Source organism: Burkholderia sp. A2 (assembly GCF_001729305.1).
Classification (GTDB): Bacteria; Pseudomonadota; Gammaproteobacteria; order Burkholderiales; family Burkholderiaceae; genus Burkholderia; species Burkholderia sola.
Genome location: NZ_LZXX01000104.1, coordinates 1 through 46309, shown reverse-complemented (window position 1 = coordinate 46309; position 46309 = coordinate 1). Strand labels below are relative to the sequence as shown.

Sequence of the window (46309 nt, the reverse complement as noted above, 5' to 3'; positions counted from 1 at the left end):
ATCCCGCACTGCCATGCTCCGGGTAGCTTGTGACCCAGCGCCGGATCACCGTACGTCCCACGCCGTGCCGGGCAGCCAGCGACTTGATGCCAATTCCGCCGGCCAGATACTCGTCAACGATGCCCTGTCTGAACTGCTCGTTGTACTTCGTCATGTAAAACACCCCAAAGGTTGGACGGGGGGTCCAACTTTTGGGGTGCAGTTCAGAAGGCGCCTTCCTTGCATCCGAACAACGCGCAACAGCCGTCAGTTCGTCCGCGAATTGTGCTTCTGCAGATACGCGATCAGCCCGTCGATCCCGCCCGCCGCGAGCTGGCTCTTGAACTGGCCCTGGTAGACCTGGATCAGCCACGCGCCCGACATGTCGATGTCGTAGATCTTCCAGTCGTTGCCGACCTTGCCGAGACGATAGCCGACCGACTGGCTGTCGCCCGGCGTCGTGACCGTCGACTGCACGAGCGCATCGGCGCCCGACGCGCCGCCGGCCTTGAACGAGAACTTCGCGTCCTGGTTGCCGAGCTGCGCGAGCGACGCGGCGTAGGTGCGCGTCATCAGCAACCGGAACTGCTTGTACAACTCCTGCTGCTGTTGCGGCGTGGCCTGCTTCCACGCGTCGCCGACCGCGATGCGGGTCGTGCGCTCGAAGTTGGTCACGGGCAGGAAGCGCTGCTCGACGACCTGCGTGATCTTCGCCATGTCACCGCCGCGCGCGGCCGGATCGGCCTTCATCGCATTGACGGTGCCCTCGACCGCCGTGCGGACGATATCGACCGGCGCGCTCTGCGCGAAAGCGGAAACCGACACGGCGGCCGCCGCGACGAAAGCAAACAGATGACGTTTCATACGAATTTCGCACTCGATGGGAAAAAACGGCCGGCTCTTTGCATCGGCCGGTGGAGCAAAGTATACCGGGCCTGCCGCCGCGTTGCCGCGCGGTGACCGACTGTTACCTTTCAGCGTCGTTTGTCACAGGCGCTTGGCGGCGCGTCGACGCATCGCCGCGGCGATTATGTAAATATCTGCATACAAATGATCCGGCCGCGCGATCCGATTGCCACGCCGGGAGCAAATATCCTTCCCGCCCCGATTCTCCGCAACGTCACGACCGTCGCCGCGCTGCGCCGGTATACTTGGCTACTTTGCCCTAGCCAGCCGCTCCCCACCGCCACATGGTGACATCTCTCATCGTCCGACTCGTTGCGTGGTCGGTGCGCCGCCCCGTCTGGGTCGTCGTCCTGTCGCTCGTGATCGCCGCCTGCAGCGGCGTCTACGTCGCGCAGCATTTCAAGATCAACACCGACATCAGCAAGCTCGTCGATGCGGAACCGCAATGGGCCGCGCTCGGCCAGGCGGTCGACAAGGCGTTCCCGCAACGCAACGGCACGATCCTCGCGGTCGTCGAGGCGCCCGCGCCCGAATTCGCGACGGCCGCCGCGCATGCGCTGACCGAAGCGCTGCAGAAGGATGCCGACGCCGGGCGCATCGGCCCGGTCGCCGAACCGGGCGGCGGCCCGTTCTTCGAGCACAACGGGCTGCTGTTCCTGTCGTCGCAGGACGTCTCGGATACGACCGCGCAGCTCGCGAGTGCGCGCCCGCTCGTCAACGAACTCGCGAAGAACCCGAGCCTCACCGGCCTCGCCACCACGCTGTCCACCACGCTCGGCCAGCCGCTCCTCACGGGCCAGGTGAAGCTGCCCGCGATGGCGAAGCTGCTCGCGCGCAGCGCGGCGACGGTCGACGACGTGCTGGCCGGCAAGCCGGCCGCGTTCTCGTGGCGCGCGCTGGTCGACAACGACGCCGCGCGGCAGCCCGCGCGCGCGTTCGTCACCGTGCAGCCGGTGGTCAACTACGGTGCGCTGAAGGCCGGCGCTGCAACGAGCCAGGTGATCCGCGACGCGGCCCGCTCGCTCGACCTCGAAAATCGCTACGGCGCGGCCGTGCGCCTGACCGGCGAACAGCCGCTCGCCGACGACGAATTCGCGTCGGTCGAAGACGGCGCCGCGCTCAACGGCGTGCTCACGCTGCTCGCCGTGCTCGTCATCCTGTGGCTGGCGCTGCGCTCGAAGCGGATGATCGGCTCGGTGCTCGTCACGCTGTTCGTCGGCCTCGTCGTGACGGCCGCGCTCGGCCTCGCGATGGTCGGCTCGCTGAACATGATCTCGGTCGCGTTCATGGTGCTGTTCGTCGGCCTCGGCGTCGACTTCTCGATCCAGTACGGCGTGAAGTACCGCGAGGAACGCTTCCGCGACGAGCGCATCGATCACGCGCTGATCGGCGCCGCGCACTCGATGGGCATGCCGCTCGCGCTCGCCACCGCGGCCGTCGCCGCGAGCTTCTTCTCGTTCATCCCCACTGCGTATCGCGGCGTGTCCGAGCTCGGCCTGATCGCGGGCGTCGGCATGTTCGTCGCGCTGCTGACCACGCTCACGCTGCTGCCCGCGCTGCTGCGCCTGTTCGCGCCGCCGGGCGAATCGAGGACGCCGGGCTTCCCGTGGCTCGCGCCGGTCGACGATTACCTCGATCGCCATCGCAAGCCGATCCTGATCGGCACGCTGACGGTCGTGATCGGCGCGCTGCCGCTGCTCGCGTTCCTGCATTTCGACTTCAACCCGCTGCACCTGAAGGACCCGAACAGCGAATCGATGGCGACGCTGCTCGCGCTGAAGGATTCGCCGGAAGCTGCCGTCAACGACGTCACGCTGCTCGCGCCGTCGCTCGCGCAAGCCGACGCAGCCGCTAAGCGCCTCGACGCGCTGCCCGAAGTCGGCCGCACGACCACGCTGTCGACCTTCATCCCCGCCGACCAGCCGGCCAAGCGCGCGGCGATCGCCGTGGCCGCGAGCGAACTGCTGCCCGCGCTGACGCAGCCGGCCGCGCCGCCCGCGACCGACGCGCAACGCGTGGCCGCGCTCAAGCGCGTGTCGGATCTGCTGAGCTATGCGGCCGAGGATCACCCCGGCCCGGGCGCCGCGGCCGCGCAGCACCTGTCCGCGTCGCTCGCGAAGCTCGCCGCCGCCGACAGCGCGACGCGCGACCGTGCCGAACGCGCGTTCTCCGATACGCTGCGCATCGCGCTCAACCAGCTCGCCGCGCTGCTGCAGCCGCAGGACATCACGCGCGAATCGCTGCCGCCGCAGATCGTGCGCGACTGGGTCGCGCCGGACGGCCACGCGCTCGTGCAGATCTCGCCGAAGGTGCCGAAGGGCGTCGACCCGGGCGACGACACGATGCTGCGCCGTTTCGCCAAGGCCGTGAAGGCGGCGGAACCGGGCGCGACCGGCGGGCCGATCTCGATCCTGCATTCGGCCGACACGATCATCAACGCGTTCCTGCACGCGGCGCTGTGGTCGATCATCTCGATCACGGTCCTGCTGTGGGTCACGCTGCGCCGCTTCGGCGACGTGCTGCGCACGCTGGTGCCGCTGCTCGTGTCGGGCATCGTGACGCTCGAGATGTGCGTCGTGCTCGGCATGTCGCTGAACTTCGCGAACATCATCGCGCTGCCGCTGATGCTCGGCGTCGGCGTCGCGTTCAAGGTGTATTTCGTGATGGCATGGCGCGCGGGGCAGACGGGGCTGCTGCATTCGAGCCTCACGCACGCCGTGCTGTTCAGCGCCGCGACGACGGCGACCGCCTTCGGCAGCCTGTGGCTGTCGCACCATCCGGGCACGTCGAGCATGGGCAAGCTGCTCGCGCTGGCCCTGACCTGTACGCTGATCGGCGCCGTGGTGTTCCAGCCCGTCCTGATGGGCAAACCGCGCGTCAAACGCGCCAAGAACCAATCGCAAGGAATCAATGAATAAGGTGCGAATCATTGCGGCGACCGTGGCCGCCAGCGCGATGCTGACCGGCTGCGCGACGGGACCGAACCGCAATCCCAACGACCCGCTCGAGCCGATGAACCGGGCGATGTACAAGTTCAACGACACGGTCGACACGAACATCGCCCAGCCGATCGCGAAGGGCTACCAGAAGGTCACGCCGACGCCGGTGCGCACTGCGATCAGCAACTTCTTCTCGAACCTCGGCGATCTCGGCAACATGGCGAACAACCTGCTGCAGTTGCGCATCACCGATGCGACGCAGGATCTGATGCGCGTGGCGATGAACTCGCTGTTCGGCGTCGCCGGCCTGATCGACATCGCGACGCCGGCCGGGCTGCCGAAGCATCATCAGGATTTCGGGCTGACGATGGCGCGCTGGGGCATGCCGTCCGGCCCGTACCTCGTGCTGCCCGTGTTCGGGCCGAGCACGATCCGCGACGGCGTCGGCCGCGCGGTGGACGTGCGCTTCAACCTGCTGAACTACATCGAGCCTGCCGCGCGCAATCCGATGTACATCGCGCAGTTCATCAGCGCGCGCTCGGACCTGCTCGGGGCGACCGACCTGTTGAAGCAGGCCGCGCTGGATCCGTATTCGTTCGTCCGCGATGCGTATCTGCAGCAGCGCAAGTCGCTGACGTATCGCGGCCAGTCGGCATCGGCCGCGGCACCGAACTACGCGGAGCCGGGTGAAGCGGGCGCGGTGCCGGCGGCCACGCCGACCACGCCGGGCGGCTTGCCGAACTATGAGGATCCGGGCGAATCGGGCGGCGCATCGGGCGCGGCGCCGAACAACACGCCGGCCGCGCCGGGCCTGCCGCAGTACGACGATCCGGGTGCGGATAATGCGATGCCGGCGAGTGCGCCTGCTGCTGCGCCGGTCCCGGCATCGTCGGGTGCCACGACGGCGCAGGCTGCTGATGGCGCGTCCATCGCGCCGGCCAAGCCGGCCAGCCAACCCGTCGCGCAATAACGTCACGCGACACGGAGCAGGACAAGTTGAGGAGCGCCGCAAAATACGCGGCGCTCTTTTTTATGCGCCACCGTTGCGACGAGCGTCGCTCATTCATACGGTGCCGTAATCCAGGGGCCGACACCTCAGGGTGCCCACGCGGCCTCGTTGTCTAGCATTCTCCAAAATCGCCAAGCCCATAAGTACAAGCAAACGGGTCGTGCCAGTTGTTATTTTTATAATAAAGCGTCACGGCATCGCCTCTCGTGAAGATAAATGTAGCAACGCCGCTTGAAGATAGATCCCACTTCCCCGAACTGCCGTCATCGAATTTCAAAGTCCCAGATGCATAACACGAAGAATACCGTTCATGAGAAAACATATACCCCTCAACCGGATAAGCCCTTGAGAAGAAATTTCTCACCTGTTCAACAGTGGGTCGAAATTTTCTACAGACGTCCACTGCATCACCCTCTCTGCTCCTACCGGATTCGATTATCTCGATAGCTTTCACCCCTCTCGCCTGAGAGGAGGAACAGAACAAAAAAACACAACCAAGGAGGAACGATTTACACATCAATCCCATTTTGCAGTCCCCGCCTCAGTTTTCATCTTGTGCGACACCTCAGGATGTTTGTATATCTCGGAAAAAGACACTCCCAGAGTTTCGCAAAGCTCCTTCACAAGCCACCTCAATGAATCATTTTGCTCGGCATTTACTATTTCGTATACTTTCGTTTCCCTGTCCATGCGACCGACGATTTCTATACCAATAGAGTCCGTATTCCCCGGATATCTATCAGGAAAAGCCTTCCCGTACTCCACTCGTGATAATTTTGCATACTTCCCTGCCATATCAGACATCTTCTTAAATTCGGATGGACTACACTTCCTTTCCATAAGACACCGAGATTTAAGCAATCCAACATGGTTGGTTCTCTTGTACACTGAAGCGGTTTGATAAATGGCTCCGCTCTTGTCTATGAGGAAGTGCGCTCCGTTCGCCCCCGTTTCCGCATAGCTATTGAACGCACTATTCGCCGTGGTTCCGTCCGTTTGGTGAACAACGATTCCATTCACTTTAGCCATCTGACTGCGTTCAATTGTCGAAAAAATCTTGACCTTGACGCGCTCGGCATCAACGTGGCCTTGTTTTGAAATAAACAGCATCGCACCTCCGACCGTTAAATAGCCTTATTAGCCTTGATGTCATAACCCATGCTCACCGATCCACCGTTACCACCCCGGGAATTCTGAATCACATATTCCTGCCTCACGCGAGAGAAGGACAGTCGAACTTCCTCGCGCGGAACCCTCATATTGGTTCGACTAACCGGCCTGACTTGGGTGACGAGTACATCCTCCATCGTGATCGTGAGGTATTCGAGCGGTGTACCGCCAGCCTTGCGCATCACCAGTACGGCGCTCCCGATATGCGTTCCCGTCAGGCAGTACTGAACCAGATTCGGCGTGGCACGGTCGATATGGTGCTCGAAGGTCAGATCGTCAACGGCACATCTGCCTGCGCCGCCGCCACTTCCCATATGCATATTGGATTGCTGACTCACTGACCAATCCCACGTCAGCACCTCGATTTCGTTCGAGTGACTGGCATCCGTCGATTCGCCCGCTATGCCTGCGAGCCTCAAGAAAATGTCCTGCGCCATTTGCTCCTCTCGATCATTAAATAGGAAATCAAACCAACCAAACAATGAAAGATGAAGCTCGACGCGTCAATCAGACAGAATCGAAAAATGAAACCCGATGTGTGACGGCACCAAGAAATTTCGTGAATTTTTAAATAGTTAAAAATTGTTTCGAATTACTTATATTTATGTCGGAAGCAGGACGTGTAATGGTTCTTCGTACCGAAACAGGCCCGTACGGCACTCCGTCTTGCCGCAGGATGGTGTTGAAGTATCGAAGAAGCATTCGGGAGTTGACGAGCCCACATAGCCGACCGCATCCACACGCGATTTGTGGGAAACCCCGTCTGTCTCACCGTGCGTCTATGCGTGGTTCTGTTCCGTCGGAGGCGGATAGCTGGGGATGCTATCCAGATCAGGAGATGAATGAAGCTCGATCGGTTGCGAGCGCATCGCCGAACCATGGCGAGAGAAGGTCGGGAAATAGTGCCGAACAACGCGCCGGCTACGCGCGATCGAATGGGGAGGAAGAAGCGGACAAAGCGGCGTGTGCCCGCTCAAACTACGTGCATCGCCCCCGCCCGCCCAAACGCGTGCCGCGCCTGAATCAACGTCGTGCGCGCCGCGCGCGCATCGCCCGCGACCTGCAGCAACGGACCAAGCTGCGACGGCTGCTTCAGCAGTTCGCGCAGGATCGGCAGGATCGCCGTGCTGCCGTCGTCGCGCAGGCCGGCCGTCGCCGCGCGCGGCAGCGTGCGCCACGCCGGATCGACGATCGCGCGGCACACCGCGAACGGCACGCCGCGCGCGGCCGCGAAGGCCGCCGCGATGTGCGACTCCATGTCGACGGCCAGCGCGCCCTTCGCACGATGCAGCGACGTCTTTTCCTGTTCGCTGACCACCGGCGCGCCGACCGCCGCGATCGTGCCGCGCGTGACGCGCGCCCACACCGGCGTGTCATGCAGCGCGGCGACGAGCCGCGCGCTCCAGCTTGCATCGGTCTGTACGCGGCCGAACGGCCCGTCGATCGCGTCCGCGATCACGAGCGCGCCCGGCGCGAGGTCGGGCGCGAGCCCGCCCGCGGTGCCGAAGCTGACGATGCCCGCGCAACCGCGCGCGGTCGCTTCGGCCAGTGCGCGCTCGAGCCGGTCGGCCCGCGCGGCGAACACGGCCTCGACGCCGTCGCCGCGCGCGATGCGCGCCTCGAATGCCATCCCTGTGACCGCGATGACGGGCAATGCGCCGTTGTGTTGCGTCGCCGGCACGCGTTACATCCCGACCGTCACGCGCGTCGCGTTCGCGCGCTTCAGGTTGCGGTAGCGCGCGAGCGCCCACAGCGGGAAGAACTTGCGATAGCCGTGGTAGCGCAGGTAGAACACGCGCGGGAAGCCCGTGGCCGTGAAGCGCGTCTCGTCCCACAAGCCTTCTTCGTTCTGCTGCGCGACCAGGTAGTCGACGCCGCGCGCCACGGCCGGGTTGTTCACCTCGCCCGCCGCCATCAGGCCGAGCAGCGCCCAGGCCGTCTGCGACGCCGTGCTCGGCGCCTGCTCGTAACCGCGGTAGTTCAGTTTGTAGCTGTCGCCGTCCTCGCCCCAGCCGCCGTCCTTGTTCTGGATCGACAGCAGCCATTGCGCCGCGCGCTTCATGCGCGGGTCGTCCGGCGTCAGGCCGGCCGCGTTCAGCGAGCACAGGGCCGTCCACGTGCCGTACACGTAGTTCATCCCCCAGCGGCCGTACCAGCTGCCATCCGGCTCCTGTTCCTTCAGCATGTAGTCGAGCGCGCGGCGGGCCGGCTCGCTGTTCAGCGGCGTCTCGCCGAGCTGCGACAGCATCGACAGGCAGCGGCCCGACACGTCGGCCGTCGGCGGATCGAGCAGCGCGCCGTGATCGGAGAACGGGATGTTGTTCAGGTAGTACTGCGTGTTTTCCGGTTCGAACGCGCCCCAGCCGCCGTCGCTGCTCTGCATGCCGACGACCCATTCGCGCGCACGCGCCATCGATTCGCGATACGTGTCCGACTGCGTGAGCTTCTGCGCACGATCCATCGCCATCACGACCACGGCCGTATCGTCGACATCCGGGTAGTGCGCGTTCGCGTACTGGAACGCCCAGCCGCCGGGCCGCACGTTCGGGCGGCGCGAGATCCAGTCGCCGCGCACGTCGAGGATCTGCAGCGGACGCAGCCATTCGAGACCGCGCAGCACGGCTTCCTGCGCACGCGCATCGCCGGTCTCGAGCAGCGCGTGCGCAACGAGCGACGTGTCCCACACGGGCGACAGGCACGGCTGGCAATACGCTTCGTCGTCGTGCACGACGAGCAGCTTGTCGAGCGCCTTGCGCGCGATCGCGCGGTTCGGATGATCTTCCGCGTAGCCGAGCACGTCGTACATCATTACCGCGTTGGCCATCGCCGGATAGATCGCGCCGAGGCCGTCCTCGCCGTTCAGGCGCTCGTCGACGAACGACACGGCCTGGCGGATCGCGCGTTCGCGCGTGTAGCTCGGGAACAGGCCGTCGACCGCGCGCAGCGCATGGTCGACCACGCGGAAGAACGCGAACCAGCCGGCGCTCTGGTGCCCCTGGCGCGGCAGCAGCCCGGCGTTGACGGGCGGGTCGATGAACAGCTCGTCGATGCGCACGCCGCGCGGGTTCTTCGCGAGCGGACGCTTCGCGTTCAGCACCAGCAGCGGCACGATCACCGTGCGCGCCCAGTACGACACCTTCGACAAGTGGAACGGGAACCACTGCGGCAGCAGCATGATCTCGACCGGCATCATCGGCACCGCGCGCCACGGAATCGCACCGTACAGCGCGAGCTGGATACGCGTGAACACGTTCGACATCTCGGCGCCGCCCATCGCGTGGATGGCGCGGCGCGCGCGCTGCATGTGCTCGGCGTTCTCGTCGTCGCCGATCACCTTCAGCGCGAAATACGCCTTCACGCTCGCGCTGATGTTCGGTGCGCCGTCGGTGAACAGCGGCCAGCCGCCGTCGGCCTGCTGGATGCGGCGCAGATACTTGCCGATCTTCTGTTCGAGCTCGAGGTTCGGCGTCTCGCCCAGATAGTGGACGAGCAGCACGTATTCGGCGGGAATCGTCGAATCGGCTTCGAGTTCGTAGACCCAGTGTCCGTCCGCTTGCTGCGCGGCCAGCAGCGCATCGGTCGCGCGCGCGACAGCCGCGTCGACGTCGGCCGGCACGGCGCCGGCGGACAAGGTAGCCATTTCGGTGAGATCGTTCATCGGTCCCTCTCTTTATTGCGTCTGGAGCACGTCCGCGGCCAGCTGGCCGGAACGGATCGCGCCCTCGATCGTGGCGGGCAGGCCGGTGGCAATCCAGTCGCCCGCGAGTACAAGATTGGTCCAGCGCGTACGCACGGCCGGACGTTTCATTTCCTGCGACGGCACCGCCGCAAAGCCCGCGCGCGGCTCGACGACGAGCTGCCACGCGGGGATGGTTTCCGGGTTCGCGCCGGTCACGCGCGCGACGTCTTCCCAGATGCGCCGCGCGAGCGTGTCGCGCGGCATGTCGAGCCAGCGGCCCGCATCGCGGATCGCCGCCGCGAGCAGGCCATCGCCGGTCCGCACCGCATCGACGACGCCGTTGACGACGGTCGTCTGCAGCGGAGGGCCGGCCGGCGATTCGACCGCGAAATACGCGGTCACGACCGCGCTGAACGTGTCGGGCGCGGTGAGTTCGGGCACGAGCGGCTGCGCGACCTCGGGCGGCACGGCCAGCACGACCGCGTCGCCCGGCGCGAGATCGATGCGTTCGCCGCCGACCGACACCGCATCGACCGCATTGCCGTGCGCGCCGAATTCGAACGCGTCGAGCCGCGAATTCAGGCGGATCTGCGCGCCGCCGTATTGCAGCATCCGCAGCGCGGGTTCGACGAACGCGCTACCGAGCCCGCGGCGCGCGACGAGCGGACGGCAGCCGGGGCCGCCCGCGGCAAACGTGCCGCACAGTGCGGCGCGCGCGAGTTCGGCGCTCGCGTGGCGCGGCTCGATATTCAGCACCCCGAGGAAATACGGTCGCAGCCAGCGATCCCACAGCACGCCGTCGCATCGCATCGTCTGCGCGAGCGAGCGGCCCGTGCGGGCGAACGCGAGCGGGGCCAGCGCGAGGTAGTCGAGCGGCGTCGTGCCCGGCGCGCGCGACGCGGCATCGAACAGCCACGACGGCCAGCGGCCGTTGCCGAAACGCAGCGTCCAGCGCTGCTGCGACGCGATGTCCATGACCGGAAATTCAGCCAGCGCGGGCCCCGCGAGCTGATCGGCCGCGCCGATCGCGCGCAGGTAGCGCTGCGTCGCGGGCTGTCCCGCGAAAACCGTGTGCAGCCCGCTGTCGAGCGTCGTGTTCAGCGTCCCGTCGAACCAGGAGCGGCAGCGGCCGCCCGCGTGCGCATGCGCGTCGTGCAGCACGATGCGCCGCCCGCGACGTTGCAGCTCGACCGCGGCCGACAGGCCCGCGAGTCCTGCGCCGATCACGTGGACGGTTCTGGGCATCGCGTCGGCCGACTCAGAACAGCGCGTAGCGCGCAGCGATCATCAGCATGCGCGCCTTCGGCTTGCGCAGCGGCGCGCGCGGCGCGGCAAAGCCGCGTGCGATCGCGGCCTCGAGAATGCAGCGATACGCGCCCGACATGATGCGCGGCGCCTTCACCTGCGCACGCGGGCAGGTATCCATCACCGCGTCGGCCTGGCGAAAGTGCTCGAGCGCGCGCTCGACGAGCGTCGCGCACACGCGCGGCAGCGCCGGATCGCGCACGATCGTCGCCGGATCGGCGATCGCGATGCCTTCGCGCGCGAGCAGCTCGCGCGGCAGGTAGCACCGGTTGATCGCCGCGTCGTCGTCGATGTCGCGCAGGATGTTCGTCAGTTGCAGCGCGCGGCCGAGGTGGTGCGACAGCGTGATCCCTTCGGCTTCCGGCATCCCGAAAATCCTCACCGACAGCCGGCCGGCCGCGCTCGCCACGCGATCGCAGAAGAGGTCGAGCGTCGGCTCGTCGGGCGCGCAGATGTCTTCCACCGCGTCCATCGCCATCCCGTCGATCATCGCGTGGAAATCGTCGCGCTGCAGGTCGAACGCGCGGATCTCGCGATCGAGCGCGGCGAGGTGGCGCGGCGGGCGGCCGGCGAAGCACGCGTCGATGTCCGCGCGCCAGCGATTCAGGCCCGCGGTGCGCTCGGCGCGCGGCAGGTCGCTGTCGGCGATGTCGTCGACCGCGCGGCAAAACGCGTAGACCTGGAACATCGCATCGCGCTGCACGGCCGGCAGGATGCGCATCGCCAGATAGAAGGAGCTGCCCGATGTGACGGCAGCGGCGTCGGTTTCTTGTTCGTCCACGACGGAATGGGAAACGGCCAAGACGAAGCTCCACGGAGACACCCACGCGGGGCGATTGAAGAAGCCATGCCCGGCTGGGATGGTCAGGGCGTCGAATGCGTGCGAGATATGCGAACGATCGACGCAGACAGGCACAAATTACCGGCCGGAAGCCGGAATTGGGCGAAAGTATAGCAATCTTTGAAGTTCGATGGCGGACGCGCGCCATGTCGGGCAAGGTGGCAAGCGCCACCGGCGGGCCGGTGCGACCGGCCGCCCGAAAGCACGTCAGCCGTAGACGATGTCGCGCTGCAGATCGAGCGCGATGAGCCCCATTTCGCGCGTGAGCTGCAGCATCGAGCGGCGCTCGAGGCGCGAGCCCATGAAGCTCGTCACGCGGCCGTCGGGCTCCGCGGTGAACTGGAAAACCGCGCCGCCCGTACCGAACCACGCGCCCGGCACGTCGGGCGATTCCTGCCAGTCGATCTGCTCGAACACGCGCGCGATCCCCTCACGCACCAAGGCCCCCGGGCCGATCGGCGGCGCGATGTCGCCCAGGTCGTCGAGCGAATAGGGGCCGGGTTTGTTCGGCTTCCGGTAGAAGAGATAGTCGACGTTCATGGGGCGCAATCGCAGGCAAAGCAACAAATTAGCGCGCTTCGGCACAAATTCAAATCGGATCCGAACGAAATGTGGCCTGCGCGACACAAAGGGACGGATCGTTGCCGGTCAAGAAACGCGCCGCGCGAGCGCATCTCGATGCCGGCCGGTTCGTCTAAGATGACACCTTTCTCGAAAAAATACGGACACCATGGAGACGAACGACCCCGCCACCCCGCAGTCCGATCATCCCGTCTTCGTGCTCGTGCACGGCGCGTGGCATGGCGCGTGGTGCTATGCCCACGTGGCGGCCGCGCTGGCCGCGCGCGGCTATCTGTCGATCGCCCGCGACCTGCCCGCGCACGGCATCTATGCACGCTTTCCCGCGTCGTATCTCGCCCGGCCGCTCGACAAGGACGCGTTCGGCGCCGAGCCGTCGCCGGTCGCGAACACGACGCTCGACGACTACGCGACGCAGGTGACGCAGGCCGTCGACGACGCGTACGCGCTCGGCCGCGGCAAGGTCGTGCTGGTCGGGCACAGCATGGGCGGCCTCGCGATCACGGCGGCCGCCGAACGCGCGCCCGACAAGATCGCGAAGATCGTCTATCTCGCGGCTTTCATGCCCGCCTCGGGCGTGCCGGGCCTCGACTACGTGCGCGCGCCGGAAAACGACGGGGAGCAGCTCGGCCCGCTGATGCTCGCGAGCCCGCGCGTGGCCGGCGCGCTGCGCGTCGATCCGCACAGCGGCGACGCCGCGTATCGCGAATCGATGAAGCGCGCGCTGTACGAAGACGTGCCGCAGGCCGATTTCGACGCGGTCGCGAACCTGATGAGCTGCGACGTGCCGGCCGCGCCGTTCGCGACCGCGATCCCGACGACCGCCGCACGCTGGGGCGCGATCGACCGTCACTACATCAAGTGCCTGGCCGATCGCGTGATCCTGCCCGCGCTGCAGCAGCGCTTCATCGACGAAGCCGACGCTTTCGCGCCCGGCAACCCGACCCACGTGCACCAGCTCGACAGCAGCCACTCGCCGTTCGTGTCGCAGCCGGCCGTGCTGGCCGGCGTGCTCGCCGACATCGCGAAAAGCTGAGCCGAGCGGGCGCGGTCAGTCGGCGTACGCGACCGACCGATCGCGCCCGAGCCGCTTCGCCCGATAGAGCGCGGCATCGGCCTCGTTGACGAGCACGTCGCAGCTCGGCGCGCCGGCTTTCGCGCACGCGCCGCCGACGCTCGCCGTAACCGGCACGCTGACGCCCTCGGCGTCGACCGGCATGCTGCCGATCGCCTCGCGCACCTTGTCCGCCACCCGCATCGCCTCGTCGAGATTGGTGCACGGCAGCAGCAGCGCGAATTCCTCGCCGCCGAAACGGCCGAACGTGTCCTGCGCGCGCACGATCGACGCGACGCGGCGCGCCGTCTCGCGCAGCACCGCATCGCCCGCCGCATGCCCGAAGCGGTCGTTGATCGTCTTGAAGTGGTCGAGGTCGAACAGCAGCACCGACAGGTCGCCGCCGTAGCGCTGCCAGCGCGCGAATTCGTCGCCGAGCCGCGCCTCGAAGAAGCGCCGGTTCGCGATGCCGGTCAGCCCGTCGAGATTCGCGTGCTCGCGCAGCTTCGCGACCGCTTCCTCGCGCTCTCGCTGCATCACGCTCACATGCGTGACGTCCGAGATCGTCACGCACACGGCCTCGACGTCGCGGCCGCGCGTGAGCGGCATGAACGTGCAGTCCTGCTGCATGTAGTCGACGCCGCCCGTGATCGGCCGGTCGTGCTCGAAGCGGAACAGGTAGGGCCGCTGCTCCCACGAGCTGAATGCGAAGCTGCCGAGCTGGAACACGCTCTCGAGCTTGCGCGACAGCCACGCGCGCGGCAGGTCGGGAAAGCGGTCGAAGATGTTGCGGCCGATCACGTCGGCGGCCGGGATCCCGCTGTGGTCCTGCATGAAGCGATTCCACATCAGGACCGTCATCGAACGGTCGAGCACGAACAGGCCGAAGCCGACCCGCTCGATCACGAGGTCGCTCAGCGACGGGGCGGCGGCCGTCATAGCGCGGACAGCAACGCGTCGAGCGCGTCGCCCATCAGCCGGATCGAATCCTCGGCCATCAACATCACGAAATGCGCGCGGAACATGTGGTTCTCGAGCCCGAAGTTCACCTCGAGCAGCAGCGCGACGCTCCATCCCAGTTCGTTCGGCTGGAAGACATCGTCGAACGACACGTTCGCGCCGAGCAGCCCCGGCGGAAAGAACACCGGCTTGCGGCCGAGTTCGTCGAGGATCGACGCGACGCAGGCGCCCATCAGCACGTTCGCGACGTCGAACACGAGTTCGTCCGGCGTCGCCATCCCGCCGTACACGCCGTCGCCGAACGTACGGTCGACGACCGACATCAGCCGCGCGACACCCGCCGTGCGGCACAGCACGATCGCCTCGCCCTTGATGTCGGAACGGAAGCCCTGGCGCACGGCGGTCACGTTGTCGTGGATGCCCGTCATCTCGCGCAGCGCGTCACTCGCGTCGGCCGCTTTCACGACGCGCACGCGCGGCACCGACAGCTCGATGAAGTGCCCGAGCAGCAACGCAAGCCGCGCGGCGGCGCGGCCCATTGCAAGGTTGGCGATTTCCTGCAACGCGTCGCGTTGCTCCGCCGTGAACACCGATTCAGGCATACAACCCATACTCCTTGAGAATGGGCAGCAATGCCTCCGACGTCACGGGCTTGGCAACGAATGCGATCGCGCCCAATTCGCGCACGCGTGCTTGCGCCTGCGGCTGAATATCGGCGGATACCACGATCACGAACGTGTTCAGATCTTCGTGGCGCAGTGTTTCCAGGACTTGATATCCGCTCATGTCGGGCATCGTCAGATCCAGAAACATCACGGAAGCTTTGCCGTCACGATAGAGCGCCAAGGCCTCACGACCATTCGCTGCATATGCGATGTCGACGTCCCAATCTCCCGGCAGCGCCTTTGTCAGCAGTTTGCGAGCGAGCAGCGAATCGTCGGCAATTACAATCGGCAAAGGCATGGGGCGATGCGGTATACGGAATGGTCTCTCTCGCGTTAACGACCGCGCGGCGCATTTCTTTAGTGCCATGCGTTTCGGCGCGGGCAACCGCCTTGCGGCCGCGCACGGGCGCCGCGACGCAGGTGCGCGCGACGCACCGCGCGGCAATCGCCGGCGGGCGCATGTATCTGTCATAGGGAAAGCAAGGCGCGATTCTCGGAGTAAACCGGAGGCGATGCAACTCGCCATTTTCGCCATTTCGAACGGAATTGGTCCGATCGCGCATCATTCCGAAAATAGCTACGACCATTTTCGAGATAAGTACGCAAAATTTTTCCTTGTGTACGTTTGCGCTGCCGGATTCGTCGCGTTTTCAATCTGACGGTTTACCGCTGTCATATACGGCAGGATTGCGCCTGGACGGCGCCGCGGCGGGCCGTCGCAACTCGTTTATGATGGCAGGCACCTCTGCCTCACCCGCTTTTTTCGATGACGTCCGAACGGCCTGCCGACTCCCACACCCCCGCGCCCCCTCCAGCCGACGACTGGCAGGACGACGGCAGCTACGTGGCCGGCGCACCCGAGCACGATTTCGCGGTGCGCCGCGTGACGCTGATCGTGCTGCTCGTCGCGGCGATCGTGCTGCCGTGCATCTACGTGGTGGTGATGGCGTACAGCGACCTGAAGGCGCGCGAGGCCGCCGCGAGCGACGTGACGATGCGCACGGTGCGCGTGGCCGAGGAGCACGCGCTCAAGGTGTTCGACCTGAGCGAAACGCTCGATGCGCGCATCGTCGACCTCGTGCAGGACATGGACGACGCGACCGTGCGCGGCAGGGAATCCGACATCCACGAGGCGCTGAACACGATCGGCGGCGGCTATCCGCAAGTGGCCGCCGTGTCGATCTTCGGCGCGAGCGGGATGCTGCTCGCCAACAGCCTCTACTATCCGGCGCCGTATGCGTCGATCGCGAACCGCGACGACTTCGCCGGCATCCGCGACGGCAAGGTCATCGAACACATTTCGCGACTGATGATGGGGCCGCTCAAGCTCGAGAACATTCCCGTGTTCAACACCGGCGTCGCGCGACGCCATAGCGACGGTTCGTTCGCCGGCATGGTGTCGATCGCGCTGAAGTCGTCGTATTTCAACGCGTTCTACCGCGACCTGCTCGGCGGCGCGAGCACGCCGATGACGATGGCGCTCGCGCGCTCGGACGGCGCGGTGATCGCATCGTATCCGCCGCCGCCGTCGCTGGCGCACACCGATCGCTCGGTCACGTTCGGCAACACGCACAACGATCCACGCGCGGGCGTCGTGCGCGTGGGCCACGACGGCGCAAGCAGCGAGATCGTCGCGTATCGCCAGGTCGGCAGCTACCCCGTTTATGTGACGTGCGCCTACCGCACGTCGGCGATCTGGCATGAATGGTACGAACACCTGAGCGTGCTGTTCATCTCGATGTTCGCGCCGTCGGTCGCGCTGTGGTCCGTGATCTGGCTGTCGCTGAAGCGGCTGAAAGCGGAAGAGGAGGCATGGGACCGCTGGCAGGCCGAAGCGTCGATGCGGCGCTCGATCGAATCGGCGTACCGGCAGTCGCGCAAGATGCAGGCGCTCGGCAATCTCGTCGGCAGCGTCGCGCACGACTTCAACAACCTGCTGATGATCATCTCGAGCAACGTGCAGATCGCGCGGCGGCGTGGCGTCCAGCATCTCGACAAGGAGCTCGACGCGATCGAACGCGCGCTGAAGAACGGGCAGTCGCTCACGCGCCAGTTGCTCGGCGTCGCGCGCAAGCAGCCGCTGCACAACGAGACGATCGACATCGGGCAATGGGTCGGCACGTGCCGCGAGCTGCTGAAGACGTCGCTCGGGTCGAAGTCGTCGCTGGTCGTCGCGATCGAGCCGGGCGTCTGGCCGATCCGCGTCGACGTCGCGGAACTCGAGCTCGCGGTGATCAATCTCGCGGTCAACGCGCGCGACGCGATGGCGACCGGCGGACGCTTCACGGTCGGCGCGCGCAACGTCACGCTGCGCCGCGAGGACGGCTTCCCGCTGACGGGCGATTTCGTGCAGATCTCGCTCGACGACACGGGTTCGGGCATGGCGCCCGACGTGCTCGCACGCGCCTTCGAACCGCTGTTTACGACGAAGGCGCAGGGGATGGGCACGGGGCTCGGCCTGCCGCAGGTATTCGCGTTCTGCGAACGCTCGGGCGGCCTCGCGACGATCGACAGCGCGGTCGGCGCGGGTACGTCGGTGCGTCTGTACCTGCCGCGCGCGCGTGCCGAGGATGTCGTCGCGCGGCCGGCGGCCGCCGCACACGATGCGGGTAACGGCGCGCTCGCCGGCCTGCACGTGCTGCTCGTCGAGGACAACGGCGAAGTCGCGGCCGGCACGGAAGCGCTGCTGTCGCTGCTCGGTCATCGCGTCACCTATGCGCCCACCGCCGACGATGCATTGCGCCTGATCGAAGGCGCCGCCGCGAACGACGCGTTCGACCTCGTGATCTCGGACATCCACATGCCGGGCCGCCTGAACGGCATCGACCTGGCCGAAGCGGTCGAAAAGCGGCCGGGGAAGCTGCCCGTGATTCTCGTCACGGGTTATGCGGAGGAGCTCGACCGCACGCGCACCGTCAACGTTCGCGTGCTGTCGAAGCCGTTCGACATCGCGCTGCTCGACGAGATCCTGCTGGGCATCCGCGAAGCGCGGGACGCGCGACACGCCGGCGCGTGACCCGCGGTGTGGGGGCGGCGCCGACGCGACCGCGTGAACGGGCGCGGCGATCAGGCCGACGACGTCACGCCGATTTCAGCAGGCGCACCCAGCTCGCGTAGCGATCGACGAAGCCCTGCAGGAACTTGCGGGTGTCCTCGCTGACGATCTGCCCCTGTTCGTCGATGCGCGCCGGGTCGTGCTTGATGAACATCTCGGGCTGACCGAGAGTCTTCACGTCGAGGTACGCGAGCACGTTGCGCAGGTGCTGCTGCGCGAGCGCGGTACCCACCGCGCCCGGCGACGTGCCGAGCACCGCGCCCGGCTTGCCCGACCACGAGTTCGAACCCCACGGGCGCGAGCCCCAGTCGAGCGCATTCTTCAGCACGCCCGGAATCGACCGGTTGTACTCGGGCGTGACGAACAGCAGCGCATCGGCGGCTTCGATCGACTGCTTGAAGCGCTTCGCGACTTCCGGGAAATCCGCGTCGTAGTCCTGGCTGTACAGCGGCAGCTCGCCGATCTCGACGAACTCGAACGAAAAATCGGCGGGGGCGAGCGAGATCACGGCGTGCGCGAGCGCGCGATTCGTCGAAGCGCGACGCAGGCTGCCGACGACGACCGCAATACGATAGGACATGGCATTCTCCTTCCGGTGAGTGAGGAATCGGATCGATTGCTTCCGAATGGGCGACAAAGGTCTGTTTATAGGCAAGCCAGCCCGCGAGCCGTCCCACGGGGCCGTCCGGCCGACTTTCCACAAGGTTTTCCACAGAAATTGTGGATAACTCGACCGTTATGCTCTGACGTTACAGATTGCCCGCCGCGCGGCGTGGTCGACGCGCGACACGGGGTTCGGCAAGCATAGCGCAGCGCGGCGGCCGGTTCCGTGAATTCGTGACGGAACATTGCGTTGCAGGCGCGGACCGCGCCCAGTAAGCTGCTCGCACCGCGACGCCCGCTCCCGTGGCGCTCGCGCGATTGCCATTGCTTCGAGACACTGCAACCAGACATGCCGTCCGCACACGACGATCCCGCCTATCTCGCGCAACTGCGGCGCGACCTGCTGCGCTTCGCACGACTCCAGCTCCGCGATGCCGACGCGGCCGAAGACGCCGTGCAGGAAGCGCTGGCCGCCGCGTGGTCGCATGCCGGCGAGTTCGCGGGGCTGTCGGCCCACAAGACCTGGGTGTTCGGGATCCTGCGCAACAAGCTGATCGACGTGCTGCGCGCGCGGCAGCGGATGGTGAGCCTGACCGCGCTCGATGCGGAGCTCGACGGCGAATCCGTACTCGATCGCGAACTGTTCAAGGACAACGGGCATTGGGCCGCGCATGCGAAACCGCGACCGTGGCCGAAGCCCGAAACGCTGTTGCAGCAACAGCAATTCTGGACGCTGTTCCAGGTCTGCCTCGACCATCTGCCGGAGCAGATCGGACGCGTATTCATGATGCGCGAATTCCTCGATGTCGAGATTGTGGATATCTGCAGCGAATTGACGCTGACGACGAATCATTGCAGCGTGCTGCTGTACCGTGCGCGCACGCGCCTGCGAACCTGCCTGAGCGAAAAAGGACTGACGACCGAAGATGCTGCCGGGGAAATGTACTGACGTGACACGACTGCTGTCGGATGCGCTCGATCGGCATCTGACGCTGCACGAGCGTCTGCAGGTGCGCGTGCATCTGCCGACCTGCAGCGGATGCCGCGCCTATCGCGGACAGATCGCGCTGTTGCGGACGGCCGCGAAAGCGGCGGCGGGGCGGGAGTCGGACGATGATGAGGGACCGTCGTCGGGCGGCGACTAGGCGCCGGGATGTCGACGTATCGTTCCGCCGGCCACTAGCGCGTGCGGCCTGGCGGTCGCGTCGGCCTGGATTGCCGTTGCGTGTGCCGGGCCGGACTCGGTGGCGCTGGTGCAATAAGAAAAATACGCCCGCCAAGAATTATTCGAACAGCGCGTTCACCGATTCAGGCGGGCGACCGATCGCCGCCTTGCCGCGATATACGACGATAGGGCGTTGCAGCAGGATCGGATGAGCGGCGATTGCCGCGTAGGCTTCGGCTTCGCTCAGATCCGCGCGAGCCAGATTCAACGTCTTGTACGGCTCCTCGCCGTCGCGCAGCATGTCGCGAACCGGGCGGCCGAGCTGCCGATGCAGCGTTTCCACTTCCTCGACCGTTGGCGGCGTCTTCAGGTACTCGACGACGTTCAGCGGCGCGCCGGTGGTATTCAGCGACTCGACCAACGCGAGCGTCTCGCGGGACTTCGAGCATCGGGGGTTGTGGTAAATCGTGATCATCATTCAAGCCTGGATAGTGGAGCCCTGTATTGTAGCTAGTCTGCATTGACGGGCTCGGTGGGGCAGTTCAACCGAGATCGAGTGGTTTTCCTTTCGACAGGTCGCTGAGGCGGTTCGGTTTAGCGATGTGCTGTGATCGGAGGACGGAGCGTCTGGTGTCTGGGAGACGCTTCAAAGATGCGGTTATGTTTATGCGCATAAAGTCCCGGCAACGGCTTCGCGGGACCGGCAACTGTGATCAGCCTGACCAATGCCCTGTGAGGGGCGGTCTCGGTGGCGAAAGGGCGTGATTGCGGGACACGTCGGGTGGTTTATGCGCATAAAGCCTGCGATTGTGAGGCGCGGTGCAAGACGCACGCTGACGTAGATGGATGTCGAGACGAAACGGCGCCGGGCGATGACTGTACCGATAATCCATCGACCCGGCACGACATCATTGCGCGTCTGACGCGGGCGAGGCTCCTGCCTTCGGCCCTTCACCGCGGGCCATCCTTGCGTCTGGTTTATGCGCATAAACGCCGCGCGCCGAGACGGCGTTGCCTCGATGCACATCGGTTCCGCGATGGATATCGACGGCGCACATCCAGCTCAGCCTCGCAGACCGCTCATCCCGCTCGCGAATGCGCGGCGGGTTCCCCAACGAAGTTGATCGCCGCGACCTCTGCAGAGTTTATGCGCACAAACTCCGCGGCTCGCAGGCAACGCTGCCCATCCAGCGAAAGGGCAGTGTACCGAGACATATCTCTGCGACGAACAGCCCCGGCGATGTAGCCCATGAAGACGCAGCCATCGAGCACCGCGACGACCGCTCGGCATCGGTCTCGTCATATCCACCACACCGCCAACACGCGCCGCCCATCTCCGCCATCTCGTTTATGCGCATAAACCCATAGTCCGAATGGCCAACGCGTAGTTGTCGAACGACAATTTCATTGAAATTCAAATATCGTCCTGTAGAATTCCAACGACCAAAACAGGAGTGAAAATTGGCCGCGGAAATCATTGCAGTCACTCAACAAAAAGGTGGCGTCGGCAAAAGCACGATTGCCATGCATCTCGGCGCCGCGTTCCATGAAAAAGGGAAGCGCGTCCTCGTCATCGACGCAGACCGTCAAAACACGCTGGTTCACTGGTCGAGCGCATCCGGCGACAGCGACAACGGCATCCCGTTTCCGGTCGTCAATCTGGCCGAAGCCGACGGCCAGATCCATCGCGAGATCAAGAAGTTCATCAACGACTACGACATCATCGTCGTGGACTGCCCGCCGTCGATCACCGAGAAAGTCTCCGGCGTCGTCCTGCTGGCCGCATCGATTGCCGTGATCCCGACATCGTCGTCGCCGGCCGATTACTGGTCGAGCGTCGGACTGGTCAAACTGATTCAGCAGGCGCAGGTGATGAACGAAGACCTCCGCGCGGTGTTCCTGCTGAACAAGACCGAAGAGAAGCGCATGCTGACCCGCGAGCTCAAGCGTGCGCTCGAGGAACTCGGCTTCCCGCTGCTGAAGACACAGATTCCGACTCGGGAAGCGTACAAGCAAGCGATGGCGCTCGGTCAGACCGTGCTGCAGATGAACGACCGCGGCGGCAAGCTGGCGGCCGCCGAAATTCGCGCATGTGCCGACGAAATCGTCGCCATGCTGCCCTGACTTTATGCGCATAAAGGAGTCACATGAAACCTTCCCAATTTGCCAAAGGATTCCAAGCGCGCCCGGATATCACGACGAGCGAGAAGCGCACGGCGCTTGATCGGCTCAATGCGATCGACGGCATCGTCAAGTCCGAGACGCCGCCCCCGGCATCGACCAAATCCGCGAAGAAGGACATCGCTCCGCCGCCTGCTCCGGAATTCACGATCGACCCGTCGATCGACGAATCGCCGCAATATCGCGCGTGGCGCCTCGAGAATCGCTATGCGCCGGGGCAAGTGATCGAGCTGCCGCTGAAGACGATCAAGCACAGTCCGTTCAACCCGCGGCACTTCTATCTGAAATCGTCGATTGCCGAACTCGCGGTCAACCTCGCGAAGCAGGGTCAGCAGCAGGCCATCCACGTGATTCCGGATTACGACAATCCGGGCACGTATTTCGTCAGCGACGGCGGCCGCCGCGTGCGGGCGCTGAAGGAAGCAAACAAGGAGTCGGTCAAGGCGATCGTGATCGACGTGCCGATCGGCATCCAGAGCTACAAGCTCGGCTACGACCTCAACGTTCAGCGCGATTCGCAAACGGTGTTCGACAACGCCGTCGTGTGGCGCCGCTTCCTCGACGACAAGCATTTCCAGAGCCAGAAAGAACTCTCCGAGCACCTCGGCCTCGACGAGTCGACGGTGGCCGTCGCGTTGTCGATCGGCAAGTTGCCGGAAGCGATCATGCAGGAAATGGTCGCGCGCCCCGATCGCTTCGGATCGAACATGGCGTATCAGGTCGGCCGTTATCACAATGCGCGCGGCACCGAGGCGACGCTGCGGCTGATCAACAAGATCGTGTCGGACGATCTCAGCACGCGTCAGGTGTCGGATATCGTCAAGGGCCGCGTCGCGGCGCAGGAAACGCCAAAGGCGGCCGGCCGTCAACGCTATGCGCAGCGTCTCGAGATCAAGCTCGGCGGCAAGTCGGTGGGCGACCTGAAGTCGTATGGCGAAGACCGCATCGAACTGCGCCTGCGCGGCCTCCCGAAGGACAAGCGCGACGCGATCCTCGAGCAGCTCGAACGGATGCTGTTATCGGAGTGAGGGAGGCGGCCGGCAGGGCCTGGTGAGGACGCCGGCCCCACCCGACCAAGGGGTGGAGACCGGCGGCGGCCCGTCAGCGGGCCTGAGCGGGCGTCAAGCGGCCCGCGACTGGTTCAGCGTGAACGACAGCAGGTCGCCGTCCGTCGGCTCGCCCCAGGTCTTCTGGGCCAGCCAGTCGAAAAAGGCCGTCTCGGCCAGCTTGGAATCGAGGCCGCGCTTGCGCCAGTCGTCGCGCAGATGCGAGCCCATCGTCGGCAATGCCTCCGACTCGAACGACTCGCGCGCCACTTCGCGCTCCGCGTCGCCCTGCTCTTCGTACAACACCTTCGCTTCCTTGCGGCGGAACGCCGCGAACTCGCTCAGCAGGCGTGCCTTCAGATCGTCCGGCTGGGCAGCCGCGACCTTCGCGGACGGCGTGCCGGCCGGCAGTGCGTCGACCGACTCGACCGGCGGCGCATAACCCTTCTTCAGCGCATCCTTGAACAGCGCCGGCGCGCTGCGCACCGGCGGCAGCGTCGTGCTGCGCATCCGCTGCTCGGTCATCTGCAGCGCAGCGCGAATCCGGTTTTCCTCGCTGTCCGCATAGAGCGTCTGCGCTTCCTTCAGCGGGATCCCGAGCTTCACCATCCGGTCGACCAGCGTGCTGTCGAACACGTTCGGGTGTTCGTCGAGCGCGAGCATCGGCTGCTTGCGCTCGGTCACGCGGAACTGGATCTCGGCCACCCGACGCCCTTCACGGTGCTCGATCAGCTCGACGAAGATGTTGGTGACCGCGTTGACTTCCGCTATCGCCGGGCGCAGGTAGTCGCGCTTGAAGTACTTGTACTCGCGCTTCGCTTCGTCGCCGGCTTCCGTGTCGGGCGTGCCCGACAGGATCGGCCGCCACCATTCCCACGGCTCACGCATCGTCAGGTGGCTCGGGTTCGTCAGGTAGCGCACGCAGATTTCGTACAGCGCGAGACCGGCGCTGCTGCGCAGTTGGCTCTGGAACTGCAGGCTCAGGCGCGCATACTGGACCGGGTCGAGCAGCTTCTTCTTGATCTTCGGTGCGAACGAGAATTCGACCCACACGCGGCGGGTGGCCGGATCCTCGAGAATTTCCGCATCGGCGATCAGCGTGGAGATCCCCCACTTGCGGCCGGGCTTCTGGCTCGACGTCCCCGTGCTCCATTCGACCTGCACCGACACCATGCGGCGCAGGTGTTCCTTCACCAACGCGGTGTCGTTCGAATCGAAAGCGGAGTTGGCGACGATGTCCGACAGCAGCGCGCGATACGTGTCGCCCGAGTCGTCGGCCTGCTGCGCGACGGCCAGCAGGACATTGAACAGCTTGCGAGTGAGGAGCGTGATCTTGCCGCTCTTCGGCTGAATGGCGATCGCCTCGACGGCCTTTCGCAATTCGGCTGAACTGGCACTCACCACATCCACATCGGTTTTCTTGGCGCGCTTCGTCGTGGCCATACGTCGGGTCGGAGGAGAAGTTTCCCGGAAGGATAGCGCCTGCGGTGATGTGCGTCCAGAACGACATGCTCACCATAGCCGGTGAAGCGCGCCGGCAAAACGGCACTCACCCGAACCGCTCCCGAAAACGCTCACCGGTCCGCCCGTACGGCGTTCCGGACTCGTCCAGACGTGCCGCGGCATGCGCCGATTCACAGAATTTCACCTGTGCAGGACACGTGCGAAATTGGCTCCCGTATCGGCTCACCTTTCGATTTGTCGTAATTTTGCGACTGCGCAACCGTGAGTTCGACACAGGGTCGCGATTGCACCTCACCGTTCGTCCCGGACCACCGCCCATCGGCCTGTATGCATGTACAGGCGCGGCCCGCCGGAACATCGGTTCGGCTTCGACATGTGGAAAATCGCGATCGATACCGGCACGCGCGGCCCGATTGGCGGCGGCTTGACCCGCCCGGGCGCGCATTGTACAGCGCACGAATCGTATCCGGTCCCGAAAATTCTCACCTTAAGCACAGCATGTGGATTCGTCCGAATGCCGACGAACGTCCGACACACGCGGGACTGGCTGCCAATGACTCCCGAAAACGCTCACCTTACAGAAGAAGTGCGGCACCGCAGCGGGTCCGGAAACGACTCCCGAAAAACCTCACCGTAACCGGCACGGTATCAAAAATCTCAATCTCTTCCGATACTTATACACAGAAGGCATTTGGCTGTGCATCGCGCGGCCCCCCCGAAAAACCTCACCTTTCGACGGGAATCCGTCATCTGACAACCGGATGTCGGCCCCTGAAAAGTCTCACCTGTGCCAAAAAGTGGCACAGCAAAAATGAGATATCCGCCAGTCCTGGCGGGCTTTTCGACGAATGAGGCCCGTCAAGAGTCCCGAAAAGCCTCACCTTTGATCATTTTTTAAGCAAATACGGCTCCCGGAAAGCCTCACCTGTGACGGAAATCGCGGTCTGTGATCGATGCCCCGAAAAAGCTCACCTTAAGGGGATTGGAGCAGGAAAACCCGGATTTCCCTCCCGAAAAGCCTCACCTTTGGGGCATCACAGGTGCCCAAAAGCACTTTTGCTGTGCAAAATGGCGTTCGCTTCCCGGAAATCCTCACAGCAAATTCCCGTCGAGTCCCGTGGAACCTCACCTTTCGCCCAATCTGCCCAAAAGATGGGCAGAATCAGGGCGCGAAGCACGTCCTGCAAATTCTCACCTATGTCTGCACAGGCAGAAAACTGTGCAGTCAGGCACAGTGCGGGTTCCGCGGCTGTGCAGCCCCGAAAACCCTCACCTGTGGGAAAACGCTTGTTTTACTGTGATCCCGAATCCGCTCACGACCCTTCCTGCATCGGCTCACGCAGCTCCCTGAACCCCATCACGTCAGCTCCCGCAGAAGATCACCTTGGCTCCCGTAAAACTTCACCTTGTCGGCCGGAAAGCCTTGCACCATAAGGCTGTGCCGTGGCGTTAACGTTTTTAACTAAGGGTTCAAGGGTGTTTACTTCTAATACTCTCAAGCCATCGGCTGACGAGTTTTCCACAGACACCCCAACCCCTGAACACCCCCAGGCAATCGGATCTGCCGTCATGTGAAACAAATGCTCGAAATCGGGGTTCGCGGAAAATCACTTTCAGCACAAGGACTTGGCGGACTTTCTTCGTTTTGTTTCACGGAATTCCAGGCCACCTTCAGCGAGATGGGCTCACAGATCCTGTTTCTGTGCAAAACGACGTAAATTCACAACGGACCCTTGAAAGAAGTATCAAAGAACACGTATTTCGTTATGATTGCCACACTTCATTGTCTACGAGTATGGCCATGACCCTGGACGAAATGCGTCAAGTCATTCGGGAAGAACTGGAATCGCTGCGCGCGAGCGGTGCACGACGTCAGGAATTGTCACTGCATGCGTGCAAGCGCCTGTTCTTCGATCTCGGCATCCGGCCGTCGGCCGCCAACGTCCGTGATCTCACCCAGACCGGCAGCGCCAGCGACATCCCGAAAGACATCGACCATTTCTGGGAGCGCATCCGTTCAGCCTCGAAGATCCGGCTCGACGGCGCGGCGATCCCGAAGGCAGTCGAGGAAAAGGCCGGCGCGTTGCTCGGCGCACTCTATGAAGAGGCATTGAAAGTCGCGCGCGACAGCCTCGATGCGGATCGCGAGCAAGTGCGTGCCGACATGGCCGACGCGGAACAACGGTTGCGCGACGCCGCCGTCCGTCAGGAAACGCTTGAGAGCGCGCTCGCGCGCGGTGAAGCGAGAAACGAGCAATTACAGGCGCGGGTAACGGAACTCGAGGTTCAGCTTGCGTCGCAGACCACCCACGGCTCGGCAAGCGAAGCAACGCTGCTCACCACAGTCGCTCGGCTGGAAAAGGAACTGGCCACGGCTGCCGGCCGGATCGATGCCGAACAGGCTCAGAACGCCGCACTACGCGACCGCATCGATGCGCTGCAAGCCGAACTACAGCAGCGCACCGAGCATTACGCGCAGCAAATCAAGGATGCGGTGGCTGAAGCCGAACGCCGCGTCAAGCCGATGCTGGTCGAACTGGATTCGTTGCGCAGCATGGCGTCGACCTACCAGAGCGGGTTGCGCGACGTCCAGCGCAAGGAATTCGATTTCCTGCAGCAGTTGAGTTCGGCCAAGGCGCGTGCCGACCGGCTCGAAGAACAGTTGCGTGCCCAGAGCGACGAACTGGAGCGCGCCACGCGCGACATGAATTCGTTGCGCGCGAACCGCGGAATGAGTCCGGAAATCGCCGCACTGATCCGGCGCCTGGCCGACGCGGGACGACTCGATGCGGACGCGTATGCCGCGATCGGCACCTCCCTGGATCACGAGATTCCGGCGCCGACCCGGTGCCCGCATTGCGACGGCGAACCGGAACTGTCACACGGGAACGACGGTTTTGAAGTCGCATGCCCCGAGTGCGAGCACGCGTCGGGCGCATGGCCGTCCCGCTTCGAAGCCGTCGCGCGTTTTGCGCAGACCTGACCCGGACGCCGGCGCCGCCGCACAGGTGAGAGGATCCGGGAAGCTTGAGGTGAGGTTTTTCGGGAGCCATGAAACGGTGAGCCTGTGCCACGCAAGGCTGCTCACGGATCGTTTCGCGTGAGCAGCCGTTTCCCGATCAGTGAGTTTCGTCGCCGTCGGACGTGTCACCGTCACCGTTGTTGTCGGCCAGCCCGTCACGCCAGTTTTTCCATGCACGATGCAGGCGATTCGACGAGATCGGCCGCATGAAGCCCAGCCATTTGCCGACGCGCTCTGGCGGCACGTCGTGCTCGAACAGTTCGGCCGCGTAGGTATTGCGCAATGTTTGCGGGCTGGCGCGCGCCGTGCGTGACGACGTGAGCCCGGCCGATTCGACGATCGCATCGATCGCGCGCAGCATCGTCGCCTTGTGCATCGGCCGCCCGGCATGTGATGCGGGGAAGACGAGCTCTCCCGGAATCTCCTGGCGTTTGCGTTCGGTGAGCCAGGCTTCGAGCAACGCAATGGCGAACGAGGCCAGATGGGTGTCGCGCGAGTAGTCGGGATGCGTCGACTCGATCCGCAGCGACGTGCCGCTCGTATTGATGCAACTAATCGTAAGTGCGCGCGCTTCGCCGGTTTTGATGCCGGCACCGAGAAACGCGGCGACGAGCGCGCGGTCGCGGCGCTCCTTCCAGTACGCGGAACCCGATACGCCGATCGGCGAAAACAGATACGCGAGCAACGTCGCACGTTCCGCAGGCGTGAGGAAACCGGTCGGTTCGTTGTCGCGCGCCTTGCGCCAATTCGCTTCGCCATCCTGAGCAATGAAGCGGGCCGGATTGGTCGACGCGTACTCGGTGCGGCGGACATGATCGAGCACACGCTCGATGAGCCGGAGATAGCGCATTCGCTGCGTTTTCTTGATCGGCAGTTCGCCGACGAAATTCGCGATGGTCGGCGTATCGACCGTCGCCAGATTCTTTTGATGTGCACGCATCCACGCGAGAAACGCGCCCCATTGCGCGCGATAGACGTCGGCCGACGAGCGGCGATAGTCCTGCATCGCCAGCCATGCGTCGAACGCGGCTTCGGGCGAGGCGACCCAGTCGGACGCATCGCGGTCGAACAGATCCTTTTCTTCCGGCGAGGTCGTGTGGGGAGAGGCGGGAAGAGACATGGTAGTAATTCCGTTAGTTGCGTATATGGTAGCCCTTTTCCGCAACGTATCGGGCAGCAAGCGGGTGAACCGGCCGCCATGCGCGGCGGCCGGGCTGGGCCGTCAGTCGCCCCACGCCTTGGACTGGCGGTGCGGACGCGCGGGACGCGCGGTGTCCTGCGCGTTTGCCGCGGCTTCGTACGCGAGAACGGCGAACGAAAAGACCGCGGGCAGCGCATTCGAGCGCCCGAAGTCGATCGGATCGTCCGTTTCGGGAAACGTCATGTCCGACGGCCGTTCGAACAGTTGACGCATGCCCGCGTCGTGCCGGCTGGCAAAGCCGAGATCGGCGAGCGCTTCGGCTTCGATCGCATGCAGCAGGCGCCACGTCAGCGGCACGCGCTGACGGATGTAGCGCCCGGCGATATGGCGAACGATCAATTCGAGGTCATGCGCGGCAGCCTTGAAGCTGAGCGCGGCCAAATCTTGTTCTTCTGTCATTGCAGGCTCCTGTCGACCGGGACAGGCGCCTCGGTGCGCCGGCTCCGGCCCATGCATGGCGGAATGTCCGTATACTGTACAAACATACAGTATTTTCCGCAACAGGCCTGCGACTGACCTTTTGGCCAGCTATACGCGCCGTCAGCGATGGATCACGATCAGCAGTGCCCGCGCTTCGGCCTTGCCGGGATTGCGGATCGCATGCGGCTCGTCGGCGGGGTAGCGCGCGGTGTCGCCCGCCTTCAGTCGGCGGCTGGCCGCGGCGGCCTCGATTTCCATCGCGCCCTGCAGCACGGTGAGGTGCTCGCGCGTGCCCGGTTCGTGCGCGTTCGATATCAGGGCGCCGCCGCCCGGTAGCGTCAGCTCGTACCACTCGAACTTGCCGGCGAGTTCGATCGGGCCCCATACGCGCAACTGGTACCGGCCGTCGTGGCCGGCGAGCGTCGGAATGTCGTGCGGGCCGTCCACGCGGATCGTCTCGGGCGCCTTCGGCTGCGAGAACAGTTCGTCGAGCGTGATGCCGAGCGCGTTCGTCAGCCGCCATGCGACGGCGATCGTCGGGTTGGCCTTGTCGCGCTCGATCTCGGAGAGCATGGATTTCGATACGCCGGCTGCGCGCGACAGGTCGTCGAGCGTCAGCTTGCGCTCGTTGCGCAGCCGCTGGATCTGCTCGCCGACGCGCGGCGGGGTCGCGGCCGGCGGCTGCGGGGCGGCGTCGGCAGGCATGCGCCGCGATCCGGAGGAACTTGCCATTTGGATTCCGTTCGCTTAGAGTTGTTCGATATTTCGAATTCTAGTTCGGAATATCGGATAAATGCGGTCAACCGAACGACCGACTATAACAGTAGCAGGCCGTTGCGCCGCCACGAGCCGTGCGCCGCGGAATGCGAAACCCTGTCAGGAGCTTTGCGATGCGTGATGCCTTTCTCGCCCAGGTGCGCGGGACGCTCGACCAGATCCGCGCGGACGGTTTTTACAAGACCGAGCGCGAGATCGCGAGTCCCCAGGCGGCAGCCGTGCGGCTCGCCAGCGGCGCCGGCGTGCTCAATTTCTGCGCGAACAACTATCTGGGTCTGGCGAACGATCCTCGCCTGATCGACGCGGCGAAGGCCGGCCTCGACCAGGACGGCTTCGGCATGGCATCGGTGCGCTTCATCTGCGGCACGCAAACCGTCCACAAGCAACTGGAAAGCGCGCTGGCCGCGTTTCTCGGCACCGAGGACAGCATCCTCTATTCGAGCTGCTTCGACGCGAACGGCGGGCTGTTCGAGACATTGCTCGACGAGAACGACGCGGTGATCAGCGACGAGCTGAATCACGCGAGCATCATCGACGGCATTCGCCTGTGCAAGGCGAAGCGTTTGCGCTACAAGAACAACGATCTGTCCGACCTCGAGGCGAAGCTCAAGGAAGCCGACGCCGCGGGCGCGCGCCACAAGCTGATCGCAACCGACGGCGTGTTCTCGATGGACGGCATCATCGCCGATCTGAAAGGCATCTGCGATCTCGCCGATCGCTACGGCGCGCTCGTGATGGTCGACGATTCGCATGCAGTCGGCTTCATCGGCACGCATGGCCGCGGCACGCCCGAGCACTGCGGCGTCGAAGGCCGCGTCGACATCATCACCGGCACGCTCGGCAAGGCGCTCGGCGGCGCGTCGGGCGGCTATGTCGCCGCGCGTCGCGAGGTGATCGAGCTGCTGCGCCAGCGCTCGCGTCCGTATCTGTTCTCGAATACGCTCACGCCGAGCATCGCCGCGGCATCGCTGAAGGTGCTCGAGCTGCTCGGCAGCGACGAAGGCGCGAAGCTGCGCGAGCGCGTGCGCGAGAACGGCGCGCGGTTCCGCAAGCAGATGACCGAGGCCGGCTTCACGCTCGTGCCCGGCGCGCATCCGATCATCCCGGTGATGCTCGGCGACGCGCAGCTCGCGACGAACATGGCCGACAAGCTGCTCGGCGAAGGCGTCTACGTGATCGGCTTCTCGTTCCCCGTGGTGCCGCGCGGCCGTGCGCGCATCCGCACGCAGATGAGCGCCGCGCATACGCCCGAACAGATCGACCAGACGGTCGCCGCGTTCGTGCGCGTCGGCAAGTCGCTCGGCATCATCTGACGGAGGCGCGACCATGAAAGCACTGGCAAAGCTCGAACGTGGCCCCGGCCTCACGCTCACGCGCGTGAAGCGCCCCGAAGTCGGCCACAACGACGTGCTGATCAAGATCCGCCGCACGGCGATCTGCGGCACCGACATCCATATCTGGAAGTGGGACGACTGGGCGCAGAAGACGATTCCGGTGCCGATGCACGTCGGTCACGAATATGTCGGCGAGATCGTCGAGATGGGGCAGGAAGTGCGCGGCTTCGCGATCGGCGATCGCGTGTCCGGCGAAGGCCACATCACCTGCGGTTTCTGCCGCAACTGTCGCGCCGGGCGCCGGCATCTGTGCCGCAACACGGTGGGCGTCGGCGTGAACCGCGAAGGCGCGTTCGCCGAATACCTGGCGATTCCGGCGTTCAACGCGTTCAAGATTCCGCCGGAGATCTCCGACGATCTCGCATCGATCTTCGATCCGTTCGGCAACGCGACGCACACGGCGCTGTCGTTCAACCTCGTCGGCGAAGACGTGCTGATCACCGGCGCGGGCCCGATCGGCATCATGGCCGTCGCGATCGCGAAGCACGTCGGCGCGCGCAACGTCGTCATCACCGACATCAACGACTATCGGCTGGCGCTCGCGCGCAAGATGGGCGCGACGCGCGCGGTCAACGTCGCACGCGAGTCGCTGCGTGACGTGATGGCCGACCTGCACATGACCGAAGGCTTCGACGTCGGTCTGGAGATGTCGGGCGTGCCGAGCGCGTTCACGAGCCTGCTGGAGGCGATGAACCACGGCGGCAAGGTTGCGTTGCTCGGCATCCCGCCCGCGCAGACGGCCATCGACTGGAACCAGGTGATCTTCAAGGGGCTCGAGATCAAGGGCATCTACGGCCGCGAGATGTTCGAGACCTGGTACAAGATGGTCGCGATGCTGCAAAGCGGCCTCGACCTGTCGCCGATCATCACGCATCGCTTCGCGGCCGACGATTACGAGCAAGGCTTCGCCGCGATGCTGTCCGGCGAAAGCGGCAAGGTGATTCTCGACTGGACGGCCTGAGCCGGGTGTCGACAGAGACGGGGCGGCGCGGCACGTTGGCCGGCCGCCCCGTTTTCATTTGCGCGTGCACCGTCGCGCGTCGACACACGTGATTCAGCGCTTGAGGTGAGATTATTCGGGAGGTGTGTTCGCGCGCCGAATCGCAGCGCGATTTCGCATCGGTGAAGGGCAATCGCGCGTTTGCTTCACCCGTCTGCCTCTGCTTCGCTTTGTCCCTTCCGCACCCTTCCACATACCGGGCTATTTCGCTGGCCGGGCGATCGTTCGCGACGCACCGCACGCGACGCCGAATGGAATCGGAACCTCAACCGTGAGCCCGCGAATATCGTTGCGACCCACTCATGCACTCGGCGCACGGCACCCAACGGTGCGCCGATCGTTACTTGCTCCGTTCACCCTTCATCCATCGCGGTTCGAGCTGAAGATACAACACGACGAGCCAGCGCTTCGGGCATTGCGGCGCGATGTCGACCGGATCGCCATGCGTGCCGGGAATCGTGATGAACCCGTGCTGCGCCGCGTACTGATACGCATGCAATGCATCGGCCTGCAGCCAGAAGCTGACGAGCGCACACGTCACGAAGCGAAACAGCAGCACCGTCGCGGCGTCCGGCGCGAATCCGGGCGCGGCCAGCAGGCTTTCGAACGCGAACGCCAGCGCCTGCGTAACCGCGATCGTGACGATCGTCAGCTTCATCACGCCGCGCAGCCGCAGCGCGGCACGCACACGTGCCTGCCTGGCGTCGAGCCGGGCGTGATCGTCGCCGTGGTCGCGCTTCGGCGCCTCGTGTCTCATGACACCGCACCGGCTTGCCGCGCCACCTCGATCTGCGTCGTGCCGACCGCACACATGCGGGCGTTCGCGATACTGACCGCCTTGCACAGGATCGCGCTGTCGTAGTTGTGTCCTGGAAAACGCATCACGTCGACCAGTTGAAATCCTTCGCGGCGATAGAAATCGACCAGCCGGACCGCCGCATGCGGCGCGTCGAGTGCGAGGTGTGTCGCGCCGCGCGCGGCGGCCCGATGTTGTGCAAACGCGAGCAGTGAACGGCCGATGCCGCGGCCGTGCCAGACGGGATCGACGGCCAGCTGGCCGAGCGTCGCGACGCGCCGGCTGCGAAACGAATCGCAGCGGGAATCGGGATCGTGCGATTGCATCGTCATCGTCGTGACCAGATGCGCGTTGCCGAGCGCGACGAAGCACTCGCCGGCGAGCATGCGTTCGCGCGTCGCCGACGCCGGCTGATCGACGCCCGGGCAATTGAAGCCCAGCGTGCCGAGCGGCGCGAACGCGCGATGCAGCAGCGCGGTCAGTACGTCGTACGAATCGCTGCGCGGATCGAAGCGCCGCACGACCACGCGGCCATCGAGTCGCTTCGCATAAGCCGCATAGGCGCGCGCGGGGCGCGCGGATTCCGGTCGCTGCATGATGTCCTTGTGCGTAGACAGGGTGACCGAAGTGTAGTGAGCGTCCCCTATCGGCTTCAAGAAAAAATGTCGTAAACGCGCGCCGTCAGATCGCGCTTCAGCCCTCCCACCGACAGGGCCTTTTCATCCGGGTATTGACGACGGAGAACGATCGTTCTACCGTAAACCCATGAATACACCTCTCGACTCCTCCGGCGAACCGGGCGTTCGCGACCGGCTGCTCGACGCGGCCGAAGCGCTGATCTATTCGGGCGGCATCCATGCGACCGGCGTCGATGCGATCGTCAAGCGATCCGGCGCGGCACGAAAGAGCTTTTATTCGCATTTCGAATCGAAGGAGGCGCTGGTCGTCGCCGCGCTTGAACGCCGCGACGAGCGCTGGATGCGCTGGTTCGTCGATGCCACGCTGGCGCGCGGCCACGCGCCGCGCGCGCAACTGCTCGGCATGTTCGACGTGCTGCGCGACTGGTTCGGGCAGCCCGACTTTCACGGCTGCGCGTTCCTGAATGCGTCGGGCGAGATACCCGACGCCGACGATCCCGTGCGCGTCGTCGCCCGCATGCACAAGGCACGCCTGCTGGCGTTCGTGCGCGAACGCTTCGACGCCTATGCCGACGAAACTGGCGTCGCGCGCCGCGGGCTCGCGCGCATCGCGCGTCAGTGGCTCGTGTTGATCGACGGCGCGATCGGCGTGGCGCTCGTCAGTGGCGATGCAAACGCCGCGCGCGATGCGCGCGCGACGGCTGAACTGCTGCTCGATACCGTATCGCGGTAGCCGACGCAGCGAATCCGAACCGGCTGCGTGCGTTCGCAGCCAGAACCCTGAACAGGAGCAATCCATGTCCGCTTCCCCCGAAGTTCGTCCGCCCGTTCCGCCCTTCACGCTTGAAACGGCGCGCCAGAAAGTGCGTGCCGCCGAGGACGGATGGAACACGCGCGACCCGCAACGCGTGTCGCTCGCCTATACGCCGCAAAGCCGCTGGCGCAACCGCGCGGAATTCGTGACGGGCCGCGACGAGATCGTCGCGCTGCTGCAGCGGAAGTGGGCGCGCGAACTCGACTACCGGCTGATCAAGGAGCTGTGGGCGTTCGACGGCAATCGCATCGCGGTGCGCTTTGCGTACGAGTGGCATGACGATGCCGGCAACTGGTTCCGTTCGTACGGCAATGAGAACTGGGAGTTCGACGAAAACGGCCTGATGGCGCATCGTCACGCGAGCATCAACGATCTGCCGATTCGCGAGGCGGACCGTCTTTATCACTGGCCGCTCGGCCGTCGTCCGGACGATCATCCAGGGCTGTCCGACCTCGGGCTGTGAAGCTCGCGCCCGTTCAAAGGATTGGCGAACGCATCACCGGAGGTTCAACGGTGAGGAAATTCGGGAGCCTGCCGCTGAAGGTGAGATTTTTCGGGACGAGGTGAAATGTCGCGTCGGACTGTGTGCGTTGAACAGGTCGACGCGACATCGCACGGTAAAGCGGTGCATACGTCGAAGTGCAGCGGTGCGCGTCGCCGCGCGATGCATTTCACCGACCGTGTCGAAGCGATCGTGCATTGACGATCGGTGTGCGCGAGCGACACGTGCAACTCACCGATCGGATCATCCTTCGGCTTGCGATGAAAAACCGCGCAAGCAGTGCGCGTTGCGATGTGTCGTCGCTCACCGCTCGACTTCACGCCGGCGCATCGGCGGCGTTCGCACACGTGGGCAACCGCATCGTGCGTCGCTCGGCGCAGACCGATTGACGAAGCGCCGCCCGGCATGCGCGCCGGGCATGACCCTCGACCTCAGCCCGCGATCCGCGCGGCGATCGCCTCGCCCACTTCCTGCGTGCCCGCGTTGCCGCCGAGATCGCGCGTCCGCGGCCCCGTGCGCAGCACGTCCTCGATCGCGGCGACGATCGCATCGTGCGCGTCGCGTTCACGGCCCGTGCCGTTCCCGAGGAAGTCGAGCATCATCGCCGCCGACCAGATCATCGCGACCGGATTCGCGATGTATTGCCCCGCGATGTCGGGCGCCGAACCGTGCACGGGTTCGAACAGCGACGGGAACGTGCGGTCGGGGTTCAGGTTCGCCGACGGCGCGATGCCGATCGTGCCCGTGCAGGCCGGCCCGAGATCCGACAGGATGTCGCCGAACAGGTTCGACGCGACGACGACGTCGAAGCGGTCCGGCTGCAGCACGAAGCGCGCGCACAGGATGTCGATGTGCTGCTTGTCGACCGCGATCTCCGGATAGCGTTCGGCCATCTCGGCCGCGCGTGCATCCCACCACGGCATGCTGATTGCGATGCCGTTGCTTTTGGTCGCGACGGTGACGCGCTTCGCGCGCCGCTGCGCGAGTTCGAACGCGAATTTCAGCACGCGTTCGGTACCGTGCCGCGTGAAGATCGACTGCTGCATCACGACTTCGCGCTCGGTGCCTTCGAACATCGTGCCGCCGACCGACGAATATTCGCCCTCGGTGTTCTCGCGCACGATCATGAAATCGATGTCGCCCGGGCGGCGGCCGGCGAGCGGCGACGGTACGCCGTCGAACAGGCGCGCGGGCCGCAGGTTGATGTACTGGTCGAATTCACGGCGGAATTTCAGCAGCGAGCCCCACAGCGAAATGTGATCGGGCACCGTCGCCGGCCAGCCGACCGCGCCGAACAGGATCGCGTCCATGCCCGACAGCTGCGCTTTCCAGTCGTCCGGCATCATCGTGCCGTGCTGCGCGTAGTAGTCGCAGCTCGCCCAGTCGATCTCGACGAAGTCGAAGCGGATGCCGAAGCGCGCGGTCACGGCGTCGAGCGCGCGCAGGCCCTCGGGCATCACTTCGCGGCCGATGCCGTCGCCGGGGATCACGGCAATCCTGTAAGTCCTGTCGGTCATGCAAATCTCCTTGGCTGGTTGGCCGGCTGCCGGGAAGGCAACGGCCCGTCACGTCATTCTATTTATTTCCATCTGGATTAAAATCGCTTAAAAGTTAATCGACTTTCCACGAATCGTGAATAAATCGCCGAACCTCGACGACTTGCGCGTGTTCAGCCTGGTCGTCCGCCTCGCGAGCTTCAGCGCGGCTGCCGAGCAGCTCGCGGTGTCGCCCGCGTATGTCAGCAAGCGCGTCGCGATGCTCGAGGCGCAGCTCGGCACGCGCCTGCTGCATCGCTCGACGCGCCGGATGACGGTCACCGAAGCCGGCGAACGCGTGTTCGCGCGCGCCGAAAAGATTCTGGACGACGTCGATCATCTCGTCGAGGACGTGTCGACCACGCGCACGGTGCCGCGCGGCACGCTGCGCATGTCGAGCAGCTTCGGCTTCGGCCGGCACGTCGTCGCGCCGGCGCTGCTCGACTTCAGCGCGCGTTATCCGCAACTGAACGTGCGGCTTGATCTGTTCGACCGGCTCGTCGATGTGGCCGGCGAAGGCTACGACCTCGACGTTCGCATCGGCGACGACATCGCCGATCACCTGATCGCGCGCCGCCTTGCCGCGAACCATCGCGTGCTGTGCGCATCGCCCGACTATCTCGCCCGCCGCGGGACGCCGCGCTCGCTCGCGGATCTGGCGTCGCACGACTGTCTCGCGATCAAGGAGCGCGATCATCCGTTCGGCGTATGGCGGCTGACCGTGCGCGGCGAAACGACGACGGTGAAGGTCGGCGGCGCGCTGTCCACGAACCACGGCGAGGTGGCCGTGCAATGGGCGCTGGCCGGGCGCGGGATCGTGCTGCGCTCGATCTGGGAGGCCGGGCCGCTGATCGAGAGCGGCGCGTTGTGCCGCGTGCTGCCGGAAGCGGTCCAGCCCGCGAACATCTGGGCCGTGTATCCGGAGCGCGTCGCGGCGTCGGCGAAGGTGCGCGTGTGCGTGGATTTTCTGGTGGAGACGCTGGCCGGCCTGAATGCCGCCGCGGGTGACGATACGGCCTGAAACCGGCTAAAGGTGAGCTTTTACGGGGGCATGCGCAGGCACCGTCGACGATGCCTGCGGGCGCGTCATGCCGCGTGTCGCGCACCGAGCATCAAGTCGAGATTCTGCACGGCGGCGCCGGATGCCCCTTTGCCGAGATTGTCGAACACGGCGGACAGCAGCACCTGACCGCCGTCTGCGTTGACGAACACACCGAGCCGCAGGTCGTTGGTGCCGTTCAGCGCTTGCGGATCGAGATGCGTTGCCGCGCGTGTGTCCGCGAGCGGCGTCACGTCGACGTGACGCGCGTTCGCGTAATGGTGCGCGAGACACGCATGCAGCCGCTCACCGGTCACCCCGGCCGGCAGCAGGCGCAGCTCGATCGGGATGGTGAGCACGATGCCTTGCCGATACGCACCGTAGGCCGGCACGAAGAACGGGCGGTGCGCGAGCCCCGCATGCTGCCGGATCTCGGGCACGTGCTTGTGCTCGAGCGCGAGGCCGTAGACCTGCAGCGGCAACGCGTGTGCGGCGGCGTCGCCCGATTCGAACGCGTCGACGGCGGCCCTTCCGCCGCCCGAGTAACCGGACACCGCGTGGATGCTCACCGGGTAGTCGCGCGGCAGCAGCCCGGCCTGCAGCAGTGGGCGCAGCAGGCCGATCGCGCCGGTCGGGTAGCAGCCCGGATTGGTCACGCGCTTCGCATGCGCGATGTGTTGCGCCTGTCCGTCGGCCATCTCGGGAAAGCCGTAGACCCAGTCGGGCTGCGTGCGATGGGCCGAACTTGCGTCGATCACGCGAACGGCCGGGTTCCGGATGAAACCGACCGCTTCGCGCGCGGCCGCGTCGGGCAGGCACAGGATCGCGATATCGCACGCGTTGAGTGCGTCGGTGCGCCGCGCAGGGTCCTTGCGTTCCGCGGCGGGAAGCGTGAGCAGCTGCACGTCGGGGCGGTCGCGCAGACGCGCGTGAATCTGCAACCCGGTCGTGCCCTGGTCGCCGTCGATGAAGACAGTGGGGAAGCTCATGATGGTCGTGTGCGTCGCGTTCGGTCGTCGGGGAAGCCGTATCGTCCACCGAACGCCTAGAATAGGAAAAGTTGAATTTGCTGACCGTCCGATTCAGCTTTTCTGAACGAGAGGTGTGTGATGCGCGAGATCAGTCTGGACCGCCTGCGTACGCTGGTCGCGATCGCGGACCACGGATCCTTCGTGGCGGCGGCGCAATGGCTTCATCTCGCCCCGCCGACCGTCAGTCTGCACGTCGCCGAGCTGGAAAGCCGCATCGGCGCGCCGCTGCTGTCCCGCACGCGCGGCAACGTGCGTCCTTCGGCGATCGGCGAAGTGCTGGTGGAGCGGGCGCGGCGTCTGCTGGCGGAAGTCGAATCCACGCTGGACGACGTGCAGCGACAGGTACAGGGGTTGACCGGGCGCGTCCGCCTCGGCGCATCGACCGGCGCGATCGCACACCTGTTGCCGCAGGCGGTGGCCGGATTGCGTGCGCAGCATCCGGATATCGACGTGCAGATCGCGGTGCTCACGTCGCAGGACACGCTGGCGCGCATTGCGCAAGGCACGCTCGATGTCGGGCTGGTCGCGCTGCCGCAAGCGCCGGTCGCGGGGCTGTCGATCCGGCCGTGGCGCCGCGATCCGGTGATGGCCTTCCTGCCGGCGGACTGGCCGCTTCCGGCCCGTGTGACGCCCGCGTATCTGGCCGCGCGGCCGCTGATTCTCAACGATGCGACGACGCGCCTGTCGCGGCTCACGACCGAATGGTTCGCGCTCGGCGGCCACCGGCCCGAGCCGCGAATCGAACTCAACTACAACGACGCGATCAAGAGCCTGGTCGCCGCAGGGTACGGCGCGACGTTGCTGCCGCATGAGGCGGGCGCCCCGCTGCCGGATGCGCGCATCGTCATGCGGCCGCTACGCCCGGCGTTGTGGCGCGAGCTGGGGATTGCGCATCGAGCCGGCCCGATCGAACGGGCGACGCAGCACGTGCTCGATGCGCTGCGGGCGCTCCGTGCGCGATAGCGGGCCGTCGTGCGGCTGACGCGCGCAAGCCGTGCGGCCCGGACGCGCGTTCAGAGCCGGTTGTCCTTCGCGAGCGTGAGCACGCGCGCCCAGCGCTGCGCATCGCGCTTGTCCATCATCGGCAGCTTCCATTCGCCGCGCACGGCGTCGCGCACGCGCACGACGAGATGCCAGCGGCCGTCGATCGGCGTGGCCTCGCAGCCGTCGAGCTGCGACAGCGTATAGCGGCCGTCCGCGCCGTCATGCGACAGCCACAGCAGCCCTTGCGTCGCGGACACGCGCAACTCGCCCCACGCGCGATGCACGATGTGGGTCCAGCCTTCTTCCTTCGCGTTCGGTGCGATGTCGCGACGGCGCTTCAGCCACCACGCGATCAGCGCGATCAGGAGCGCGGCGGCCAGCACGGCGGTCACGATCGCGACCGGCTGGCCGAACTGTGCGGCGATGACGTGAAACAGATGAACGGCGCCCCAGCCCAGGGCGATGAGCGCGAATAGCGCAATGAAAATCGGCATGTCGGATCGGAAAGAAGGACGGGCCGGCGCATGCGGCGCGGCGGCCCGTTGCACACGGCATTACCGGCGGCGGTGAATGTCGTGCGTGACGAAGCCCGCGTCGTTGACGGGCAGCGCGAGGCCATCCTTCACCGCGAGCGTCTTGCGGATGTCGTCGAGACCCGCGGACCAGTGGTCGCGCATCGTCGACAGACCGAACTGATAGTCCTTGTAGTGATGCTCGTACGCTTTCTGCTGATAGATCAGGTGCTGGATGTTGTACTTCTTCCCGCTCGACATCGCTTCGGCCTCGACGCACCACGGGTCGTTCTTGCGCTGTTCTTCCGGCACCTGTTCGAGCACGTGGCGCAGCACGTTGCGGTAGCGCTGCTCGCGCTGCAGCGTGTCGGTGACGAACCGCGTGCGGCTCGAATACTGCACGTCCTTCGTGCGCTCGGCGACGTCGGCCATCGTGCGCGGCAACGGCCCGCGTGCGCTCCACAGATCGACCTGGAACGCGAGCGTGTCGCTGCGCGGCCGGGCGCGCAGCACTTCCATCAGCGGCGTGTTCGACACGACGCCGCCGTCCCAGTAGTACTCGCCGTCGATCTCGACGGGCGGGAACGCGGGCGGCAATGCGCCGGACGCCATGAAATGCTCGGGCTCGAGACGGATGCGCGAGTTGTCGAAGTACACGAAGTTGCCGGTGCCGACGTTGACCGCGCCGACCGACACGCGCGTCTCGCCCGAATTGATCCGGTCGAAATCGCACAGGTTCAGCAGCGTCGTGCGCAGCGCCGACGTGTCGTACCAGCTGATTTTTTCCGGATGGTCGGACACGCCCGGCAGCGGCGGCGGAAAGCGCGGCACGAAGAAGCCCTGCTGGCCCTGCATCATCGCGCTGGCGGCCTGCGACGCGGTGAAGAACGTGCGGATCTGATCGATGCTGTTGAACAGCGCGAATTCGAACGCGGCCGGAATCGTCGGGAAGAACGCAGGCTGGCAGATCGTTTCCCAGAATTCGCGCAGGCGCTCGACGCGATGCTCCGGCGCATTGCCGGCGATCAGCGCGGTGTTGAGCGCGCCGATCGAGATGCCCGCGATCCAGTCGAGCGGAATGCCTGCTTCATGCAGCCCTTCGAATACGCCGGCCTGATATGCGCCGAGCGCGCCGCCGCCTTGCAGGACGAGCGCGATCGTTTCGTACGGCAGCGACCGCGCAGCGGCCGGCGCACCGGCTTCGTGGCGCAGGTCCGCCGCATCGACGGCCTGCTTTTCTGTACGCGCGTGCGGTTTCATCAGTTGCTCCGAGAAATCCCGCCGTGGACGGCGGTGATGGATGGCGTGACGTCGATCGACGGCACGCCATCTCGAGAAGGGCGGTGGCGCGGAAGTCGCCTACCGTCGGGGAAACGCCGGCGTTACTGCATGAACCAGCCGTGGCTGACGACGAACGATTGGCCGGTGAGCGCGGCGCTCGGGAACGCCGACAGGAACAGCACCGTCTGCGCGACGTCCTGCACCGTCGTGAACACGCCGTCGACCGTGTTGCCGAGCATCACCTTCTTGATCACGTCCTCTTCGCTGATGCCGAGCTCCTTCGCCTGCTCCGGAATCTGCTTGTCGACCAGCGGCGTGCGCACGAAGCCCGGGCACACGACGTGCGAGCGCACGTTGTGCTTCGCGCCTTCCTTCGCCAGTACGCGCGCGAGACCGAGCAGCCCGTGCTTGGCCGTCACATACGCGGACTTCAGCGGCGACGCCTCGTGCGAGTGCACCGAGCCCATGTAGATCACGACGCCGCCGCGATCGTCCTTGTACATGTGCTTGAGCGCGGCCTTGGTCGTCAGGAACGCGCCGTCCACGTGGATCGCCTGCATCTTCTTCCAGTCGGAGAACGAATAGTTCTCGATCGGGTTGACGATCTGGATGCCCGCGTTCGACACGAGGATGTCGACCGAGCCGAACGCCTCGGCCACCTTGTCGATGCCGCTGTTCACGGCGTCCTCGTTGGTCACGTCCATCGCGACGCCGATCGCCTTGCCGCCTGCCTTGTTGATCTCGTCGGCGACCGCGTTCGCGCCGTCCTGGTTCAGGTCGGCGATCGCGACGGCCGCGCCTGCCTTGGCCAGCTCCAGCGCGATTTCCTTGCCGATGCCGCTCGCGGCGCCCGTGACGACTGCGGTCTTGCCATTCAGGTTGCTCATGTTCGAATTCCCGTGGTGAAAGGATTGACAGGGAGAAAGGACTGCGGACGTATTACTGGGCCAGATAATCGTAGACGACTTCGCCGAGGCCCAATGTCAAATCTGCGACGATGTGCCGGGCTTCGACGATCTCGAGCACGGGCAGGTCGGCCACCGGCGCGAGCGCGTGCGGCGCCAGCTCGAGCGATGCGGGGCCCGTCCATGCGCCCTTCATCTTGATGTCCTGCATGTAATAGCGCACCAGTTCGCACACGCGCGCGGTGCCGTCGACGTGCGGGATGATCTTCAGCAGGAAATTGGGGCCGGCGAGCCGTTTCGTCTGCTCGTCGATGTCGAGTTCCTTGTGCTTGTAGCCCATCGTGCCGGTCGCGACGCGCACCTTGCCGTAGTCGAGCGTGCCGAGGAGGTGATCGGTGTTCACGTGCAGCGTGGGCGACGCGAGCTTCTTCGGGAAGCCCCACAGCTCGCGGCCGCCGGCGATCGGCGGGTGATCGTCGAGATACATCGCGAGCGTATAGCCGCCCGGCTGCCCGTCGTACTCGACGGGGATCACCTGGCCGCTTTCGGTGTAATCGCCGAAGCCGGTCGAATCGGCCATGCGGATGAATTCGTAATGCACGAGCGGCTCGGTGATTTGCAGCGGCTCGGGGACAATTTCACGAAGACGGTCCGGATCGGTGCGGTACGTAATGATCAGAAACTCACGATCGACGAAACGGTACGGGCCCATCGGGAACGCAGGGCTGGTCAACGGCATCGCAAACGCTTTCGATCGGACATCGCTGGGTTTCATGCGGACTCCTTGTTGTTGATCGCTTCGTGGATGAGTGGTCGTAATCGTATGCCTGTGCGTTGCCGTTGTGCGATGCCGCATATGGAATTAATTGTTGCCGATTTCGAATTATTTGCCGCGTAAATATTGAGACGAACGGTGTAAAACGGCGCTGTCGGCCCCCGGCAGCGCCAGCGTCGCACGTGTCGATGACGCCATCATGTGAAAAAGGTGAGTCTTTACGGGAGGCATGGTGAGCTTTTGCGGGAGGCGCGGGCGCGGGAATATGACAATTGCGTGAACTTGTGTTGCAGTGCAGGTTCTAAGTGCGTTCGCCGCGCGGGCCTTGTCCGGTCGGCCGTCGTCTTAAGCACCGCCTAAGCGGTCACGTCCTAGCATCGTTCGTCTCCGGCCGGGCAACCGGCCGATCGTTTATGCCTCACGCAACCGGATTCATGCAGAACCTCAATCTCGCCCTCTTTTCCGCCATCAACGCCGGGGTTGCGCCGCACCCGGGCGTTGCCCGCCTCGCGATCTTCGCCGCTGACTGGCTCGTCTATGCGCTGCCCGCGATGTTGCTGCTGACCTGGACCTTCGGTGCACGCCCCGCGCGGCGCCAGGCGATTGAAGCCGGCGTCGGCGTCTGTGTGGCGCTCGGGGTCGCGCAAGCGCTCGGGCATGTCTGGTTCTCGCCGCGCCCGTTCATGGCCGGCGTCGGTACGCAGTTGATTCCGCACGCGCCGGACAGCTCGTTTCCAAGCGATCACATGACGTTCGCATGGAGCATGGCGGTCGGCCTGCTGCTCGGCGGCACGACGCGGGTCACCGGCTTCGTGATGGCTGCAATGGCCGTGGCGATCGCATGGGGACGCGTCTATGCGGGTGTGCACTGGCCGTTCGACATGGCGGGCGGCGTGCTGGTCGGCACGGTCGGCGCGCTGGCCGCGCACCTGTACGGGCAACGCGTGACCGCGCTGCTCGAACGGCTCGGCGATTCGGTGCACGCGGTCGTGATGGGGCGCCGGCAGGCGCCGTAAGCGGAAGGAAGCGGCAGCCCGCCGTCAGCCGGACGAGCCGGGTGTGCGGGCCGATTCGACCGACGCGGACGGGCCGCCGGCCGCGTCGCGCAGTTCGGGTGTATCGGCCGGATGCCGCGCGGTATCGCGGTCGAGGGCGCTTTCCGTCAGGATCGCGCACATCGCGACGAACAGCGCGACGACTACCGCGGCGAGGCCGCAATAGCCGGCGATCTTCAGGTGGCGAAGGAAAGGCGAAGCGTGGCTTTCTTTTGTCATGACCGGGCGCTCCTGGGCGGGCTGCGGCGGCTGTCGCCCGACAGCGGCGCGCAGACACAGATATATACCAGCCGCGATGCCGGTGCCAAGCCTGCTGCTGCGTGGGCGCCACGATTGTGTCATTCGCCCGGCAACCGGGCGCCTCCGCTCAGTCTTCCAGCGTTTCGTGCACGGCCGCCGCGCCGCGCTTCCAGTAGGCCGCCGCGCGGATGCGCGACTTGTCGATGCCGCGTTCGCCGGTCAGGTGCTGGCGCACCGCGCGCATCGACAGCGCTTCGCCGGCCGCCCACACGTAACCGTCGCCGGACGACGGCAGCGGCAGATCGCGGACGGCATTCACCAGCGCGTCGCCGTTCGCCGTGTCGGCTTCGGCGCGGAAGCGCCAGACTTCATGCACGTCGGCGCGCGTCTCGAACGAGATCTGCGCGGTGCGATCCGCGACTTCCAGCACGACCGCCGCGCGCGCACCGGCCGGCAGTTCCTCGAGGCGTCGCGCGATGGCCGGCAGTGCCGTATCGTCGCCGATCAGCAGATGCCAGTCGAAATCGGTCGGGACCACGAATGATCCGCGCGGACCGCCGATGCCGAGCCATTGGCCGACACGCGCTTGCGCGGCCCATTGCGATGCGGGGCCAGGGTGGTTCAGCACGAATTCCAGATCGAGCTCGCAGGCGGCGCGATCGAAGCGGCGCGGCGTGAAGTCGCGCGCGGCCGGTTTCGCTTCGCCTTCCGGAAACTCGGGGCCGTTCGCGCCGAGCGTCGGCAGTGCGGGCCGTTCCGCGCCCGGCGGCGGGAAAAAGACCTTCACGTGATCGTCGAACGACGCGGATTCGAAATCCGCGAGATCGGCGCCGCCGAGCGTGACGCGCAGCAGATGCGGCGTCACGGTATGCACGCGCAGCACCTGCAGCAGCCGGAACTTGAGGGTGTGGCGCACGCGGGTGACGGTGCGTTCGGACGTGTTCTGCATCGATCCGTTCTCCTTGGGTTGTGACGGGGCGGCGCGGATCACGCGCCGGCGCCGCCTTCGATTTCAGCCGTCGCGCGGCGCATGATGGCCGCGATGCGGCGCTGTTCGTCGGCATCGGCGGCGCTCTTGTGCAGCAGCGCGCGCTTGAGCGCGAGACGCGCCTCGACGAATTCCGGCAGCCAGCCGGCCTGCGATTCGTCCTGCGCGTCGGCGCCCGCCGATTCCCCGGCGAACGCGCGGCGCATGAATTCCATCTTGCGAGCGAGGTGCGTGAGGCGCGCGAAGAGCGTGTCGACGCGTTCGCGCTGGGCATCGAGATGCACGCGGCCGGCGTCGGTCAGTGCATAGCGCTTGCGGTTGCCTTCCGCCTGCGACGCGACGAAGCCGACTTCGTCGAGATACGTGAGCGCCGGATACACCATGCCGGGGCTCGGGCTGTAGAAACCGTTCGAGCGCGTGTCGAGCGCCTTGATCAGTTCGTAGCCGTGGCTTGGTTGCTCGGCCACCAGCGCGAGCAGGAGCAACTGAAGATCGTCGGAGCTGAACTGGCGGCCGCGCGGCATCGCGTCGTCGCCGAAATCGCCAAAGCCGCCGCGCCCGCCCCGGCCGCCGAACGGGCCGCCACCGAATGCATCGTGGCCGCCGCGACGGTGGCGGCCGATCGCGTGCCAGAGACCGGCGAACCAGTCCGGGCGGGCATGCGCACCATGACCGTCGCATCGGGCATGGCCGCGGAAGTGGTTGTGTCGCATGATCGTATCCTGTGTGTCGTAAAACATATCTAAAGATATATTTCGGAAGATAGGGCGTCAAGGGGATTATTGGGGGCGGGATGGGGA

General features: G+C 65.4%; 46 protein-coding genes. 17 read left to right on the top strand and 29 right to left on the bottom strand.

Translation table 11 applies throughout. The annotated features are described in order from the left end of the window. Positions 1-154 (bottom strand): transposase (locus A9Z05_RS35050; protein ID WP_141723450.1); only part of this gene is annotated, 154 nt, incomplete at its 3' end. A 92-nt stretch (positions 155-246) separates the two neighbouring features. Further along, complete coding sequence (locus A9Z05_RS20515; RefSeq protein WP_069619683.1) at positions 247-843, bottom strand: phospholipid-binding protein MlaC; 597 nt, start codon at positions 841-843, stop codon at positions 247-249. Between the two features lie 326 nt (positions 844-1169). Here A9Z05_RS20515 and A9Z05_RS20510 point away from each other — a divergent pair, with 326 nt between their 5' ends. Together A9Z05_RS20510 and A9Z05_RS20505 are read left to right on the top strand one after the other, a co-directional pair. Continuing rightward, positions 1170-3803, top strand: a complete 2634-nt coding sequence (locus A9Z05_RS20510; protein ID WP_069619682.1) for an MMPL family transporter — start codon at positions 1170-1172, stop codon at positions 3801-3803. After that, a complete protein-coding gene (locus tag A9Z05_RS20505) occupies positions 3796-4794 on the top strand; it encodes a VacJ family lipoprotein (protein WP_069619681.1) in 999 nt (332 codons plus the stop codon). Before A9Z05_RS20510 ends, A9Z05_RS20505 begins: the two co-directional genes overlap by 8 nt. A 555-nt stretch (positions 4795-5349) precedes the next feature. Here A9Z05_RS20505 and A9Z05_RS35045 read toward each other — a convergent pair. The 7 genes from A9Z05_RS35045 to A9Z05_RS20475 form a co-directional block, all read right to left on the bottom strand. Next, positions 5350-5943: a peptidoglycan recognition family protein gene (locus A9Z05_RS35045; protein WP_084044361.1), complete on the bottom strand. Its 594-nt coding sequence runs from the start codon at positions 5941-5943 to the stop codon at positions 5350-5352. Positions 5944-5957: 14 nt separating this feature from the next. Next, positions 5958-6440 carry a type VI secretion system tube protein Hcp gene (locus tag A9Z05_RS20500; protein ID WP_069619680.1) on the bottom strand — a complete coding sequence of 161 codons (483 nt, stop codon included), beginning with the start codon at positions 6438-6440 and terminating at the stop codon, positions 5958-5960. Between the two features lie 536 nt (positions 6441-6976). Next, on the bottom strand, positions 6977-7684 hold the full coding sequence (locus tag A9Z05_RS20495; protein WP_084044360.1) for a phosphorylase: 708 nt from the start codon (positions 7682-7684) through the stop codon (positions 6977-6979). A 3-nt stretch (positions 7685-7687) separates the two neighbouring features. Beyond that, a complete protein-coding gene (gene shc / locus A9Z05_RS20490) occupies positions 7688-9661 on the bottom strand; it encodes a squalene--hopene cyclase (protein ID WP_069619678.1) in 1974 nt (657 codons plus the stop codon). Between the two features lie 12 nt (positions 9662-9673). Then, positions 9674-10927 (bottom strand): hydroxysqualene dehydroxylase HpnE, encoded by a 1254-nt coding sequence (gene hpnE, locus A9Z05_RS20485; protein ID WP_069619677.1) that lies wholly within the window; start codon positions 10925-10927, stop codon positions 9674-9676. A 13-nt stretch (positions 10928-10940) separates the two neighbouring features. Next, a complete protein-coding gene (gene hpnD / locus A9Z05_RS20480; RefSeq protein WP_069619676.1) occupies positions 10941-11789 on the bottom strand; it encodes a presqualene diphosphate synthase HpnD in 849 nt (282 codons plus the stop codon). Between the two features lie 246 nt (positions 11790-12035). Then, the gene (locus A9Z05_RS20475; protein WP_069619675.1) at positions 12036-12368 is read right to left on the bottom strand and encodes a hypothetical protein; all 333 of its coding nucleotides are present in this window, start codon (positions 12366-12368) and stop codon (positions 12036-12038) included. Between the two features lie 190 nt (positions 12369-12558). Here A9Z05_RS20475 and A9Z05_RS20470 point away from each other — a divergent pair, with 190 nt between their 5' ends. Next, the gene (locus A9Z05_RS20470) at positions 12559-13443 is read left to right on the top strand and encodes an alpha/beta fold hydrolase (RefSeq protein WP_069619674.1); all 885 of its coding nucleotides are present in this window, start codon (positions 12559-12561) and stop codon (positions 13441-13443) included. A gap of 15 nt (positions 13444-13458) precedes the next feature. On the opposite strand, the gene A9Z05_RS20465 is transcribed toward A9Z05_RS20470, so the two are convergent. Genes A9Z05_RS20465 through A9Z05_RS20455 form a run of 3 tightly spaced genes read right to left on the bottom strand, consistent with a single transcriptional unit; the run spans position 13459 to position 15384 of the window. Continuing rightward, positions 13459-14400 carry a GGDEF domain-containing protein gene (locus A9Z05_RS20465; RefSeq protein WP_069619673.1) on the bottom strand — a complete coding sequence of 314 codons (942 nt, stop codon included), beginning with the start codon at positions 14398-14400 and terminating at the stop codon, positions 13459-13461. Continuing rightward, positions 14397-15023 carry a chemotaxis protein CheC gene (locus A9Z05_RS20460; protein ID WP_050013469.1) on the bottom strand — a complete coding sequence of 209 codons (627 nt, stop codon included), beginning with the start codon at positions 15021-15023 and terminating at the stop codon, positions 14397-14399. Before A9Z05_RS20460 ends, A9Z05_RS20465 begins: the two co-directional genes overlap by 4 nt. Beyond that, positions 15016-15384, bottom strand: coding sequence for a response regulator (locus tag A9Z05_RS20455; RefSeq protein ID WP_050013470.1), 369 nt, complete (start codon positions 15382-15384; stop codon positions 15016-15018). Before A9Z05_RS20455 ends, A9Z05_RS20460 begins: the two co-directional genes overlap by 8 nt. A 468-nt stretch (positions 15385-15852) precedes the next feature. Here A9Z05_RS20455 and A9Z05_RS20450 point away from each other — a divergent pair, with 468 nt between their 5' ends. Beyond that, the gene (locus A9Z05_RS20450; RefSeq protein ID WP_069619672.1) at positions 15853-18102 is read left to right on the top strand and encodes a hybrid sensor histidine kinase/response regulator; all 2250 of its coding nucleotides are present in this window, start codon (positions 15853-15855) and stop codon (positions 18100-18102) included. A gap of 64 nt (positions 18103-18166) precedes the next feature. Here the strand turns inward: A9Z05_RS20450 and A9Z05_RS20445 are convergent, their stop codons facing one another. Continuing rightward, the gene (locus A9Z05_RS20445; RefSeq protein ID WP_069619671.1) at positions 18167-18721 is read right to left on the bottom strand and encodes an NADPH-dependent FMN reductase; all 555 of its coding nucleotides are present in this window, start codon (positions 18719-18721) and stop codon (positions 18167-18169) included. A gap of 372 nt (positions 18722-19093) precedes the next feature. On the opposite strand from A9Z05_RS20445, the gene A9Z05_RS20440 reads away from it, so the two are divergent. Together A9Z05_RS20440 and A9Z05_RS20435 are read left to right on the top strand one after the other, a co-directional pair. Then, the gene (locus A9Z05_RS20440; protein WP_050013473.1) at positions 19094-19693 is read left to right on the top strand and encodes an RNA polymerase factor sigma-70; all 600 of its coding nucleotides are present in this window, start codon (positions 19094-19096) and stop codon (positions 19691-19693) included. Beyond that, complete coding sequence (locus A9Z05_RS20435; protein WP_069619670.1) at positions 19671-19889, top strand: zf-HC2 domain-containing protein; 219 nt, start codon at positions 19671-19673, stop codon at positions 19887-19889. Before A9Z05_RS20440 ends, A9Z05_RS20435 begins: the two co-directional genes overlap by 23 nt. Before the next feature lie 138 nt (positions 19890-20027). Here the strand turns inward: A9Z05_RS20435 and arsC are convergent, their stop codons facing one another. Then, positions 20028-20384: an arsenate reductase (glutaredoxin) gene (gene arsC, locus A9Z05_RS20430; RefSeq protein WP_069619669.1), complete on the bottom strand. Its 357-nt coding sequence runs from the start codon at positions 20382-20384 to the stop codon at positions 20028-20030. A gap of 986 nt (positions 20385-21370) precedes the next feature. Between arsC and parA the strand changes: the two genes are divergently transcribed. Together parA and A9Z05_RS20420 are read left to right on the top strand one after the other, a co-directional pair. Then, positions 21371-22033, top strand: a complete 663-nt coding sequence (gene parA, locus A9Z05_RS20425) for a ParA family partition ATPase (protein WP_006480195.1) — start codon at positions 21371-21373, stop codon at positions 22031-22033. 23 nt (positions 22034-22056) lie between these two features. After that, positions 22057-23118: a ParB/RepB/Spo0J family partition protein gene (locus A9Z05_RS20420; RefSeq protein ID WP_069619668.1), complete on the top strand. Its 1062-nt coding sequence runs from the start codon at positions 22057-22059 to the stop codon at positions 23116-23118. A gap of 93 nt (positions 23119-23211) precedes the next feature. Here A9Z05_RS20420 and A9Z05_RS20415 read toward each other — a convergent pair whose 3' ends face one another. Next, the gene (locus A9Z05_RS20415) at positions 23212-24579 is read right to left on the bottom strand and encodes a replication initiation protein (protein WP_069619667.1); all 1368 of its coding nucleotides are present in this window, start codon (positions 24577-24579) and stop codon (positions 23212-23214) included. Between the two features lie 1822 nt (positions 24580-26401). Here A9Z05_RS20415 and A9Z05_RS20410 point away from each other — a divergent pair. Further along, positions 26402-27583 (top strand): DNA-binding protein, encoded by a 1182-nt coding sequence (locus A9Z05_RS20410; protein ID WP_069619666.1) that lies wholly within the window; start codon positions 26402-26404, stop codon positions 27581-27583. 136 nt (positions 27584-27719) lie between these two features. Here the strand turns inward: A9Z05_RS20410 and A9Z05_RS20405 are convergent, their stop codons facing one another. From A9Z05_RS20405 to A9Z05_RS20395, 3 genes are all read right to left on the bottom strand, one after another. Next, complete coding sequence (locus A9Z05_RS20405; RefSeq protein ID WP_069619665.1) at positions 27720-28742, bottom strand: tyrosine-type recombinase/integrase; 1023 nt, start codon at positions 28740-28742, stop codon at positions 27720-27722. 102 nt (positions 28743-28844) lie between these two features. Continuing rightward, on the bottom strand, positions 28845-29222 hold the full coding sequence (locus A9Z05_RS20400) for a DUF2471 family protein (protein WP_069619664.1): 378 nt from the start codon (positions 29220-29222) through the stop codon (positions 28845-28847). A 141-nt stretch (positions 29223-29363) separates the two neighbouring features. After that, positions 29364-29975: a helix-turn-helix domain-containing protein gene (locus tag A9Z05_RS20395; RefSeq protein WP_069619663.1), complete on the bottom strand. Its 612-nt coding sequence runs from the start codon at positions 29973-29975 to the stop codon at positions 29364-29366. Positions 29976-30133: 158 nt separating this feature from the next. On the opposite strand from A9Z05_RS20395, the gene A9Z05_RS20390 reads away from it, so the two are divergent. Then, positions 30134-31333 (top strand): glycine C-acetyltransferase, encoded by a 1200-nt coding sequence (locus tag A9Z05_RS20390; protein ID WP_069619662.1) that lies wholly within the window; start codon positions 30134-30136, stop codon positions 31331-31333. 13 nt (positions 31334-31346) lie between these two features. Continuing rightward, positions 31347-32375: an L-threonine 3-dehydrogenase gene (gene tdh, locus A9Z05_RS20385; RefSeq protein ID WP_069619661.1), complete on the top strand. Its 1029-nt coding sequence runs from the start codon at positions 31347-31349 to the stop codon at positions 32373-32375. Between the two features lie 379 nt (positions 32376-32754). Here tdh and A9Z05_RS20380 read toward each other — a convergent pair whose 3' ends face one another. Beyond that, positions 32755-33171, bottom strand: a complete 417-nt coding sequence (locus tag A9Z05_RS20380) for a hypothetical protein (protein WP_069619660.1) — start codon at positions 33169-33171, stop codon at positions 32755-32757. After that, positions 33168-33806, bottom strand: coding sequence for a GNAT family N-acetyltransferase (locus tag A9Z05_RS20375; RefSeq protein WP_069619659.1), 639 nt, complete (start codon positions 33804-33806; stop codon positions 33168-33170). The genes A9Z05_RS20380 and A9Z05_RS20375 overlap by 4 nt, the downstream gene beginning before the upstream one ends. 169 nt (positions 33807-33975) lie before the next feature. On the opposite strand from A9Z05_RS20375, the gene A9Z05_RS20370 reads away from it, so the two are divergent. The 3 genes from A9Z05_RS20370 to A9Z05_RS36995 all read left to right on the top strand — a co-directional run bounded on the left by A9Z05_RS20370 (position 33976) and on the right by A9Z05_RS36995 (position 35553). Further along, a complete protein-coding gene (locus A9Z05_RS20370) occupies positions 33976-34581 on the top strand; it encodes a TetR/AcrR family transcriptional regulator (protein ID WP_069619658.1) in 606 nt (201 codons plus the stop codon). Between the two features lie 64 nt (positions 34582-34645). After that, on the top strand, positions 34646-35125 hold the full coding sequence (locus A9Z05_RS20365; RefSeq protein WP_050013484.1) for a nuclear transport factor 2 family protein: 480 nt from the start codon (positions 34646-34648) through the stop codon (positions 35123-35125). Between the two features lie 236 nt (positions 35126-35361). After that, positions 35362-35553 carry a hypothetical protein gene (locus tag A9Z05_RS36995; protein WP_069619657.1) on the top strand — a complete coding sequence of 64 codons (192 nt, stop codon included), beginning with the start codon at positions 35362-35364 and terminating at the stop codon, positions 35551-35553. A 42-nt stretch (positions 35554-35595) separates the two neighbouring features. Here A9Z05_RS36995 and A9Z05_RS20355 read toward each other — a convergent pair whose 3' ends face one another. Beyond that, entirely contained in the window at positions 35596-36681 is a 1086-nt protein-coding gene (locus A9Z05_RS20355) for a tartrate dehydrogenase (RefSeq protein ID WP_069619656.1), read from the bottom strand. A 115-nt stretch (positions 36682-36796) separates the two neighbouring features. On the opposite strand from A9Z05_RS20355, the gene A9Z05_RS20350 reads away from it, so the two are divergent. Further along, positions 36797-37720 (top strand): LysR substrate-binding domain-containing protein, encoded by a 924-nt coding sequence (locus A9Z05_RS20350; RefSeq protein ID WP_069619655.1) that lies wholly within the window; start codon positions 36797-36799, stop codon positions 37718-37720. A 65-nt stretch (positions 37721-37785) separates the two neighbouring features. Here A9Z05_RS20350 and argC read toward each other — a convergent pair whose 3' ends face one another. Beyond that, positions 37786-38727 (bottom strand): N-acetyl-gamma-glutamyl-phosphate reductase, encoded by a 942-nt coding sequence (argC, locus tag A9Z05_RS20345; protein ID WP_069619654.1) that lies wholly within the window; start codon positions 38725-38727, stop codon positions 37786-37788. 120 nt (positions 38728-38847) lie between these two features. Here argC and A9Z05_RS20340 point away from each other — a divergent pair, with 120 nt between their 5' ends. Then, entirely contained in the window at positions 38848-39732 is an 885-nt protein-coding gene (locus tag A9Z05_RS20340; RefSeq protein ID WP_069619653.1) for a LysR family transcriptional regulator, read from the top strand. Between the two features lie 50 nt (positions 39733-39782). Here the strand turns inward: A9Z05_RS20340 and A9Z05_RS20335 are convergent, their stop codons facing one another. From A9Z05_RS20335 to A9Z05_RS20320, 4 genes are all read right to left on the bottom strand, one after another. Further along, the gene (locus tag A9Z05_RS20335; RefSeq protein ID WP_069619652.1) at positions 39783-40247 is read right to left on the bottom strand and encodes a hypothetical protein; all 465 of its coding nucleotides are present in this window, start codon (positions 40245-40247) and stop codon (positions 39783-39785) included. Positions 40248-40307: 60 nt separating this feature from the next. Beyond that, complete coding sequence (locus A9Z05_RS20330; RefSeq protein ID WP_069619651.1) at positions 40308-41525, bottom strand: patatin-like phospholipase family protein; 1218 nt, start codon at positions 41523-41525, stop codon at positions 40308-40310. A gap of 122 nt (positions 41526-41647) precedes the next feature. Continuing rightward, positions 41648-42433 (bottom strand): 3-hydroxybutyrate dehydrogenase, encoded by a 786-nt coding sequence (locus tag A9Z05_RS20325; protein ID WP_069619650.1) that lies wholly within the window; start codon positions 42431-42433, stop codon positions 41648-41650. Between the two features lie 52 nt (positions 42434-42485). Beyond that, on the bottom strand, positions 42486-43226 hold the full coding sequence (locus A9Z05_RS20320; protein WP_050017224.1) for an acetoacetate decarboxylase: 741 nt from the start codon (positions 43224-43226) through the stop codon (positions 42486-42488). 434 nt (positions 43227-43660) lie between these two features. Here A9Z05_RS20320 and A9Z05_RS20315 point away from each other — a divergent pair, with 434 nt between their 5' ends. Continuing rightward, positions 43661-44242: an undecaprenyl-diphosphatase gene (locus A9Z05_RS20315; RefSeq protein ID WP_069619649.1), complete on the top strand. Its 582-nt coding sequence runs from the start codon at positions 43661-43663 to the stop codon at positions 44240-44242. Positions 44243-44266: 24 nt separating this feature from the next. Here the strand turns inward: A9Z05_RS20315 and A9Z05_RS20310 are convergent, their stop codons facing one another. The 3 genes from A9Z05_RS20310 to A9Z05_RS20300 form a co-directional block, all read right to left on the bottom strand. Beyond that, positions 44267-44500 (bottom strand): hypothetical protein, encoded by a 234-nt coding sequence (locus tag A9Z05_RS20310; RefSeq protein WP_069619648.1) that lies wholly within the window; start codon positions 44498-44500, stop codon positions 44267-44269. Positions 44501-44648: 148 nt separating this feature from the next. Continuing rightward, the gene (locus A9Z05_RS20305) at positions 44649-45470 is read right to left on the bottom strand and encodes a siderophore-interacting protein (RefSeq protein WP_069619647.1); all 822 of its coding nucleotides are present in this window, start codon (positions 45468-45470) and stop codon (positions 44649-44651) included. A gap of 38 nt (positions 45471-45508) precedes the next feature. Continuing rightward, positions 45509-46222 (bottom strand): PadR family transcriptional regulator, encoded by a 714-nt coding sequence (locus tag A9Z05_RS20300; protein WP_069619684.1) that lies wholly within the window; start codon positions 46220-46222, stop codon positions 45509-45511. Between the last annotated feature and the right edge of the window lie 87 nt (positions 46223-46309).

Excerpts from the sequence above, each read along its gene's own strand:
- A9Z05_RS20420 (WP_069619668.1), top strand. The coding sequence starts at position 22,057 with ATGAAACCTTCCCAATTTGCCAAAGGATTCCAAGCGCGCCCGGATATC.
- A9Z05_RS20320 (WP_050017224.1), bottom strand. The coding sequence starts at position 43,226 with ATGAAACCCAGCGATGTCCGATCGAAAGCGTTTGCGATGCCGTTGACC.
- A9Z05_RS20390 (WP_069619662.1), top strand. The coding sequence starts at position 30,134 with ATGCGTGATGCCTTTCTCGCCCAGGTGCGCGGGACGCTCGACCAGATC.
- argC (WP_069619654.1), bottom strand. The coding sequence starts at position 38,727 with ATGAGCTTCCCCACTGTCTTCATCGACGGCGACCAGGGCACGACCGGG.
- A9Z05_RS35045 (WP_084044361.1), bottom strand. The coding sequence starts at position 5,943 with ATGCTGTTTATTTCAAAACAAGGCCACGTTGATGCCGAGCGCGTCAAG.
- A9Z05_RS20370 (WP_069619658.1), top strand. The coding sequence starts at position 33,976 with ATGAATACACCTCTCGACTCCTCCGGCGAACCGGGCGTTCGCGACCGG.
- A9Z05_RS20395 (WP_069619663.1), bottom strand. The coding sequence starts at position 29,975 with ATGGCAAGTTCCTCCGGATCGCGGCGCATGCCTGCCGACGCCGCCCCG.
- A9Z05_RS20450 (WP_069619672.1), top strand. The coding sequence starts at position 15,853 with ATGACGTCCGAACGGCCTGCCGACTCCCACACCCCCGCGCCCCCTCCA.
- A9Z05_RS20335 (WP_069619652.1), bottom strand. The coding sequence starts at position 40,247 with ATGCCGATTTTCATTGCGCTATTCGCGCTCATCGCCCTGGGCTGGGGC.
- A9Z05_RS20310 (WP_069619648.1), bottom strand. The coding sequence starts at position 44,500 with ATGACAAAAGAAAGCCACGCTTCGCCTTTCCTTCGCCACCTGAAGATC.
- A9Z05_RS20405 (WP_069619665.1), bottom strand. The coding sequence starts at position 28,742 with ATGTCTCTTCCCGCCTCTCCCCACACGACCTCGCCGGAAGAAAAGGAT.
- A9Z05_RS20315 (WP_069619649.1), top strand. The coding sequence starts at position 43,661 with ATGCAGAACCTCAATCTCGCCCTCTTTTCCGCCATCAACGCCGGGGTT.
- A9Z05_RS20410 (WP_069619666.1), top strand. The coding sequence starts at position 26,402 with ATGACCCTGGACGAAATGCGTCAAGTCATTCGGGAAGAACTGGAATCG.
- A9Z05_RS20365 (WP_050013484.1), top strand. The coding sequence starts at position 34,646 with ATGTCCGCTTCCCCCGAAGTTCGTCCGCCCGTTCCGCCCTTCACGCTT.
- A9Z05_RS20470 (WP_069619674.1), top strand. The coding sequence starts at position 12,559 with ATGGAGACGAACGACCCCGCCACCCCGCAGTCCGATCATCCCGTCTTC.
- A9Z05_RS20505 (WP_069619681.1), top strand. The coding sequence starts at position 3,796 with ATGAATAAGGTGCGAATCATTGCGGCGACCGTGGCCGCCAGCGCGATG.
- A9Z05_RS20325 (WP_069619650.1), bottom strand. The coding sequence starts at position 42,433 with ATGAGCAACCTGAATGGCAAGACCGCAGTCGTCACGGGCGCCGCGAGC.
- A9Z05_RS20445 (WP_069619671.1), bottom strand. The coding sequence starts at position 18,721 with ATGTCCTATCGTATTGCGGTCGTCGTCGGCAGCCTGCGTCGCGCTTCG.
- A9Z05_RS20415 (WP_069619667.1), bottom strand. The coding sequence starts at position 24,579 with ATGGCCACGACGAAGCGCGCCAAGAAAACCGATGTGGATGTGGTGAGT.
- A9Z05_RS20460 (WP_050013469.1), bottom strand. The coding sequence starts at position 15,023 with ATGCCTGAATCGGTGTTCACGGCGGAGCAACGCGACGCGTTGCAGGAA.
- A9Z05_RS20355 (WP_069619656.1), bottom strand. The coding sequence starts at position 36,681 with ATGACCGACAGGACTTACAGGATTGCCGTGATCCCCGGCGACGGCATC.
- tdh (WP_069619661.1), top strand. The coding sequence starts at position 31,347 with ATGAAAGCACTGGCAAAGCTCGAACGTGGCCCCGGCCTCACGCTCACG.
- A9Z05_RS20475 (WP_069619675.1), bottom strand. The coding sequence starts at position 12,368 with ATGAACGTCGACTATCTCTTCTACCGGAAGCCGAACAAACCCGGCCCC.
- A9Z05_RS20440 (WP_050013473.1), top strand. The coding sequence starts at position 19,094 with ATGCCGTCCGCACACGACGATCCCGCCTATCTCGCGCAACTGCGGCGC.
- A9Z05_RS20510 (WP_069619682.1), top strand. The coding sequence starts at position 1,170 with ATGGTGACATCTCTCATCGTCCGACTCGTTGCGTGGTCGGTGCGCCGC.
- hpnE (WP_069619677.1), bottom strand. The coding sequence starts at position 10,927 with ATGCCCAGAACCGTCCACGTGATCGGCGCAGGACTCGCGGGCCTGTCG.
- A9Z05_RS20305 (WP_069619647.1), bottom strand. The coding sequence starts at position 45,470 with ATGCAGAACACGTCCGAACGCACCGTCACCCGCGTGCGCCACACCCTC.
- A9Z05_RS20300 (WP_069619684.1), bottom strand. The coding sequence starts at position 46,222 with ATGCGACACAACCACTTCCGCGGCCATGCCCGATGCGACGGTCATGGT.
- A9Z05_RS20500 (WP_069619680.1), bottom strand. The coding sequence starts at position 6,440 with ATGGCGCAGGACATTTTCTTGAGGCTCGCAGGCATAGCGGGCGAATCG.
- A9Z05_RS20330 (WP_069619651.1), bottom strand. The coding sequence starts at position 41,525 with ATGAAACCGCACGCGCGTACAGAAAAGCAGGCCGTCGATGCGGCGGAC.
- shc (WP_069619678.1), bottom strand. The coding sequence starts at position 9,661 with ATGAACGATCTCACCGAAATGGCTACCTTGTCCGCCGGCGCCGTGCCG.
- A9Z05_RS20400 (WP_069619664.1), bottom strand. The coding sequence starts at position 29,222 with ATGACAGAAGAACAAGATTTGGCCGCGCTCAGCTTCAAGGCTGCCGCG.
- A9Z05_RS20435 (WP_069619670.1), top strand. The coding sequence starts at position 19,671 with ATGCTGCCGGGGAAATGTACTGACGTGACACGACTGCTGTCGGATGCG.
- A9Z05_RS20465 (WP_069619673.1), bottom strand. The coding sequence starts at position 14,400 with ATGACGGCCGCCGCCCCGTCGCTGAGCGACCTCGTGATCGAGCGGGTC.
- arsC (WP_069619669.1), bottom strand. The coding sequence starts at position 20,384 with ATGATCACGATTTACCACAACCCCCGATGCTCGAAGTCCCGCGAGACG.
- A9Z05_RS20375 (WP_069619659.1), bottom strand. The coding sequence starts at position 33,806 with ATGCAGCGACCGGAATCCGCGCGCCCCGCGCGCGCCTATGCGGCTTAT.
- A9Z05_RS20380 (WP_069619660.1), bottom strand. The coding sequence starts at position 33,171 with ATGAGACACGAGGCGCCGAAGCGCGACCACGGCGACGATCACGCCCGG.
- A9Z05_RS20455 (WP_050013470.1), bottom strand. The coding sequence starts at position 15,384 with ATGCCTTTGCCGATTGTAATTGCCGACGATTCGCTGCTCGCTCGCAAA.
- A9Z05_RS20515 (WP_069619683.1), bottom strand. The coding sequence starts at position 843 with ATGAAACGTCATCTGTTTGCTTTCGTCGCGGCGGCCGCCGTGTCGGTT.
- A9Z05_RS20340 (WP_069619653.1), top strand. The coding sequence starts at position 38,848 with ATGCGCGAGATCAGTCTGGACCGCCTGCGTACGCTGGTCGCGATCGCG.